Origin of the sequence: Acinetobacter sp. 102 (genome assembly GCF_037028485.1) — a bacterium.
In the GTDB taxonomy this organism is placed as follows: Bacteria; Pseudomonadota; Gammaproteobacteria; order Pseudomonadales; family Moraxellaceae; genus Acinetobacter; species Acinetobacter higginsii.
This window is the reverse complement of the sequence record NZ_JAZEZK010000011.1, coordinates 115,344-172,098: the sequence shown is the minus strand read 5'-3', so window position 1 is coordinate 172,098 and position 56,755 is coordinate 115,344. Positions and strand designations below refer to the sequence as shown.

Here is a 56,755-nt window from a genome sequence, read left to right as displayed (position 1 = left end):
GATGCCCATGCGCGCTCAGCCCGTTATCGTTACCAATAACCGATTCAAAGATTGATAGGGGCTGGTTAGCCCCTTTTTTAGGATACATGAGAGTAGAATAATGACGTTTACAGCAGAACAAATGCGTTTTTGGAGCCCCGAGGTTCGTGAATTAGAGCCGTATGTACCCGGTGAGCAGCCTAAAATTCAAAACTTACTCAAACTCAATACCAATGAAAACCCATATCCGCCATCACCAAAAGTGGTAGAAGCAGTGCAAGCTGTTTTAGCAGATCATGCTGATGCCTTACGTCTATACCCTGACCCAGACGCGACGGTGTTAAAACAGGCGATTGCCAAGCAGCAGCATGTTGATGTGGCACAAGTCTTTGTCGGTAATGGGTCGGATGAAGTATTGGCACATATCTTCAAAGCTTTTTTTATCCAGAAACAACCGATTCTCTATCCAGATATTACCTATAGTTTTTATCCTGTTTATAGCCAGTTTTTTGCAACACAAACCAAACAGATTCCTTTGAATGAAAAATTCGAAATAGATGTATCGGATTATGAACAGGAAAATGGCGGTATTATCATCACCAATCCAAATGCGCCAACCAGTATCGCGCTCGGTTTAGATAAGATTGAGCAGGTACTCAAGGCAAATCCAGATCGCGTGGTCGTAATTGATGAAGCCTATGTTGATTTTGGTGCTGAGTCAGCAGTGCAATTGGTTAATCGCTATGAAAATTTAGTGGTTTGCCAAACGACCTCTAAGTCACGTTCATTGGCAGGCTTACGCGTTGGTTTTGCCATTGCACAAGCACATTTGATTGCGGGACTTGAAGCCGTAAAAAATAGTTTTAACTCCTATCCAATTGATCGTTTTGCAATAGCAGCAGCCGTGGCATCATTCGAAGATCAAGCTTATTTTGAAGCGCAATGTGCCAAAGTGATTGAGAGTCGAGAAAAATTAGTGAGTGATCTCATAGCTTTAGGCTTTGAGGTATTGCCTTCGAAAGCCAATTTTATCTTTGCCACACATCCGCAACATGATGCTGCCCAGTTGTCTCAACAATTGCGTGAACAGGGGATTATTGTGCGTTATTTCAATAAGCCGCGTATTAATCAATTCTTGCGTATCACGATTGGTACAGATGAACAAAACCAGCGTTTAGTCGATACGCTTAAAACGCAAATTTTATAAATTTGTATTGACGCTTATTGTTCAGAAGTCTGCCATGTATTGAGTAAATCAAGCATGGCAGAAATTTTATCAAAGCATTCTTGATATTCTGCTTCTGCATCAGAGGCAATGGTGATGCCGCCACCCGCCCACATCGATAATTGATCCTGATATTTTTGAATACTACGAATCAAGATATTCCAGCAACCTGTACCATCGAAATTAAAATAACCTAAGCTGCCACAATAAGCGCCACGCGGTGCACCTTCTAATTCTTCAATGATTTGCATAGCACGAATCTTTGGTGCACCTGTGATTGAACCGCCAGGCAGGGCAGACAGTAGCATTTGCATTGGATTGATGTCTGCTTTTAAAGTTGCCGTAATTTCGCTGACCATATGATGGACTTGATTAAAGCTTTCAATTTCAAATAATTTGGTTGTTTCAACAGAGCCTGTTTCAGCATAGACACTCAAGTCATTGCGGAGCAAATCGACAATCATGACATTCTCAGCCTGATCTTTTTCAGAGTGGCTGAGTTTATCCTTTGAGATCTGATCTTGTTGTGGATCGTTAAAACGTGGCATGGTGCCTTTGATTGGACGTGTTTTAATTTCTCGGTTGTGCTTGAATTCAATAAACAGTTCAGGAGAGCAACTGAGCAATTCAAAATCATTGATTTTGAGATAACCAGCATAAGGTGCTTGGGTGAGTTCCCATAAATCATTGGCGCGGCTTAATAATGAACCTTGTACATGCGCTGTAAATTCTTGAGTCAAGTTAATTTGATAACAATCACCCGCTTTGATGTACTCCTGAACTTGGTTGAATGCAGTGAAGTACTGCTGTTTCGTCCAACGAGGGTGGCATTGCTGATTTAAAGATAGTGCATTGAGTTGTTTTGGTGTATTGATCAAATCGGAAATGTGTTGATAGATACTTTCGGCCTGAGCTTCATCACTATAAAAGTACCATTCACCTTGCTGAAACTTTAAAAAGCTGGTGTATTGACCCAAGAAAAAACTTGGCTGTGGGCATGCATCAATTGTTGTAAATTGATCTGCACTATAGTCATAACTAAAGAAGCCAATATATCCACCATAAAATCCATCAGGATGATCAGAAGAGGAGGTGCCATCAAACTGAGAGAAGTCGAGGAGAGAGCGTACTTCTGATTTGATTTGATATTGATTGAATTGTATTTGTTGAAATTGTTGAAGCTTAGATTGCTGAAAAATTAGAAACTCTTTGGGTAAAAATGCAATAACAGGTGCACCTTGGTCATGCAAATAAACTAAGCCAGTCAAATCAAACAGTCGGGACAGAAGCTCAAATGCAGAAGTGAGTTGCGTGTTAAGCTTTTGCTGAAAATAAGACATAAAACGGAAATACTGGCTATACATTTGAAGAGAGAAATTGTACTACATCCAAAAATATCAAACTGATGTTTATCCTACTGTTTGATGAAAAAACGGATGCTTTTGCTCGAAGATTGCTTAGATCAAATAAATGATGTATTTATCAGATTAGAATGAATAAAGCACTTTTGTTAACACTTCTTATCTGATTTTTGACGATGATAAATGGTTAACAGATTTAAGTTTAGATTTGGTGTTCAAAAAAATATAATAAAAATCATGAATAATTACATGTTGTTGTCACAATTTTTTAAAAAAATTATTGTCGATTGTTTTATATGCCGTTTGTCGGTTTGTGGATAAAAAGCAGTTAACAGGAGTTGAACATAAAATAACAAACAGGTAATTTAGTAATTGCTAAGCGAACTACTCAAGGATTGGAAGTTCAAGTTGTCATTTAAGAATAAAACGACCGTGGACAGTTTAGAGTAGTGTAAGTCAAAAAATAAATGCTCTTGGGAGAGTGCTCAATGAAAATGTTTACTAAACTAGCTTTAGTTTCTTCAATGGCGATTAGCGCAAATGCAATGGCTATGCAGTCAATGGATGATGCTGCACTAAGCGCTGCAACAGGTCAAGATGGGATTAATATTGGTCTTGGTATTAGCTCTGTTACGATCGATAAATTATTAATTCATGATACTGATGGTTATGCGAACAACAGCGGCGCAGCAGGTACAATTGGTTCTGGTGGAACAGGTGTTGCTGGTGCAATTGTTGTAAACAACGTTTCAGTTACACCAAATACGGCTGCATTGTTGCCTTCTCATAACTTGGCTGATTTGAAAATTGATACGGATGCTGGTACTACAGCAACTGGCGGTGCGTTCCTTAATGTTGCAGCTAAAGTATCTGGTTTGAATATTAGTCTTGGTAAAATCGAAGTTGCTGCTTCTGGAACTCAAGGTACAACAAATATTCAACGTGGCACTACTGGCGCAGCAAATGAAATCTTATCTGGTTTAACATTAAAAACAGGTACGATGGATGCGAATATCCAATTAGGTGCTGCTCCTCAAGGCGCAATGATCATGTTGAATACGACGATGGCTGGTGGTTTGGAAATTACCAATCTAGGTATTAAAGATAAATCAACAATTGGTCAGCAAACTTCAGGAGCTGTTGCAAGTACATTGGCGGGTGAAATTCGTTTAGACAGCATTAAAGTTGCTGATAATGGCAGTAATGACATGACTGTTAAGGCAAATGTAAGTGTAGTTGGTGAAAGTGTTGCAGGTGCTAATGACGGGTTCTTAAGAATTGTAAGTCAATCTCCAGCAAACGGTACAGATATTTACATTAAAGGTGTTCATTTAGGTAGTGCGACTGCTGGTTCAATCGGTGATGTAGAAATCCAAGGTTTAAAAACTACTTACGGTACTGGTCCTACAGCTGGTTCTGGCGCAGTAATTACGATTTCTGGTCACTAATCAGTTATCAAACAAAAAAAAGCGCATTTTGCGCTTTTTTTGTTTTTAAGTAGAGTTTCTATAAGGTAAATAATGCAGAAGGAAGTAATAATCCTGAGTTGTTTGAGTGTTTTAAATTATGCTGCTGATGTGTTGTAATTTTATGCCTATTATTCATAGGCTTTAAGTAAATTATTCGGTTTTATTTTTAGAAGTAAAAAAGTTAAAATTATAAATAATTGTTATAAAAATGTTTGCTTAAAGGCAAGATTTGTCAAATTGTCGGTGTAATAATAAAAAAAATAACATTCTGTCAAAAAAAACCAAAAAAAAGATGTATTTTTTTATAAAAGAAGGTATCTTCATCTTGCAGGGATGTAGTGTCATAGACACTAAAAATAAGATGAATAAGGCAAGTGCTGCCATTGTTAGAAAAAGAGACTTATGTTAGAGATCGCTTTAGGCTCGGCATTGATGTATTACTTTACAACGCAAGCCTTTGAAATAGAAAAAAAACCAGAAGGATCTGTATATTATACAGAAACCTTGGATTCTCGTTATCCTTCCTTTACTCGCAACCACCGTGAAGCAGTAGTGATTAAACCTGCTACAGAGGATCAGTTTCGGGGGATCGTTCGTCAGGCTTATGATTATAGTTGTGGTTCGGCTGCCTTAACAACGTTATTAAACGGTTATGGGGGGTTACGTTTAACTGAACAGCAAACAATGAGCGGTCTACTCCAGTATGGTGAGTATCAGCGTATTATTGAGCGTCGTAGTTTCTCTTTATTAGATATGAAACGTTTTGTTTCCGCTTTAGGGATTAATAGTGGAGGCTATCGTGGGGAATTTTCAGATCTTATCTCGTTAAAGCAACCAGCGATTGTTCCTATTACTTATGCTGGCTTTAAGCATTTTGTTGTATATAAAGCATATAAAGATGGGCGAGTTTATGTCGCTGATCCTGCGTTAGGTAATATTAGCTTTGATGAAACTCGTTTCAAAGAAATATGGGATAACAATACATTATTTATTGTTGATATTCCTCAACAATACCAAAAGAGCTTATTAGCATTGCAAGATGCGGATATGCGTCATGTTGAGGATGCAACTGTAAATCGGTATGCCCTTGCTGAAATTCAATTTCCAACGCAAAAATTTGAGCATCTTGCGGACAAAGCTTCGACAATGCGTCGAGTATTGGATGCAGATCCTAATTCAGAAACGTATAACCAACCGATAACGACTTATATGCGCTTATATTACAAGCGGAAGTAAATTTAGAAAAATCAGTAAAATTAATGTAATAGGATGCAAAGTAAAATGAATCGTACATGGATGAATATGAGTGTGTTGGCCTTAAGTTTAAGTGCAATCACATCAACACTTTACGCAGCAGAACAAGCATCACCTGTTGAGCCTGTAGCATCTGGAACAGATCAGGCATCAGTAGCTGAAGTACCAGTGAATACAGTAGCTGAAAGTCCAGCAAATCCTGTTGTAGATACCAGTGCGGTCGCTGAGGGGAATCAAGCAGACCAAGCTGCAAGTGCTTTACAAAAAAAAGAAACTGATGCAACACAGGAAACTAATTTACAAGAAGTATTCACGTCCAATGAGCGCCAGTATTCATTAATTAAGAAAGGCATTTTTTCATCTTATTATGATTTGGACTATACCTATTATCGTGATAGCCGCCTTGACTTGGCCTTGAATGATAGTAATAGCTCATTATCTAGATTACGTGTTGAAGAAGATGCTAACCATACCTTAACCAATACGTTTACGGTTCAATACGGTTTATTAGACAATTTGACGTTATCTGCTTCGTTACCTTTTGTGGCGAAAAAAGAGTTATTGAAAGACCAAACAGCTGCAGGTTTAGGTGATATTAATTTTGGTGCGCGTTGGGAACCTTTTCCGTTAAAACAGGGCCGTTTGCCATTGGTCCTATTTGGTAGCTTATCAACTAAAACAGGTGATAGCCCATATGAAGTAGGGGTCGATGAGCTATCAACAGGTAAAGGTTATTATTCAGTTGGTGCTGGAGCAAGTACACGTAAATATATTGACCCTGTCGTATTGTTTGCATCAGTTTCAACTAGTTATGGTCTAAAAGAGTCTGGACTCAATCAATTGCGCGGAAGCCGCGTTTTAGAAAGTTTTGATCCAGGTCTCAGCGGTGGATTCTCTTTTGGTTTTGCCTATTCATTTAACTATGACGTGTCATTGACCATGTCATATCAACAAAGTTTTAATACTGGGGCGAAATTCTATTTCGAGAATGATGAAAGTTATAAATCTGCTGACCAGAGTAGTGCTATGTTGTCATTTGCTTTAGGGGTACGTGTATCACCTGAAACAATTGTGAATGGTACTGTCGGGATCGGTTTAACGGAAGATGCACCAGATGTATCACTAGGCTTATCTTTCCCGCTTGATATCATAGGTTTTGGTAAAAAAGCTCGTTAAGGAGATGTAATAATGGTGAAACACCTTAAATTATGTCCATTAACGATAGCGATTTTTTTTGCTGGGCTATCGAGTGCTACCCATGCACAACTCGGACAAGACCTATCTGTAGATTTGCGTTCTTTATCATTAGGGAATGCAGTTACCGCGGATCCCCCTGGAATTAGTGCAGTTCACTTCAACCCTGCAGCACTTGCTAAACTAGACGGTTTACAAACTGATGTGCAAGGGATTCTAGCGAACTTTGCTATTAAACGAGATTATGCTGCGCCTGCTGGCTACAATGTTTTTGGCTATTCGGATGATCCGATTGTTTGTAATGATGGGCCTGAAGTTGACTCGAATATTTGTACTGACTTTAAAGGAACGGTAAGTGGTGATGTTGAATATGCCAGTATTTATGTGCCTGTTTTAAAGAAAATTGTAGATTTAGGACCGAACTCCCCATTAGTTGCGCCCACTGCTGGTATTTCTTATAAACCACCTGGCTCAAAAGTAACTTACGCAACAGCAATTTATGCACCACTTGTAGCTGGTTTTGGTGCAGAAGATGGTAATCCAAGTAACTATATGGGGCAGCAGGTTGCTCTAGAGCGAATTACCTATTTATCGCCTTCATTTGGTTATCAGGTCAATGATAATTTATATCTCGGTGCTTCAATTGGGATGTCCTATCAAGCCATTGCGATGAAAACGGATTTACGTTTCCCAAATGAGCTGATTGGGGTATTACGTATGGTCGATGAAGTCGTTTGTGGACCATTTAAACAAAATGGAGACATTATTACTGACCTCCTGCTTTTTGGTATTTGTAATGCCAAAGAAGGAATGGATCCTTTTAGTAAGGTCGGATCTCTGGATGTTTCACTAGAACAGTCTTTAAGTCCAAGCTATAACTTGGGTTTATTGTGGGAACCTACGGATGACTTTAGCTTTGGGATGGTGTACCAAAGTGAGGCGAAGATGCGGTTAAAAGGTAAATATTTAATTAATGTTGCGGAAGCGCCACAACAATTAATTGCTGGGTTGAACTCATCTGCAACAGGTCAGATTCTTGCAGCAATTTTAGGATTTCCAAGTTATGCACCCCCAATAGAATCTGGGTTGTTAGCAATGGATTTTAAATATCCACAGCATTTTAAAGCTGGGATTAAATATAAAATCTTCCCTGATTTGCAAATGAACTTTGATTTAGGTTGGACGGATTTCTCTGCTTGGGACAAGTTTAGATTTGAGTTTGATCGCCAAATTTCTTTGTTAAAAGTTGCTAAGCTTTTATCTAACGATGTAACCGATCGATCATTATCTTTACCATTAAAGTTTCAGTCTTCTTGGCGTTGGGGGATTGGCTTTGAGTATTCTGCAACAGATCGCTTGAAATTACGTATGGGCTATGAGCCTCGTACTAGTTCAATTCCTGATGATAAACGGAATACCATGGTGCCGATTAACAATGCACAATTGTTCGGTTTAGGGATCGGTTATCGTTTTGATCAGGACACAGATTTAGATTTATCACTTGGCTTTTTACGTAGCCGTGACGATATTCCTGCAAATACCAGTAGTCTTTCAAACCAAACAGGGGTGAATAACCTGTTATTAAACCCTTATGCAGGTTTGAACGTCAAAACAAATACAAAAGTCACTTTACTCGGGATTAACTACAGAACAAGATGGTAATGCAAAAGAAAAGGACTCAGCAATCGGCACTTGCTATTTCATTATTACTTTTAATGGTATCAAGTGTTTCGACTGTTTATGCGGATGGTTTCTATACGATTATTGGTCCAGATGGTCGTCCAATGGTTGTGCCTATGAAAATTGGAAAAAAAGAAGCAGAGCCTCGTAAGCAGCAACAGGAACCTCATGCTGAAAAAGCATCACAACCAACGATTACTAAGATCAATCCAGTAGAAACAGGAATTGTACCACTTGAACAGAAAAGGGCGGTAGAAACCCCTAAATCATTTGAAACCAAACAAAGCCAACAAAATACAGCTGAAAAGATTTTAATTGAGTCAAAAGTCCCAGAGCCCAAAGTTATTGAACGAGCAGTCGATTCATCTAAAACGACGAAGATAGTCAATAATGAATCTGGAAAAGAATCTTCAGTACCAACTAAAAAATTAAGTGAGACTCAAGTTTCTTCCAACCCTTTGACAATAGAGAAGCCAACAGTTGAAAAAACACCATTAACTAAAAGTGTTTCTAATTCTTCAAATGAAACTACCTCAATAGTTGGATTTAATAAGGTTGATGGTGTGGATTATGTCAATAATGAATATTTAGAAAATCAAGAATTTAATTTGGATGGAAAAAAACGCTTTTATACGATACCTGATGGCACTGGGCGTACTGAAACGATAGAACGGAAAAAAGGAGTAAGTCGGTCAGTTCTAGATAAAATTCTAAATCGATCACAGCAATCAACAGCTCCAATTGCGTTATCTGGCACTTATATTCGTTTATCGAGTGATGATCTAAAATTAGCTTTTGAAAATGATCGTTGTTTTTTAGAGAGTTATAAAAAATCAATCAAAACTCTGACACTTAAAAAAGATATCGGATTATGGCCAAGAAAGCCTCTTAAGGAAAAATTTGAATATGAGCTAGTGAAACTAGACTCTTCTATTCAGTATATGCAAATTGATTCATATTCTTCCAATAATGAAAAACCTGTTTATTACTGGCCTTTAGTTGTATTTTTGGACGAAAAAGGGTGTATTGAAGAGGGTGTAAGTGGATTTAAAAATAGTAAAACTGCTGCGACAGTGTTACAACATTCGGGTATCCAAGGTGTGATAAAAGTACCAGTAGGTGCGCATTACATGATGATGACGCCACTAGCATCGGCGGTCGATGTTTCTGAACAAGAACTTTCTAATCAAGGACAGATAAAAATTTCTGTTTTACAGTAATCATGGATAGGATTAACCAATGATGAACAAAAAAATATTATTGCCATTTGCACTTTCAACGTTGGCTATTTTTTTACATGGTTGCGGTGGTGAAAGTGCCAAAATCAATGAAGACCCCAATAAAGGTGTAACAGGGGTAACTTCAAATACCAGTTGTGATATTACTGCGACGGATTGTTTACAGTTTGTTCTAGATTACCCAGTAGCGGGTTTAAATTTTGATTGTAGCAGTGATAAGGTCAATCACTTTGCTACAAAACTAGACGGTAATATCGTTACAGGTGCGTGTAAGTTAGGTGATACTGTAACTTTTTATCTTCAAGGTGCTGAAAGTCCAAGAAAAATTAGTTTAGGTACAGTTCAATTAGATAACATTACAAAAACGAAAGTAGCAGCAGTACCTGCGCGAATCAGAATTCTTGATTTAGCGACAGGCTTAACGGGACAGACACCTGCTAGCTTAAGTGTCAGTGATGATACGATCAGAGTTGCCATGGCTTTGGCTAAAATTTTTCAGAGCCAGAGTGTTGCAAATGATATGAATGTCATTGGTGATGTACAACCAATTGAGTTCAGCACGGAAAAGAAAAATGCGCTTGCTGCTATCAGTCGTGATATTGGTGTGACCGAACTAAGTAGTGGCGCATATGCTGAAATTTTAAAGCCATGGTTGGATGTAAGCAAAATCAATGATGAGCAGGCTTTTGCCGTTGTCACACAATTACTGAATCTAAGTAATGTGGGGGTATTGTATGCTGAACTCCCTCTTTTTAAAGCCGGTAGCAATGGTACAGTTGTGGCAGTTCCTAACGAGGGCAGTGGTATATTTCCTGATGGCCTCTTTGGATGTAATAGAGAACTTTATAAGGACTGTCTCAATATCGGTGAAGATAAAGGGGCTAGTTTACGGCACTCGATGGGGCGGTTTGAATTATTAACAGATCGTCAGGGTTATACGATTGGTTTTGGTCAACAGTGGCGAGGAAGCCCGATTATTACCAATGGTGTCGTATCTCCGCCTATTGTATTGCTAGGAACAACGAAACCAGAAAAGCTACAAGTCAATGCCCAAAAAGAATGGTTTAACTTGGTTAATCAAGAGATTAACTCGAATCAGCCACTACGTTTTACATTAAACAATAATGCAAGCGAAGATGTGTTAATGACACAGGGTAAGTTGATTAATGGAACCAACATCGCCAGTACTGAGGCTGTCTATCGACAGTTGATGAAATTAAAATCGACGGATCCATTTAACAATGCAAAAGATTTGGGTTTATGGCAGCAGAGCCTTGCTGGTGTAAACTATAAAGGGGTGACGGATGTATTTAAGGTCAACCCAGCTAGTTATTTACCAAAAGATGTCTTTACTACAGAAGAGAATGTTAGATCGGGACAGCGTTATGCATTCCCATTATATGCAACTCTGACTTTTAAATTTCAAGAGACCACCCTTCCATCAGTTGATTTAGGGATCGTGATTGATGAACACGGTGATATTCGCACTGATATTAAAAAGGATGCAACCGCAACAGATATGTCAGGGAGCTGTGCTAAAGCAGAACCACAAGCTGATGGTACATTTATTGATGAGTATGGTGTAACACAATATCGAGTGGGTACGACAGGTGGGGCACTTTATTCGGCGAATGATAAATCAATTACCGTGCGTATGATTTTAGCAAATCCAAAATTTGGTGCTATCGAAGGTGTATTACTCGGTTTGAACTTTACCTCCTTAAATGGTCAAAATAATATTAGTGGTGCGAAAATTAATGTGCATAACTTATTAAATGGCCAAGCCACAGGAATTAACTTAACCAACTTCTCAAATAATACGGTTTCTTGGTTGAATAATTCTGCTTTATATCTGACCGCTTATATCAATGCTTACGATAAAGAAGGAACAGATAAGAGCAAGTTGGTTGAACCAACGGCTCAAGAGCGTGCTTTTGCAAAAGGTTATCAAGGAACTGCAAGTATCCGTATTGCAGACCAAAGAATACCAGCATGTAATGCAATTAAAGTGAAATCTTAGTATATATCAATAAAAAAGACCGCAATGGCGGTCTTTTTTTATTTTAACCCGTATGGTCGAGTCGTGTTCCTAGCGTTTCTAAATGGGTTGGAAAAGTCCCTATTTTACGATCCGCAAAATAATGTCGAAGTGTTTGTTCTACACTCGGAAAAGCCAATTCGGTCCAAGGAATTTCATGTTCTTCAAACAAACGGCATTCGATACTTTCTTCACCCGCACCAAATAAGCCTTGTTTTAAATGCGCTTTGAATAGGACATAGATTTGGCCAATACGTGGAATATTGTACATACAATACAGCTGTTCGATTTCTACTTCGGCCTCGGCTTCCTCACGGGTTTCACGTGCCGCACCTTGCTCCATGGTTTCAAAGAGCTCCATATAACCAGCAGGTAAGGTCCACAGACCATAGCGTGGCTCAATTGCGCGGCGACATAACAGCACCTTGTCATCCCATAGGGCCAATGCACCACAAATCACTTTGGGGTTTTCGTAGTGAATGTTGCCACAATGAGTGCAGACAAGTCGTGTTTTATGATCACCGAGTGGAATTTTTGCTTCAGTTTGATGTCCACACGCAACGCAAAAGCTCATAATTATCATCAACCGTAGAGATAGCTCAGCATAACTGAATTTTGATGACTTGGCATCATGATCTATGATTGCAGTTAAAATTTCGGCTATGATGCTGAATAAGGAAAAAGAGAAAAAGAGATGAGTCATATGGAAGAACCATCGTTAATACAACTTTTACAACAACGGTTGCGTTTTTCCAAACGAATCCAGCAGGCGGATGCTGCGGTTTTGATTGCAATTACCCAAGAAATTCAACCGAAAGTCTTACTGACCCGCCGTTCTATGCAGTTGTCTCAACATGCGGGAGAGGTGTCTTTTCCCGGTGGAAAACGTGATCCAAGCGATACCAGTAATATCGTGGTTGCCTTACGTGAGGCACAGGAAGAAACAGCCCTAAATCCATTTGATGTTAAACTTCTGGGTGATTTACCGATTCAGCGTGCACGCAGTGGTCTCTCGGTTAAACCCATTGTGGGATTAATCCCTGCTCAGGTCGATTTAATCGCTCAACCTACAGAAATTGATCGAATTTTCTTTGCACCATTACAAGAGTTGATGGATGCTCCACCTTTGCCTTATGAAGTCCGTTTGGCTAGGCAATCGCTGTATTTTCCAAGTATGCAGGTGGAAAGTGAAATTGTGTGGGGACTTACGGCTCGCATGTTAATTTCCTTATTTCAGTATGGTTTAGGTTATCAAAAAAATTGGCCGTTCTTGGTGAATCCACCTCATTTTGGGTTATCTAAATTCTAATTTTTTTAAGAGTTATTAATCATGATGTATACCTATCAGGGATTGAGCCCAAAAGCGTTACATGAACCTTGGGATGGCTGGGTTGCTCCAACAGCAACAGTAATTGGTCAAGCAGAATTGGGTCGTCAGGTGAGTATTTGGTTTGGCGCTGTGGTTCGTGCCGATAATTGTGTGATAAGAATTGGCAATTTTTCCAATATTCAGGAAAATGCAGTATTACATACTGATGCAGGCATCGAATTGAATGTGGGGGAATATGTCACGATTGGGCATAAGGTGATGCTGCACGGTTGTACGATTGGTGATAATTCCTTAATTGGCATGAATGCTGTAATCCTTAACAATGCAGTGATTGGCAAGAATTGTATTATTGGAGCCAATGCACTGATTCCTGAAGGGAAAGTGATTCCTGATAATTCAGTCGTGATGGGATCACCGGGTAAAGTAGTGAAAACGCTGGATGAGCAGGGCGCTGCCCGATTGCGTTTAAGTGCCTTGCATTATGCCGAACATTATAAAAATTTCTTAGATTTAGCGCCGTTCCAGTTTTAATCATTTCAGTGTAATCAGCCAAGTTTATGCTTGGCTTTTTTATGGTGATAAAAAGACAATAACTCGCCTATCGCGTTTGAGTGGAGTATGATACTCGACGTTTTTTATCTCTTTTTCTCTAAGGTTTTTGCATGAAGTTGCTTGCATTGGAAACTGCAAATGAGCAGTGTTCTGTTTCATTAATTGATGATACTCAAGAACTCTATTTTCAATTGGATGAGCGAACCAAGGCACAAACTCAAACCATTTTACCTTTAACGGAACAAGCCCTGTTGCAAACGGATACGCAATTGGCTGACTTAACTGCGATCGCATTTAGTCGTGGTCCAGGATCATTCAGTGGTGTACGCATCAATGCGGCGGTAGCACAGGCCTTAGCGTGGTCGCAAGATTTACCTGTTATTCCTGTTTCAAGTTTACAGGCTTTGGCGCAGGCGGCTTATCGTCTCAATGGTTTAGAGCAGGTGACAGCTGTTCTCGATGCGCGTATGCAAGAAGTCTATATTGCCAATTTTAGTCTAGATGAGCAGGGCATGATGCAGGCCATTGATGATGAGAAATTGTTAAGTTATGAGCAGGCCACAGCGTATTGTCAATTTACAGCGATCGGTTCGGGTTCAGAATTAATTAAGCCAACTGACATAGACTCAGAAACGGCTTCCAATCAGCACACGTCAAATGTCAACATTAAGGCAACGGCGCAGGACATTGCAACGATTGCACGCGTGTATGCGGCACAACAAAAATGGGTCGATGCTGAATATGCGCTGCCTGTGTATTTACGTGATGATGCTTGGAAAAAAATTCCCGAACAAGGTAAAGCGAACTAAGGTTAATTATGGATCTTTTATTGCTATTTAAAGCAGCAATTATGGGGTTGGTGGAAGGGATTACCGAATTTCTACCGATTTCAAGTACAGGACATTTGATTTTAACAGGTCAGCTGTTGGATTTCTGGACTGTTGAAAAAAGGGATATGTTTGCGGTGGCTGTACAGATTGGTGCAATTGCGGCCGTGATCTATGAATATTGGGGTAAATTGTGGGGTGCACTGATTGGTGCATTAACAGGGCAAGAGCAAGGCCGCCGTTTAAGCCTGAATCTGATCATTGCCTCAATTCCAATTGTGATTATTGGTTTGACCTTCGGCGATGTGGTTAAAGCTTATTTATTTAATGCGATTACCGTTGCGATCGCCTTGATTGTCGGTGGTTTTATTATTTTATGGGCGGAACGCCGTCCACATCAGATCGTCACTCAAGAAGTGGATGATCTGAGTTTTAAACAAGCGACTTTAATTGGTTTGATTCAGTGTCTGGCTTTGATTCCAGGAACGTCTCGTTCAGGCTCGACCATTATTGGCTCATTATTCTTAGGCGTATCACGTAAAGCTGCGGCAGAGTTTTCCTTCTTTTTAGGGATTCCAGTGCTGATGGGTGCAGGCTTACTAGATATGTACAAGATGCGTCATGAGTTGCATAGCAATGATATGGCTGTGCTAGGCGTAGGAATCATTGTTGCCTTTGTTTCGGCTTTGGTGGTGATTCGCGCTTTGATTCGCTATGTCTCTAAACATGACTTCACCGCATTTGCGTACTATCGCATTATCTTTGGCTTGTTTATTCTTGCAACATGGTGGACAGGTTGGGTGCATTGGTAATGCAAATGCGATGTTGGTATCCAGCGGAATATGAACAACCGTTTCAACAACTGCAAACTCGTTTGGCTGAACTAAATGTGCAGCTCAACGGGCAGGTGGTTGAAAAAATTAATGCACGTTTTTTACGTTTGAATCCTGACATGGCATTGATTTTGGATGAGGATGGGCTCAGTCTCGCTGCCAATGGCATGAAAATGCAGCCTGATTGGCGTGCTGAAATTCCTCGTCTGAAAAGAGCCAGCCTGAAATCAGAAATGATTGCCAGAGCCTGTCAGTTGGGTGAAAAGCCAACCTTAATTGATGCCACCGCAGGTTTAGGGCATGACAGTTTATTGATGGCCCATCTGGGGGCGAATGTTCGTTTAGTTGAGCGCCATCCGATTCTGTTTATGCTATTGGAATATAGCAAAGCCAACGCTGAGCAAGATCCATTTTTGCAAAGCTCTATGCAGCGAATTGAGCTAATTTATGCAGATTCCAATACCTATTTACAGCAATTAGGTCAGCAAGGCGAGCAGGTGGATGTGGTGTATTTAGATCCAATGTTCCCACAGCGTGATCAGAATCAACAAGCAGTCAAAAAACAGGCACAAGTCAAAAAACAAATGCAATTGTTGCATATGTTGTTGCCTGAAGATGGCGAGATGGATTTAGGTGATCAGCTACTGCATTTGGCTCAACAGATTGCCAAACGTGTTATTGTGAAGCGTCCACGTCACGCAGTTTATCTGGCAGATCAAGCCCCTGATCATCAATGGCTCGGTGATGCCTGCCGTTTTGATGCCTATTTTCCAAAAGGTCAAATTTGAATCAGAATTGAATGATTGTTTGGCTTGCGTCAATGCTCGGTAAAGATTTGTGATATAGTGCAAAAGCATGATTGCTAAAAAATTCTTGTCGAGCTTACACTACAGTCGCGCATCGCGTTTTTTAGGAAAAGTACTGTCCATTCAATGATTAGAATGGCATATTTTCAGTTTAGGCTTGAAAAGAGAAACTCCCGAAGAATTTTATGATAGACCTTAAACCCTCTATTAATATTTGGCATGATTTTAAAAGTAACCAAATTGCTGGAATGTGGTTGTTCCTCGGGTCTCGTCGTTCCTTACAGATCGTTCATCCCTCGATTACCCAACTGATTATTTGGGGAATTCTCGGAGGATGTACCAACTCTTTATATAGCTGGTTAGTCGCAGGCCAAGTGGGAGAGTTTAACTCCCAAGGTCTAATTGGTTATGCACTTTGGCCTTTCATTGCTCTCATTGTTGGTATATTCCTTTCGCAACGCATGAACCAGCCACGTCTGATGCTGGTACCTGCCTTGTTATGGTTGGTGCTGGATACCAATATTCTACTGTTGCAATGCATCATTCAGTATTTGGGCTCGAACGGCTATCTCAATTTTATTCCTGACAGTATTTATAACGGCTTCCTGCCCCCCTTATTTGTTGGACTGTTTGTTTGGCAAAGTTTGGCTGTGATCTGGGTTTTTTCACGTGCCTTGAATTGGCCGTGGTGGGAACGTGCCTTGGTTTTTGTCGCAACCATTGCCACTATGGTGGTTTGGCAGCTTTCAGTGAAAGATCAGCCGATTTGGAAAGTGGAAGAAACCCCACCAAGCTTCGCTGAAGATGCTTTTTATGCACAAAGTCATTTGTTAGATAAAGCGCTGGATCAAATTCAATATGGTGATATCGCCAAAAGCCATTGGTATTTTATGGGGGTGGCCGGTGATAGCTATGTGGATGTGTTTAAATCTGAAATTGAGCGAATAAGAGAACAGTTCGATACGCGTTTTGGAACCTTTGGGCGCTCGATTATGCTGATTAATAATCCTGCGACACGTTTAGAGGTCCCGATTGCCTCTAAAACCAGTATGGAATTGGCTTTACGCCGTATTGGTCAGCAGATGAATCGGGATAGTGATGTCTTGTTTCTGTATATGACCTCGCATGGTGAGCGTAATCATTTTGAAATTGAAAATGCACCCTTAAATTTAGACCAAGTTGATCCTAAATGGTTAAGAGAAACATTGGATAAATCGGGGATTCGCTGGCGTGTGATCGTGATTTCAGCCTGTTATTCAGGTAGTTTTATTCCTGCATTACAGTCACCCGATACTTTAATTATTACGGCGTCTGCCGCAGATAAAACCTCGTTTGGCTGTAATAATGAAGCGGATTATACTTATTTTGGTCGAGCGTTCTTTGATTTGGCGATGCGCGAACAATATTCAATGAAAACTGCATTTGAGCAAGCCAAACAAACCGTGACTAAATGGGAAATTGCACAGGGCGTAGAACCTTCTGAACCCCAGTGGGCGATTGGACGCAATATGGAACTGATGCTGCCACAGCTTGAGCCCTATTTATTTCCAACTCAGAATATCGCTTCGACAGATATAACCAAAACACAGGATGATGAACATGCAGCTACTGCAAAAAAACCGCTGTTTTGAGGGTGAGCAACGTATTTATCAGCTGGAATCTCAACATTTAAAGGGAAGCAGTAAGGTGGGTGTATATATGCCTCCTGCTGCTTTAGCGGGGAAGCCTTGTTCAGCTTTGTTTTATCTTGCAGGGCTGACCTGTACTGAAGAAACCTTTGCCATCAAAGCACATGCGCAACGAATGGCTGCTCGATTAAGTCTGATTTTGATTACGCCTGATACTTCTCCACGTGGAGATGATGTGGCTCAAGGTGATCACTGGGATATTGGTCAGGGTGCTGGCTTTTATCTCAATGCAACGCAACAGCCTTGGGCTGCGCATTATCAGATGGAGTCCTATCTAGTAGATGAACTGTATGCACATGTCTTGCAAGAATTGCCTGTGATCGAAAACCAAATCGGTATTTTCGGGCATTCAATGGGTGGACATGGCGCTCTAACCTTGGCCTTTAAATACCCAGAGCAATTTAAATCGGTTTCGGCGTTTGCGCCAATTTGTGCACCAAGTATTTGTCCTTGGGGTGAAAAGGCATTCACCCAATATTTGGGTCCTGATCAACAACAATGGCTCGCACATGATGCGACGGCTTTGGTTCAGCAAAAGGGCAGTGTATTTGATGAAATTTTAATTGATCAAGGTTTGGATGATCAGTTCTATGCGCAATTGAACCCTGAAAAGTTTAAGCAAGCTTGTCTGGATGCAGGGCAACACCTGACTTTACGTCAACACCAAGGCTATGATCACGGCTATTACTTCATTCAAAGTTTTATCGATGATCATTTACAGTTCCATGCGATTCAATTAGAAAAAAATTAACAACCGAAAGGTTCTGCTTAGGGGCTGTTGTTTGAGCCTATAACATAAGGCATAGCTGAAAATGCCAGCAGCCCCTAATTTGTTAGAGCATTATAATTTTACTAATTCGACTCTTCTGTTTTTTGCTTTACCTTCTTCACTCTCGTTACTTGAAACCGGTTTGGTATCGCCAAAGCCTTGCGCCTTTAAACGAGATGGATCAATCCCTGCATCGGTCAATGCTTTGACAACAGTTTGTGCTCTTGCTTGAGAGAGTTTTAAATTATGTGCGGACTCGCCTGAGTTATCGGTATAGCCATTAATTTCAAGTTTTAGCGCATCATCACTTTTTAATAAGTTCAGTATTTGGGTGATTTGTTCATCTGAGTTTGCTAATAGTGTTGCTTTATCTGTTTCAAAGTTAATCTGTATATCAACTTTATTATTTTGATCTAAAGCTGCTTTTAACTGATTTGCCGATAGGGCTTGTGCGGTGATTTCTATAGGTCGGGTTTCTAAGACCAATAAACCCGCTGATAGTCCACTTTGAGTGATTTGAAACCAGATATCTCGATGATTTTGATGAATCACATAGCTTTGCGTTGGATTGTTATAAATATCACCTAATCCATCCACATAAGCTACACCATATTTTTCTGAAAGTTGGGTGCTGAGTTCTGTCGGAATTTTACTGTCTGTAATTTTTTTGCCGCCTAGGCTGCTAATAACCGCATCCAAATTACGCTGTAGCTCCAAGAAGGAGGCTTGTTTGTTATTTTCTTCCGCATCGATCCGTCCATTGAAAAGCTGACCCTCAACTTTCTCAAGTTTGTCTCCGACCCAAAACTCCATTTGAGCGAATTTTTCAGTGGATTGATGAGCAAAATGATAGCCTTTAGGGAGTTGAATAAATGGAAAATCTCCAAGTTCAACATTCGAAATCGGAATTTGATCGATATTGAAGCTATCGGTTTTTGTTTGTGCTTCAGCTGATTGATGTTCTGGAGTCGGGGCACTTGTCTCGGCTGACTCTTGTTTTTCTGGTTTTTTACTACAACCGATGGTCGTTAGGCTGATGATTGCCGTCATTAACATGACGGATGAAAATTTCTTATTCATATGCTTTCCCTATTTAAGGCATACATGATATCCAAAACAAAATACTATTTTTAATTTTAAGCGGACAGATTGAGTTGAAATACGGATCTGCCCGCTGATTTAACACTTTTTATTTTTTAACTATGCTGCCATTCAGCAACGAATTCCTGTTGCGCCATCCGGTTTAAATGATCCAGTACCACCTGTTCTAGACGCGCTACATCTTCTTGTTGATTTTCAATCAGTACAGCCAAATGTTGTTCCTGTGGTGTAAGTGTCACCGTAGCAGTCGGCATAAAAATTTTTGAATGGGTTTCGGTTTCTAAGACTTCAAACTTATGTTTCCAATGGTTCAGTAAGCGCTTACTGATTCGTTTTCCTTCAGTGGTTGTGATTTGAGTCGTACTGTTCATGTTTTAGACATCCTCTTATTTCACTCCATACCATAGCAAAGCTGAGAAAAGATAAAAATAGTTCAGATGCAACGCGTTGTTGCAAGTTTGCAATGTCCTAATAATGACTTTGTAACAGACTTAAGTTCGCTAAATTTGCTATAATTCTTGCATTATTTTCTTAGAGTTTGCCAGGTCGTCCATGTCCAAGCCTTATTTAATTGCGCCTTCGATTTTATCTGCTGATTTTGCACGTTTAGGTGAAGACGTAGAGAAAGTTCTAGCTGCGGGCGCAGACGTTGTACATTTTGATGTGATGGACAACCACTATGTACCTAACCTGACTTTTGGTGCAGGGGTATGTAAGGCACTGAAAAACTATGGCATCAAAGCGCCGATTGATGTGCATCTCATGGTTTCACCTGTTGATCGTATGATCGGTGATTTCTTAGAAGCCGGTGCAGATATTATTACCTTCCACCCAGAAGCAACGGATCATATTGATCGCTCATTACAGTTGATTAAGGCCGGTGGCGCCAAAGCAGGCTTGGTGTTCAACCCAGCAACGCCATTGCACTATCTTGATTATGTATTGGATAAAGTTGACCAAATTTTGTTGATGAGTGTAAACCCAGGCTTTGGTGGGCAGAAATTTATTCCAATGACTTTGGAAAAGCTTCGTCAAGCACGCAAAATTATTGATGCCAGTGGTCGTGATATTCGTTTAGAAGTAGATGGCGGCGTAGGACCGGCCAATATTCGTGAAATCGCAGAAGCTGGTGCAGATATGTTTGTTGCAGGCTCAGCAATTTTTGGTCAGCCAGACTATAAAACCGTGATTGATCAAATGCGTGCAGAGTTGGCACAAGTTGGTGCAAAAGAAGTTTAGTATTTTCATTCTATTATTCACATAGTCTTGTGGATAACTTTGTTTATAACTCGGTGGATAACCGTGTTGATAACCAGGTGGATAAAATGTTGTTAAAATAAACAAAATGATTTCAGTTGTTTATATTGGCAACAAAATGATGAAAAAAGGACAGTTTTCTGTCCTTTTTTTGTGCATTAACTTATTCATTTTGCTTTATTTTTGCTCATACTTATTGATGTGCTGTTTAGCTTGATAAAGCAGCAGTTTGGAGCGAGGTTTGGGTGGGATGATCGAAATTCAAACACAAAGATGATTGTGCATAACTGCAAAAGAAATTATCCTAGGCAGATTAAGTTATTTTTTTGATGATTGGAATAAGGAACATAAGTGCAACTTCTTAAGCGATACAAACGCCTGTGGTTTGTATTCCTGATGATATTTTTCATCGGGGGAAGTGGCGTGGCTGTTGCTGCTGTACAAGCGATTCAATCCGATCAAAATACTTCAACGGTTATGCCAAGCATGGCGTGTCACGATCAGCAAATGATGGATCAACATCATCAGATGCCAAATTCGAAAAGTGACTCACTGAGTTCAGCACAGTGCCATGATGGGAACATGCATAGCGATCAACATTGTCTGGACTGCAATAGTACCTCACATTGTCAAAGCATAAATCTGGGATTAGATCAAAACAGCCCAAGTTTAGCATCTTCACCATTTTTAGAGCTCAGCACACGTACCAATACGGACTATCAAGCTCGACATCTTGCTGGTTATTGGCAAGAGATTTTACGCCCTCCTAAAGCCTGATCTGTCTTTACTCGGCTCTTTCTATTCATGAACAGAGCAATTTGAAAAGCTAACAGATTAGGAAATTATCATGTCTTCAAAACTATATGCTGGTGTTGTCGCTAGCTTAAGCCTATTGTTTGCGCCTTATACTTTGGCTGCAATTAAAGAATATCATCTGAACATTAATGAAGGGATGGTGAATGTCACTGGCAAGCCCGTCAAACGCATTACCGTAAACGGTAAATTTATCGCCCCGCTCTTAGAGTTTGAAGAGGGTGATGAAGCGGTCATTCATGTGCATAACCAACTCAAAAATCAAGATACCTCTTTGCATTGGCATGGATTGCTGTTACCTGGATTGATGGATGGTGTACCAGGTTTTAATGGTTTCCAAGGGATTAAGCCGAATGGCAGTTTTGAATACCGCTTCAAAGTACGTCAAAACGGCACCTATTGGTATCACGCACATAGCAAAGGGCAGGAACAAGATGGTTTGTATGGCGCGTTGGTGATTTATCCAAAAGGCAAGCAACCTGTTGCTGCCCATGAAAAAGCTGAACGTGATTATGTGGTGATGTTGTCGGATTTCCATGAAACGGAAAGTGACAAGATCATGGCGAATTTGAAAAAATCTGCTGAATACTACCAAAATCATCGTGAAACACTGGGTGATGTCTGGAAACAAGTTAAAACGCAGGGTTTAAAAGCCACCTGGCAAGACCGTTCCGCATGGAATCAGATGCGTATGGCCAAAACCGACATGGGCGATGTAGATGGCTACACCTTCTTGGTCAATGGTCAGACACCACAACAAAACTGGACTGGTGCTTTTAACGCGGGTGAAAAAGTACGTTTACGTTTTATCAATGCTTCAGCAATGTCTTTCTTTGATGTACGTATTCCCAACTTAAAAATGACGGTGGTCAGTGCCGATGGCCAGCCCGTGAAACCTGTTCCTGTGGATGAATTCCGTATTGGAACAGCCGAAACTTATGATGTATTGGTTGAGCCTAAACAAGCCCATTATCAGATTGAAGCAGAGTCGATTGACCGTACTGGCTTTGCTATTGGCTCACTGCACAATAGCATGACGCCCAATACCCAAAAGGTTCAGATTCCTAAAGCGCGTCCACGTGCCTTATTAACCATGGAAGATATGGGGATGGATCATGGTGCACATGGTCAAATGGATATGGGCAAGATGGATCATAGCCAGCATCAGATGCCGCAAGATAAGGCGAAGACTGCAACAACTTCACAGCCCGCTATGGATCACAGTGCACATGGCCAAATGAATATGGCGGATATGGATCATAGCCAGCACCAGATGCCGCAAGATATGGCGAAGACTGCAACGACTTCGCAGCCTGCTATGGATCACAGTGCACATGCTCAAATGAATATGGCGGATATGGATCATAGTCAGCACCAGATGCCGCAAGACATGGCGAAGACTGCAACAACTTCGCAGTCCACTATGGATCACAGTGCACATGCTCAAATGGATATGAGCAATATGGACCATAGCCAGCATCAATCAACTGCCACTACGGACACTTCAAACACGGATACCGTGCAGGGTTGGGCCAATGCAGCAACGCCAGCAGGTCATAAAGCGTTAAGTTATGCAGATTTGCAATCTTTAAAGCCACAACCTGAAAGCTATAGCCGTCCAGCAGAACGTGAAGTGGTAATTCGTTTGGGTGGAACCATGGAGCGTTATATCTGGACCATTGATGGCAAGAAATTTAGCGATCCTGACTTCAAGCCTTTAACCGTGCGTTATGGTGAGCGTATCCGACTCAAATTTGTCAATGACAGTATGATGGCGCATCCGATGCATTTACATGGCATGTTTATGCAGCTGGAAAATGGTCAGGCACCTCAAGATATGCCAAATAAACATACTCTGGTCGTACCACCGGGTAAGACCGTTACGGCTTTATTGACTGCGGATGAAATCGGTGAATGGGCGATCCATTGTCATCTGTTGTATCACATGAGTGCGGGCATGATGAGTAAGTTAATTGTCGCCAATGTGGATGACAGCAAAGCAGCACAAACAACACCAGTTCAATCATCTCAAGGAGCGAGCCATGCACATCACTAAGCAATCTTCTAAGATGAAACGTTATACACAATTATTGGCGATTGGTGGCATTGTCTCTTCTTTCAGTGCATTGACCTATGCACATGAAGGACATGATCACTCGATGCAAATGGATATGTCGGCACAGCAGAACATGACAATGAATGCATCCATGCCGATGGACCATTCACAGCATCAAAGCCCAAGTATTTCCTCTCAGATACAGAATCAAGATGGGCATGCTGACCATTATAAGGAACATGGCGGACAGATTTATCAGTCGACGCAGTTAGATACGCAATGGCTACTTGATGAAGATGGGCAGGGCACGCTCAAATCCAAGTTAAAAACTTGGGTGGGAACTGATGAAAATAAATTATTCATCATTGCGGACTATGCCAAGGCCGAGTCAGAAAAATCGGAGCAAAGTCTGGCTGCGCTATACAGTCGGAATATTGCAGATTTCTGGGATGTACAGGCTGGGGTAAATTATCGCTATAACCCTGAGCGTGAGGTGGATAAGGAACAATTTGAGGGTGTTGTCGGTTTTCACGGCATGGCGCAGTATTTCTTCGAAACCGATGCACATCTGTATGTCGGACAAGACCAACAATGGCGCTTTGTGTTGGAAACAGAACGAGATTTGTTGCTGACTCAAAAGTTGATCCTGCAACCATATCTGGAAATGGAATGGGTACTGCGAGATGAATCCAAGTATGCTGCTAAAACAGGTCTTGCCGATGCTGAAGTGGGGGTTAAAACCCGCTATGAAATCGTCAAGAATCGAGTGATGCCTTTTATCGATGTTGGCTATGGTTATAGCAAAGGGCGTAAGGAAACCAACTGGCAAACTGCCAGTGACTCCAAAACCGGTTGGGTCTATGGTGCTGGTCTGTCGCTAAAGTTCTGATATTTTGTTTAAAATGTCATTTTTTCGAGATACTGTTGGTTTATACTGACAGTATCTTTTTTGAGTCATTCATGGTGCATAAATGGCTTTAGAACAACAAGACAATCCAATAATAGATAAACTAAACGCGTCGACTAACTTGAGAGAAAAATCTCAACGTGTGTCGGCTTCTCAGCTTGAGTTGATTCCTGCCGATGGCAGTATGCATGTGAGTTTTTATTATATTCCCCATATGTGCAGCCCAGTAGAAGCACAGCGCGTAAGAAAAGCATTACTGCCTTTTTCAGATCAACTCATTGAACACTGTATTGATTTAGAAGCACGCCATTTAGCCCTCTATCATCAGGACCCGATTGCTGAGGTGACTGCCGCATTACAGCGCTTGAATCTTGGTGCAGAATTACAGCAAACCATGCCGCATTATGAACCGATGGAACTGGCGACCTCTAAACCACAAGTCGCTCAGAATAAAGATCAGCAGCAAGATGAAAATGTCTTAAGCCTGATTCAACAGTTCTTTTCAACTGCTTTAACACGATTTAAGCAATGGATAAAAGCTTTAGGCAATAAACAGGATCAATAACATGCCGAGATGGATGTATGGCTTGCTAGTGATTGCACTCGGCTGGATGCTGTGGACAAAATGGATTAAGCCTACACCTGATATCAGTCAGATTACGACTCAGCAAGGTGTACAAGTTGTGGCATTAGAAAATTATGAGGGTTCCTTCCGTGTGCTTTCCAGAGAAGACTATAACTTGGGGCGTGAAGCTGAGTTTTCTCCTATGGATATTGCCGTAGGTTGGGGTGAAATGGCCAACCCTCAGGTGTATAAACAGATTGATATTTCCCAAAGTAACCGTTGGTATCGTTGGTCTATCGATCATGAGCCACCCATTCCACTGCGTCAGATTGCAACACACAGTGCCAATATGCATCTCGTCCCCGCCAATGCCGCAATTGCAACACAAATGAAAAAAATTAAACAAGATGATTTGGTGTATTTAAAAGGCTCGCTGATTGAGATTCAGGCCAAAGATGGTTGGCGTTGGAAAAGCTCTTTATCTCGAGAAGATACGGGTAATGGCGCGTGTGAGTTGATGCGGGTCGATCAAATTGTCTGGCAGTAGTCGAATTAAATAAAGAGCTTCATTTTTTCAAAAGCTTAGTCAATATAGATACAGAACAAATCACATATTTAAAAATTCCACAGTACACTACTGCACCTAGGAGGACGACCTCCCTCGAAAAAATCACGTTGGGACGACCCGACACTCGATAAAGTTGAGCGTAATAAAATGGCATGGGCAATTTTAATTTTGGCAGGTATTTTTGAAGTTATTTGGGCATATTCTATGAAGATGTCTGAAGGATTTACCAAGTTAACGCCAAGTATCGTGACCATTGTTTTCATGATTTTAAGTGTGGTATTACTTTCGATGTCGATGCGGACTTTACCACTTGGGACGGCCTATACCATCTGGACGGGAATTGGTGCGATTGGATCATTTGTTGTCGGCATTTTGATCTTGAATGAACCGATGACGGCTATGCGCATGATCGCAGCGGTATTAATCGTTTCAGGTCTTGTGTTGATGAAGTTATCATCAAATTAATGATTGAGGAGAGCGTGATGCAACTGGTGTATATGTACATGGATTCTCCTGTGGGTGCATTAAAACTGGTTGCTCATGATCAGGCACTTGTCGCCGTGATGTGGGACAATGAAGACCATAAACGGGTGCGGCTTTCTGAGCTGATTGAAGATCGCCAGCATCCAATGCTGCATCGTGTCAAACAACAATTAGAACAATATTTTGTAGGGCAACGTCAGCAGTTTGATTTACCACTTGATTTCCAAGGTACTGCATTTCAGCAACAAGTCTGGCAGGCTTTATTGAGCATTCCTTATGGGGAAACACGCAGTTATAAAGACATTGCTATTCAGTTAGGGAATGAAAAAGCGGTTCGTGCGGTTGGGGCAGCCAATGGTAAGAATCCGATTTCGATTATTGCGCCGTGTCATCGGGTGATTGGTTCGAGTGGGGCTTTGGTGGGTTTTGCGGGTGGTTTGGATAAGAAGCAGATTTTACTGAGTTTAGAGCAAAGCCAAATTCCATAATCTGTAGTGTTAATACTCGATTTTCATTTCTTTTTGGAATAAGCTACTTAACAGATATGAATCGACATATTTTATGACTTGAACCGTAACTCAGTTATTAGCGAGGCGGTGTCTTGCTTAGTGTAATTCAATATTAGGAATAACCTTCGGTTCGAGTTACTTTGGTTTCGCCCAAAGTAACCAAAGGCATTGTCATCTACAAAACCTGTTCACTTGTTGCATTTGTTTTATCTATCGCAGAAACGGGATATTACAAATACCACGCAGGTTGTAGATGACCTTTCCGAGTCTCATATATAGGGTATGTATTCATTTTCTTTTTCATAACAAATTGAATGGAAGTTTAAAAATGGCTGTTGGTGACGTAACAATGCCACTTATGCATGTGGTGCAGGGTGTAAAAATTGGCTCAACTGAGGCGTATGTACGTTATCCAAATCGACGAGATTTAGTCATTTTTGAATTTGCCGAAGGCTCAAATGTTGCAGGGGTATTTACCCAAAGCGCTTTTGCGGCTGCGCCTGTTCAATTGAGTAAAAAGCATTTAACAGAAAATACCCCACGTTACCTGATTATCAACACGGGTAATGCCAATGCTGCAACAGGAACAGTTGGTTATAAAAATGCAGAAGCGACTTGTGCCAAGTTAGCTGAGTTAACCGGTGTTCAAGCCAATCAGATTTTACCCTTTTCAACTGGTGTGATTGGTGAGCAACTCCCGATTGAACGTTTAGTACAAGGCATTCAACCTGCATTAAATGATTTAAATGCAGATCGTTGGGCGGACGCGGCATCAGGCATCATGACCACCGATACCACACCAAAAGGTGCATCTGAACAGTTTGAGCTGGATGGTGTGACCTATACCATGACGGGAGTTAGCAAAGGCGCTGGCATGATTCGTCCGAATATGGCAACCATGCTCAGCTTCGTTGCAACCGATGCCCCGATTAGTGCTGAATTGGTACAGCGTTTATTGCAAACCACGGTTGAGCATTCCTTTAACCGCATTACCATTGATGGTGATACCTCGACCAATGACTCTTGTATCTTTGTCGCAACGGGTCTAGCTGGCGGTGCTGAAATTCAGAGCCAAGACGATGCACGTTATCAACAAGTGCTCGATGTGCTTGCACGTATTATGAATCGTTTGGCGCAATTGATTGTGCGTGATGGTGAAGGCGCGACCAAGTTCATTACTGTTCAGGTGGAAGGCGGAGCCAATACCCAAGAATGTTGTGATGTGGCCTATAGTGTTGCTGAGTCACCGTTAATTAAAACGGCTTTATTCGCTTCAGATCCAAACTGGGGGCGTATTGTAATGGCGATTGGTAAGGCGGGCGTGCCAAACCTAGATAGCAGCAAAGTTCAAGTTTGGCTTGGTGATGTACAAATCTGCTTAGATGGTGGTGCAAACCCAGACTATACCGAAGAAGCAGGCGCAGCCGTCATGGCGGAGAAGGAAATTAGCATTCGTATCGATCTTGGTCGTGGTACAGCAAAAGATACGGTTTATACCTGTGACTTTTCTTACGACTATGTCAAAATTAATGCCGATTATCGCTCATAAATTTGCGTTATAATAAAGCCTCCACAGTGGGGCTTTTTTTATAAGCTAGTTTGTGGATGAGGTGATTTTTCCCAAATGATCACGCCATTACCCACGTTAAAAGTTTGCAGTGATGCAAGCACGCAGGATAGAGAAGACGTTTTATGAATGATGCGAATTTAATTGCGAACGAAGCCAAAAATATTGTGCAGGCGCATTTAGATCGTTTGGGCGAGCCAAAGGACAATAGCCTTAGCCCAGAAGTGAAACAAGAAAAGTTTGCCCAAATTGCAGCAGAGTTGAAAAAACGCAATGCAGTGCTTGTGGCTCACTATTACTGTGATCCGGAAGTGCAAGAGCTTGCCGAGCTCACGGGTGGCTGTGTTTCTGATTCATTGGAAATGGCGCGTTTTGGTCGTGATCATCCTGCAACAACGCTTGTGGTGGCAGGCGTGAAGTTTATGGGCGAAACCTCAAAAATCTTATCCCCTGAAAAAACCGTGTTGATGCCAACCCTAGAAGCAACCTGTTCACTCGATTTGGGCTGTCCTGTGGATGAATTCACTGCATTCTGTGATCAGCACCCTGATCATACCGTGGTGGTCTATGCCAACACCTCGGCGGCTGTGAAAGCACGTGCCGATTGGGTGGTGACTTCAAGTTGTGCGGTAGAGATCATTGAGCACTTAGATAGCTTGGGTGAAAAAATTATTTGGGCGCCAGATCAGCATTTAGGTCGCTATATTCAAAAGAAAACAGGCGCTGAAATGTTGTTGTGGGATGGTGCATGTATCGTGCATGAAGAGTTCCGCGCCCGTGGTATTGCGCAAATGAAGGCACTCTATCCTGATGCTGCGGTCTTGGTTCATCCTGAGTCACCTGAATCGGTGGTAGATATTGCTGATGCGGTGGGAAGTACCTCGCAATTGATTAAAGCAGCACAGACCTTGCCGCATAAACAAATGATCGTGGCAACAGATCGCGGCATTTTCTATAAAATGCAGCAAGCCGCACCAGATAAAGAATTATTTGAAGCGCCAACTGCAGGTGAGGGTGCAACGTGTCGTTCATGTGCACATTGCCCGTGGATGGCAATGAATGAACTGGATGGTATTTTGCATGTATTGCAGCATGCTGATCAAGAAATACACGTCGATCCAGCCTTAGCTGAACGTGCGAAATTACCCTTAGATCGAATGTTGAACTTTAGTGCTTCTTTGAAACGCTAAAATGTCTGAAAATGCTTGTTAAATATACATTTGATAAGGATTTATTAGTTTTTTGGAAAATAGGTGTTGACGTTCTAGGGCGTCGCGCCTAGAATGCACACCGTACCGCACGATGTGCGATATACTAAAAGCTGAAAAGAAATCGGAGCATAGCACAGCCTGGTAGTGCACCTGGTTTGGGACCAGGGGGTCGTAGGTTCGAATCCTACTGCTCCGACCATTTAAAATGTGTTGAAAAACATAGTTTTAAATATCGGCGAAGTATCGTGATAGTATTATCATCGTTATGCGCCTGTAGCTCAGTTGGATAGAGCATCCGCCTTCTAAGCGGATGGTCACAGGTTCGAATCCTGTCAGGCGCGCCATTTGGCAGCTTGGTATATAGAATCAAAGTTTTGATGGTGGATGTAGCTCAGTTGGTAGAGCCCTGGATTGTGATTCCAGTTGTCGCGGGTTCGAATCCCGTCATTCACCCCACTTCGGAGCATGGCGCAGTCTGGTAGCGCACCTGGTTTGGGACCAGGGGGTCGTAGGTTCGAATCCTACTGTTCCGACCATTTCATTGAATATCAATGATTTATTTAAATATTCCCTCCTTACTGTAATAAATACCATATGGTATTTTCGAATCTTTTATTTAATCAGCAGAGCCAATAAAAGCATTCCCATATTCCCATATTCCCATTCCATTCCCAAAAAATTGATTGATAAAGACTCAAATATCAGCAAAAAGGGGAAAATTGATAATCCTATTAGAATTTTGATGTTAGTCAATTTTAGAAGTAATAAAGTAATATCTATTAAATAACTTATAAATTTCAACAAACTAAGATATACATTCAATGTAATTTATAAGAAATATATAAGTAATTACTTACTGTTAAAAAAGGTCATTTCACAGTTTTCATATATATATTAAAATCAGTAACTTAAGAAAAATTACCTTTCATATTACAAAAAATTACTTAAGTCTGTAATGAATAATATTTTTTAAAAACAAATGTTTATGTGCGGTTCTTACTTTATTACTTCAATCAAAAGTCGAAATGCAGAATATGACGGATATCTGTGCTTTTTTTAAATTTAGGATCTGAATTTTGTGCTGATCATTTTTTGATGTAAGCAATGTTTTTGCATTAGAATATTTAAATTATTTCTACACATGCATTCGTTATGAATTTCCAGTCTATTCAAAAAGCGTTTGACGAATATGTTTTACGATTTGATGTATTCCCTGATCTGATTTTTATGGGGAGAGGTTTTCAAAGAGATTTCTTAAATGAAAATCCAAATAGGAACTGGAAAGTATTATTAGCATCAAAAAATGAGATCGAAGAAGTCACAGGGTGTAAAGTAATCCTAGTACCACATCATGATTATAATAATCGCTTTGGTTTTTATGAGTTTGATGATTTAGAGCAATATAAAAATCATGTAATTGATGAAGCTTATAGAAAGTCTACAGATTCATTTCACATTTATAAAAATATGCCTTCTAGCTCAGATATTAAGCCTTGGGAATCATTACCAACAAGAGATGCAATTGGAGACCCTTATTTAAAAATTCCATTTTCAGTTCAAGAAACCTTCCAAAACGCAAATATTTCTAAGAAAGAAATTGAGAAAAGAAAGCATGATTACAGCATTCGAAAAGGGATCTACGAACCTGAATCGCGGTTTTAGTAATTTGCAGTGAAATGCAGTATATAAAAATTAGCCTAAGCAGTAGAACATCCTAATATCAACAAGCCTACAATGTATTCCAACCTGTGTCCCACCTTGCAGTAAATCAGCCCTATTTGTAAACCGCAGGTGGGGTGGGCAACTGCGCGGGGCCGTCCTAGGCCAAGGGATGGTATAGATGATAACTATTATCATTAAAATATTTCTGCATAAAAAACAATGATTTACTTGATTAAACTGTGGGAGGAAGCGAAAATACTTCTTATAAAGTTGGTTAAGTTATTGTTTTTATAGGAAATTGTAATGAATGAAGAGTTAATGAAAGCACAGCTAAAACTTGTTGAGTTGAATGAGTGGTTAATGCTTATTAAATCAGCCGAGTTAGATCATTCTTATTTAACAGGTGATATAGAAAAGGTTAATCATGAATTAGAAATAATACTTGAACGATTTAGACCATAAAAAAAAGCCCTCAAATATGAGGGCTTTTTTTTAATTACTTTTTGTTGGCTCATAATCTTTAAATCTAATGATTTCATCGCCAGCCAACTCATTGAATCTGAGCATTCGTGTTTTTAAGGGTTCAATCTCATTATGATAAAAAGCATCTGTTGCAGATTTAATGTCACCAAAGCCACCAGCATTACTCGGTACAATACCCATTAACTGTGGTGGGATTCTAAGTGAAGCTAAAACATCCTCTCGCGTAATCGATTTAATATTGGTGAAGTCATCTTTAGCAGCTATTTCAGAAGTCGGAATTACTTGGATGCCATCCTTTTTTCCATTAGGGCTGTAATAAAAAAGATTACGGAAGTTGCCTGGTCCTTTACTTTCTTTTAGTGCTTGTCTTAGTGCTGTAATGTCATTCGGATCTGAAGCTGGATCGTTCACATATAAAATGAAACCAGCATGTGAACCATTGTTGTAATATTTGCGTCGAAACAGAGTTGCAGACTCATTTAACCAAGCACTCTGCAAAGCAGATATATATTCTGGTGTACCATAGATTTCTTGATCGATGTCTGTTTCACGGACTTGTAAAATTCGATCTTCAGGGAATTCATATTCTTCATACCCCTTTTTGCCATGATTTAAATAGAAGTACTGGCCATGTTCTCCGCCAGCCCGTGTGTATTTTGCCAAAGCTGGTTTATATTCAATCGTATTTTTGAGTCGTGATTTTACGTCTTCCATATATGCATTTCCGCACCATACATAGTCCAATGCCAATTGCTCAAAAGACATTTGGCTTAAACGTGCATGAGGAATGAATAATTTCGCTAAAAAGTTTCTTTTTAGGCAAATCCCGCTGCTCAAATATGGAGTAGATTTCCAACTCTTTGATAAACCTACCAAACTGACCTGTGGTTCATACCAACGGCCATTAAACCAACATTCCATATAATTTGATAAATCATTACCGTCCATAATTGGTACTGCATCACCGAATGAAAATGCTTCGACTTGTTGCTTTGCACCCGACTTTTGAATGCTTTGCGGTAAGTGATTGAGCGCAGTGGTTACCAAACCTTTTGCTACTGAAAAAGGGTTCATGAATAAATCTCCAACATAGATGTATTTGTTTCTGTAATTCCAGCCAAAGGCTCGTTATAGATGGCGTGCATGAGTGCCCATGCGAGATCCGCATGACCGATCTCTTCAGATCGTCCAGCCGAGAACGTGATTTGTTTTTGACTTGAGGTTAAAGTCTTTTTAATGCTCATTAATGATTGAGCGAGATCCTTGTCGCCAGCATCAAATTCGAGTCGGCCGTTGCGAATGACATCCAGTGTCTTGTAGACAAGTTGTGATTTCACTTCAGGCGAATAATTGAAAGTAGTGAGGGCAGGGAAGAATGCGCGGACTAATTCAGCAACACCATACCCCATGCCAGTTGTATCGATACCGATGTAAGTCACGTTGTATCGTAATGTGATAGCTCTAATATGTTCGGCTTGTTCTGAAAAGTCATCGCCTTTAAATTGATGCCGTTCAAGTACTCGAAATTTTCCACCGGCTACAACTGGAGGAGCAACAACAACGAGACCCGCATTATCACCAGTCAAAGCAGGATCGTAACCAATCCAAACAGGTTTATTTGCGAATGGCCTGTTATGCCAGACTTTGAAATCATTCCAGATTTCAAGCGTATCAACCATGCAGATCTGCAGCATACTGAGTGGGAACATGGACTGGCCATCATCCACGAATTCACACATAAATAGGTTTGCAAAGTCTTCAGGTGCATATTCGAATTTCAGTCGCTCAATATTGAATAAATCACATCCACCTTCCTTGGCATCTTCTACAGTGACGATTTGACGCCACATCATGTCTTCACATACACGACCATGTTTTAATGCTTGATGTGAAAGATCGATTTTGAATTGCTGATCTTTTGGTTTTCCTTTGTTGAAGCGGGTACCAGTCCAGAATTTATAAGCTTCGTGTGTAATCGATGAGGGTGTCGAAAAGTAAGTTTTACGCCACTTGTCGTGCGTAGCCATTCCTGAAGCAACTTTCTCAAGTTCATCAAAACCATATGTCCAAAAGATTTCATCGAAATATAAATTTCCATGTGGACCTTGAGCCGTTCTGTAGTTAGTTCCTAAGAATCTAAGCTCGGCACCATTAGATAAAATGATCGGATCGCCAGTAAGTTCAACACCGCAAACATCTGCTGCAAAAGCCTTAATGTAATGTTTGAAAATATGTGCCTGTGCCTTTGAGGCAGATAGAAAAATCTGATTTCGGCCTGTTCTTACGGCATCGACTAAGGCTTCATGAGCAAAATAAAAGGTAGCACCAATTTGGCGACTTTTTAAAATCATGCGTGAACGCTGATCCATTGCTCGGTACCAAGTCCACTGGTACTCATAAAGTTTTTCTTCAAAGGCAAGCACAAGTTCTTCGACTTGTTCTTCTGAGAAGTGATTGGGAATGCTTTTACGTTCTGTATGACGTTTACGAATAATGGGATTTAAATCTGCTTCAGATCCGCCATTTCGATATTTTTCAACACGGGCAAATTCTTTATATGCTCGCATTAACATATCGATTTCTTTGAAATCACCAGATGTCTTTTTATTTTTTAAAATCAAAGTCATTAAACGCACAGTTAATGCATTTTCAACTCTGTTTTCTGGTTTTTCCTTTTCCCAATCCTCGCGTGTTTTCCAAGCCTGAACAGTTCGTTCATTCTCGTTGAGTACCTCTGCAATATCGACAATTTTCCAGCCAAGCCAATAAAGGAATTTCGCCTTCAGCTTGTTGTCCATAATCAGATGTAAATTGGCGATGGGGGATAGATCGTTCATTTAAAAATATTTGTTGGATTATTCATCCGCAAACATTCGCAATTTATTAACTACTATTCAGTCTGTACCAGTTGTATATCGGACTTTTACAACTTCAAGTGTTTGCAGCAGATATGCCTGATTGCCCATTCTGCACCTATTCGAAAACGTGAATTTTTCCATAATTTCATTGATAGGTTTGCAAATGAGCAAAGAAGAAAAGAAATACAAATCGAAGTGGTTTCGTATTGCTGTAGCAGGGGATACCACCGACGGCCGTGAAATCCAATCTGATTGGATTATTCAAATGGCTCAAAGCTACAATCCCAACACTTACGGTGCTCGTATCAACATTGAGCATTTACGAAGTGTTTATCCTGGTGGGACTTTTGGTGCTTATGGCGATGTACTGGCTTTAAAAACTGAAAAAGTAACCATTAATGGTGAAGAAAAAGATGCGTTATTCGCCCAAATCGAACCAACAGATAACCTAATTTCTCTGAACCAGCAAAAGCAAAAAGTCTATACATCAATTGAAGTGGATGAAAACTTTGCAAAAACAGGAAAGGCATATCTGATTGGTTTGGCTGTGACAGATTCGCCAGCATCACTTGGTACCGAAATGTTAGCGTTTGCTGCAGGGGCTAAGGTAAATCCGCTCAATGAGCGTAAACAGCGTCCTGAAAATTTATTCACCGCAGCCGTTGAAACTCAAATCGAATTCGAAGAGGTCAAAGAGCCTCAATCCTATTCCGCTGGCTTACTCGACAAAGTAAAAAAACTATTTTCTAAACAAGAAAAAAACGAGCAAAAGTCAGCGGAATCATTCTCTGAACAAGAAAACGCGATTATCGAAATTGCCACTGAAACTGCAGAGCAGGGCAAAGCCGTTTCTAAATTAGAGAGTGATTTCAGCACTTTAAATACAGCCCATGAGCAGCTCCAAAAAGATTTTAACGATCTGAAGCAAAAGCTTGATGGTGAACCTGAATCATCACCGCGACCAACCTCTGGTAACTCCCAATTCAGCGAAGTTGTCGATTGTTAATCCCACGATAAAAATATAAAGAGTACATTCAATGCGTATCGAGACACGTTTAAAATTCAATGCTGCGATGCAGCAACTAGCCAAGTTGAATGGCATTCCAAAGGTTACACAAAAATTTACTGTAGCCCCGACCATTCAACAAAAACTTGAAGACAAGATCCAGTTGTCTTCAGCATTTCTGCAAAAAATTAATATCCATTTGGTGTTGGAGCAATCGGGCTCGGCTGTAGGTCTTGGAATTTCACGTCCAATCGCTTCTCGTACCAATACTGATACTACAGATCGTCAAGCCAAAGACCCAACGTCGATGGATGAACGTTTTTATATGTGCCGTAAAACTGACTTCGATACCGCGATTAAGTATCAAAAGTTAGATCAATGGGCAAAGTTTAAAGATTTCTATGCACGCTTCAGTGGCCAGATTCATAAACGCCAGGCATTGGATCGTATCATGATTGGTTTCAATGGTACTTCGATTGCTGCAACGACTGATATTGTGGCCAATCCTAAGCTTCAGGATGTGAACAAAGGCTGGTTGCAAAAAATGCGTGAAGAAAACGCTGCCCGCGTTATGTCTTCAGGTGCAACGGTTGGAAAAATCAAAATCGGTGCTACTGGAGACTATCACAACGTCGATGCTTTAGTGATGGATCTAGTCAATGAAATGATTGATGAAGTGCACCAGGACAATCCAGACTTAGTGGTACTTTGTAACCGTAAAACCGTTGCAGATAAATACTTCCCACTGGTGAATAAAGAACAAGAAAACAGCGAAAAATTAGCAGCGGATATTATTATCAGCCAAAAGCGCATGGGTAATTTACCAGTCTATGCGGTGCCATTCTTCCCTGAAAATGCAATTCTTGTGACGACTTTTGACAACCTTTCAATTTATGTTCAAGAAGGATCTCGTCGTCGTACCGTGATCGATAATGCCAAGCGTGATCAAATCGAAAACTATGAATCTTCAAACGAAGATTACTACATTGAAGATTTAGGTCTTGCTGCAATGGCTGAAAATATTGAACTGGTGTAAACCATGACCTTAGCACGCAATCATTTCCAAAAACATAGTGCCAAAGCAGCAGCCGAATCGGCTGCTGAATTTGGCACTATGCAAGAGCAGACATTCTATGAGCTGCAACTCTCACAGTTGAATAATGATATTCATCGTTTGAAACAGATCCAATCGATAGAAGCCAAAATTCAACTTAAACAGGCTCTCGTCCCAACTTACTTACCTTATGTCGACGGTATTATCGAGGCAAATAAGCCAGTTCAAGACAATGTTTTCATGACTGTTTTAGTTTGGTGTATCGACACAGCTAATTATGAAAAAGCAGTTGAGATGGCTGAGTTTGCATTACGTCACCGTATGATCATGCCTGATCGATTCGAACGTCAGACTGCCACTTTGGTAATCGAAGAAATTTCCAATGCATATTTAAAGAAATTAAAAACCAATGCAGATATTGATTTAGAAATTCTTTGGTCTTTGGAAACTTTACTCGAGAGCGAAGATATTCCAAAGGAAGCACTGGATATGCCAGATCAGGTGCGTGCAAAGCTGCTAGTCGCTTTGGCAAAAAGTGAAATTAAGGGAGTCAATGCAGCGATTACCGCCAATCATGGTGAGATTGATGACAAATTACCTCAATGGGTCTTACCTGATGCACTTCATGCAAAAGAGCGTTTAGAACGTGCGATTGAGTTGGATGATCGTTGCAATGGCAAGCAAGACTTAAAATCGTTGACGACTTTACTGAAGAAATTTCCAGAACCTAAAGTCACTGAAAAAGCTTCAGATGTAGAAACTCAACCAACAGAACAAGGTGAACCATTGCTAAACACCAATGGTTCGCAAGTCGTGGATGACCAAGGTAACTTGGCATTTAAAACGACATAACCAAGTGCCCTCGCACCGCATGGGCGAACGATTGCGATGTCATTACATTGTGATACTCATTAAACAATCGTTCCCACCCGTGCACTAATAATTACAGCAGGGGAGATCTCATGGGATTCGTTGCAAATGGCAATATCACACCAAGTCAAATCATCATCAAGAGTGACCCGTTTTTTCCGCAAATTGCTTTGGATGATATTCGGGAAAAAATCCGAATCGATGGCTCAGTCACAAACGAAAGATTAAAACAAAACATCATTGAAGAAGTGATCGATGTAAACCGTTTATTAAAGTCACTCAAATCCAAAGCATCTCAATTATCAGATTTGTCTGAAGGCGAAGTCGATGATTTACCTGAAACGGATTATCTCTACTTTTCTGCCGTATCAAATGGTGTAGCAGCAAAGGTAAATGAGAAATATCGGTCCTATGACAGTTCAAATGCTGGTTTAAAAAATCTCGAAGATTCAGGCCTAACGATTGATGAATATCGTCGAAATAAACAATGGGCGATTCAGCAATTGCTAGGTGAAAATCATACGGTGGTTGAATTGATATGAGTAAAACAGTAACAGCTATCCAAAATGACACCGTTGATTCAATTTGCTGGCGGTACTACGGAAGAAGTTCTGGAGTAGTGGAAAAAGTCTTAGTGGCCAATCCTCATCTATCAGAATTGGGCGTGATTCTTCCATTGGGGACTTCACTGATATTGCCCGACATTGATACACCGCAACAAACAAAACAAACCATTCAATTATGGGATTAGAAAAATATGGCAGAACCAGCAACAACCACAACAATGACAGCTTTGACTATCAGTGCTGCTTCATTACTGCCATTTATCAATGGTAATGCATTACTCGGGGCGGTCTTTGGAGCTGCACTATTTGCTACGACAAAGAAAGATTTAAGACCCTTACAACGTTTAACCACGATGATTCTAGCGACTGGATTTGGCTATTTACTTTCACCTGAAGTTATTGCCCGAACATTTATTACAAATGATGCAACGGCAGGAATGGCAGCAGCAATTTTTTCATTGCCAATCATTTTAAAACTTATGGTTTGGGTGGATCAAACCAGTTTATCTGACATCTGGAATAAATTTCGTGGTGGAGGAACATCATGATGGAAATCCTATTTCAATTTATCGCTTTGATTGCCTATATTTTTTGTGGGCTTCGCATCATCTGCTTTGATCCAACAGGATTGCGCCATAGAAGACTTTACTCTTGTATGGCAACGATTCTAATCGCGTCATTTATGGGTCAAAGCGTTCATATTCTTTTATTTAAAGACCCCGTTACGTTATGGGATGCCGTCTTTTCAATCCTATTAGCGGTCATTATTTATCGAGCAAAAGGTAATGTGGCCAAGGTAATCTGGAGTACATCATGATCTTAAAATTTGGCTCTAAAGGAGATGCCGTTGCAACTCTTCAAAAGCAGTTAGCCACATTAGGTTATAAAAATATTGGCGGAAAGCCACTTAATGTCGATGGTCATTTCGGACCAAGTACTGAAGCTGCAGTTATTCAATTTCAGCGCAAAGTTGGATTAGTGGCTGATGGTAAAGTCGGTGATAAGACACGCCAAGCATTATCTGGAAATTCGGTTAGTAAGTTTCTAACTGATAAAGACTATAAAAATGCTGCAGTACGTTTGAAAGTACCTGAATTGGTCATTCGAGTGTTAGGTGCGGTTGAAAGTCATGGTGTTGGATTTTTGGATAATGGTAAAGCAAAAATTCTATATGAACGTCACCGCATGTATTTTTATCTTGGCCAAGCCAAAGGTAAAACTTATGCCAATGAACAAATGAAAGCAGTGCCTAATTTGGTCAATTCAGTTACAGGTGGTTATCGAGGCAAGGAGGCTGAATACACCCGTTTAACTTTGGCCATGAATATCCATAAAGAATCAGCTTTGATGTCGACGAGCTGGGGACAATTCCAGATCATGGGTGAAAACTGGAAGGACTTGGGCTATGCATCGGTACAAGAATTTGTAGACCAGCAACAAATCAGCGAAACCCACCAGATGGAAGCTTTTTTACGTTTTATCGAGTGGAAGCCTGGTATTTTAGCTGCATTACAAAAACAAGATTGGCATACAGTTTTTACCCTATACAACGGTAAAAATTATAAAAAATTTGGCTATCAAGCTAAATTCCAAAAAGAATGGGATCATCTTGAGCCAATTTATGGCGAGGTTAAAGTCGCATGAAAAAACCAGAAAGCTTGCGTACTCACATGCTCAATGCTGTAAAAGAATTACAGCGAGATCCTGATCGATTGCTAATTCATACTGACAATGGAAAAATCCGAAGTCTTATGTCCAACGGGCTTTCTTTCGAGTATGAATATGAATTAGAAATCATATTGACAGAGTACGCGGGCGAACTGGATGCCGTGATGATTCCTCTTTTAGATTGGGTACGCATGAACCAATCAGATCTATTGGTAAATTTAGATAAGAACAAAAATGCGTTTAAGTTTGAAACCGTGCTTTTAGACAATAGCAAGGTGGATCTAGCACTCAATTTCCCAATTACTGAACGTGTGATCGTGAAGCGGTTGCCCGATGGTCAATTAGATATTTCTTTCCCGGGCGAACCACAATACGAAACTGCAGCTGAGCCGACACCCTTTAAAATGGTCGATCATAAAACAGGGGAAGTACTTGCGGAGTGGATGTCAGCAGATCCTGAAAATTTCTTTTTTGGTAATTAATTATGGCGGAGTTACAGGCTCTTAGTGACCATTTAGGCGCAATGCTGATTAAGCTTTCAGATGTAGAGCGAAGAAAGCTTGAAATGTCGATAGGCCGTAAACTTCGTGGATCTCAAAAGAAACGTATAACCAAACAACAAAATCCCGATGGCAGTAAGTATGTCCCACGGAAAAATAAGTTACGCGATAAAAAGAATAAGATTAAAAATAAAATGTTCAATGCGATTAAAAATGCCAAGTGGATGAAAGTCCAAAGAACAACTGAAGGTGTGGCCGTTGGATTTGCTGGCCGTGTTGCGTTTATTGCTCGGGTTCATCAATTTGGTTTACGCGATAAAGTGGATCGTGATGGTCCAACAGTCAAATACAACAGTCGTGAATTATTAGGATTTACTCCTGAAGAAATCGCCATGATCGAAAATGATGTTTTGGCTTATATTTCAGGCTAGTTGTAAAACTTAGATATACAACTCCAACTCAGTGCAAATTCAAAAGGGTTGCAACACGATTGCAGCATGAATGCTGATATCAATCGTCGTCTTGAAAATTTTATCCGTTTAGGAAAAATCAAGACCTTTACACCGTCTCTACCTTTTCCAACAGTCACCGTCGATTTAGGCGAGATTACGACTGCGGAGATTCGTTTTTTAAATTTGAGAGCAGGCAACGACAAAACTTGGGACCCGATTAATCCTGGTGAAGAAGTAATTGTTTTAAGTCCTTGTGGGGTTCTTGAGTTAGGTATTGCGATTGCTGGCCTAAATAATGAAGAAAACCCAGCCTTGTCGCTTGATCCAAATAAGAATATCCGCCTTTTTTCTGATGGTTGCTTGATTAGTTATGACACCAGTACACATGTTTTAGAAGTGATTTTACCAGAGGAGGGCACTGCCACTATTACAGCGAACGGTGGTGTCACAGTAAATGCTAATGGAGGCGTAACGGTAAACGCGAATGATGGGCTTACCATAAATGCAGTATCTGGAGGTACTACACACAATGGAAACCTATTCATAAACGGTAGCAGCGTCACAACTGGAAATAATACCGTTGGTGGTAGTCAACTTGTGCAAGGCAGTAGCCATGCGACTGGTGACTTCAGTACAGAAGCTGACGTCAAAGCTGGCGATATTAGCCTCAAATACCATCGAACCACTGAAGTTCAAAGTGGTGGGGATGTATCTGGAGTCCCGACTCCATGATGACTCGAAAAACTGGCCAAGCCTTCAGTTCCGAATTAGACCATATCAAACAATCTATACAAGACATTTTAACGACTCCCATTGGGAGTCGAATCATGCGTAGAGAATATGGATCACGTTTAGCCGATTTAATGGATAAGCCCATAAATGATGCCCTGATTTTGCAATGTTACAGCGCAATTTATACAGCCCTACTTCTATGGGAAAAGCGAATTGATGTCAGTCAGATTTCTATCATTTCCCCAATTTCTCACACCCTTAGTTTTGATATGGATTTCACGCTTGTAGATAACAACAAGCGTGCGTCTTTGAGCATTTCTTTATCTATTGGTTCAACACTTTAGGTCTTATATGGTTAATACAATCTCAGCTATAGATTTGTCGCTACTTCCTGAACCAGAAGTTGTTGAGCAAATAGATTACGAGGTCATTTTAAAAGCTGGACTCGACGATTTTCATAAAAAAATGGAAGAACTCGAGATTGATTACCCACGTTTAGTTGAATCTGATCCAGCCTATAAACTTGCTGAAGTGTTTGCATATCGAGAGATGTTAGTCCGCAAACGTGCGAATGATTCGTCATTAGCTGTGCTCTTGGCTTATGCAAAAGGAAAGGATTTAGACAACAAAGCAGCAGAACGTAATTTAGTTCGACGAGTGGTCACTCCAGCTACGGCAACAACTCCAGCAATTTATGAGTCAGATACAGCTTTAAGAAAACGGATTCAATTAGCTCCAGAAGGTTATACGACAGCAGGATCTGAAGGTTCATATCAATTTCATACAATGAATGCTGATGTGCGTATCAAAGATATGCAAGCGTTTAGTCCTTCTGAAGGGGTGGTTAGTGTCTATTTGTTATCACATGAAGGAGACGGTGCAGCTGCGGATGAATTACTCAATATCGTTGATAAAGCCCTAAATGCTAAACAAATCCGTCCGCTTACTGATCACGTAAATGTTTATTCAGCAAGCATAGTGTATTACCAAATCGATGCCATTCTCGAAACAGCTTCAGGTCCTGATGCAAATACAATTTTAGAAAATGCAGCTGTAGCTCTAACTGAATATACCAATCAAATTCATGCTCTCAATGAAGAAGTTACTCTCTCAGGTATTTATCATGCCTTGCATCAAGCCGGTGTAAAAAAAGTCACTCTAAACCAACCACTAAATAATATTCCAATAGGTGTGGGTCAAGCTGGCTATTGCTCTGCAATGAATTTATCTCTTGCGGAGGATCGCTGATGTCAAATTTACTGCCTCCAAATTCGACCAAGTTTGAACGAACTTTCAGCGCATCATTTGCCCGTGTTTCAGATGTTAAATGCCCAGCAAGATTATTCAATTTGCCATTTCAAGCACCTGTAGCAGTTTTGCCTTGGCTTGCTTGGGAAAAGTCAGTAGACGATTGGCAAAAAGATTGGTCTGAACAGCAAAAACGCCAAATGATCGCCAGCTCTTATTTTATCCATTGTCATAAAGGAACAATTGGGGCACTTGAGCGTGCACTCGATTCAATCGGGTTAAAAATCACAGTTCAAGAGTGGTTCAACATGCAACCACCAGGCAATCCATACACATTTAAAGTCCATCTCGAAGTAGATCAAATAGGTCTAAATAACAATGAGATGCGAGACCTGATGCAAGTGATCCACAACAACAAAAATCTACGTTCACGGCTCGTCGATACAACGGTCACGATTAAAAGCAACTTAATCATCAAAACAGCTAGTGCCGTTTGTGCAGGGCATGAGTTTGATTTTGCAAAAAGTGCAGGGGGACTTTACCTCGATGGCACATGGTCACTAGATGGCACTAAAAAATTAAACGGAGTAAATCTTTAATGGCAAATATTAATGGTAGCCCTCTTTGGTCAAATATAAGAGTGATTGAAAAGAATGAGTTAGCAATTGGTGGTATTGGCGGCAATATGAATGAGCAAGCAATTGCTTTAACCAATCGAACTACTTATTTAAATCAAAATAAGGCCAGTATAGAGTATGTTGATTCAATTGTTAGCGCAGCAGCTGATGGTACAATTCCATTTAAAACTGAGGCGGAGTTACTCGCTTCAAAACATCCACAATTAAAAATATTAGCTAAAGCACAAGATACAAGAAAAGAATGGTTCTGGAATAGAACAAGCCCAGAAGGTACAACCCCAATCTCTGGTATTTGGAGTGATTCTGGCTTATCTGATCTCGATAGGGCAAAAAACTATACAGATAGTAAAATAAATGCTTTTACAAGCATATCTACACCTGCAGATTTTAATAATTATTTAGAGCAGGAAGAAATTGATTTTACTAACTATACAGCCATTCAAAACTCTCAGAATATCCCAATCCCATATGAAGGTCGTCTGAGCATTAAAAAAGGGCTGAATAGCGTATATCAACGTTATCATACACGTGTCGGTTATGCAGTTCGTGAGAAGATCGGAGCAACCTGGTACGATTGGCAAATTTTCACAAGTCAAACGTATGTAGATCAAAAGATAGATGACAAAATTAAGAAAACTTTACAGCGAAAGCCCGATTCTGTCGGAGTTGTAGATTTTAATAATTTTATCAATGATGGTATTACTGCATTTAAATCTGTAACTGATTTGCAAAATTCGCAAAATGTTCCAGTAGCTTTGGAGGGTGACTTAATTGTTACTGGAAGCGGTAATAACATTACTCATATTTATGTTACACGATACGGATTTTTATCAAGACAAAAAATTGGAGCGTCATGGTTTCCTTGGTTAGATTTAGCCAGTAAAAATTATATTAACTCTATCAATTTGAAAAAGTGGATGGGGTATATTCCTGATGCAATGAATCTTTTTTCTTATCGTACAACAGGAATTTGGCATCAAAATCAGGGGGTTTGGGCAGCAAACGGGACAAATTATCCAGTACCGCGTGCTGGAAAGTTAGAAGTATTTGCAGCTGGTGTATTTACATATCAGAAATATCAAGTCTATGACAATGGAGATGAATACCATAACGCTATTTATGCCCCAACATCTGGTACAGAACAAATTAGCGGATGGAGAAAAGTTTTATACGAAACAGATAAAGCAGCAATCATTTCAACTGCGGTAGCTCAAGCAAAAGCATATACAGATAGCGTAACTGCAAATAATGCGAAAGATATGAAGCTAAACAGACTTGTTGAAGCGTTCTATCGGATTATTGTGGGATATGGTCAATCATTAAGTATTGGTCAAAACACAACAACTAAAATCAGTGAAACACAAGATTTTAGCAATGTAATGTTTGCAGGCGGGGTGAATAGTCGATCTTTCGAGTCTAACTTTGATTCTACGATTGTGCCATTGATTGCGCGTGATACTTTTCAGACTGTTAATATGTTTGAGCCGCCAATTCTCAACTGTGCCAATGCATTAAGTTTATATACAGAAAACCGAGGCTATGATGCTAATAATTTCAGATATTGGCCCATTTCTGGTGGACGTGGTGGACGTTCTATCGAACAACTAAGCAAAGGTTCAGTTGCACCTGAAAACCATTTTGAAATCTTAGTAAACACTTTGACTGCTGCCAAAACTGCAGCATCAGCAGCAGGAAAAACAGCAGCAGTATATGCATTGTCATGGGTCCAGGGTGAAAATAACGAAAGTCCTCTTAATGCCGTTATTCACGATACGCATACATATGCACAGTATCAGACAAAACTGTTTGATGACCTTTGTGATGAAATTGCTCGAATTTTTGGGCAGATTCACAAGCCACATGTTTATATGTATCAGACAAGTACAGGTCGAAAATACGGAACTACGATCCCGAAAATAGCATACGCACAATGGCTTCTAAGTCGACAGCATGAAAACTTTGTGATGTTTGCACCGTGCTATATGTTTGAACTTTCATCAGATTTACTTCATTTAACCAGTGAGGGTTCATGGTTGATGGGTCGATATATGGCTCGTGCGATTGATAAAACAGAAATGGGGCATGAGAAATGGAGACCTTTAGAACCGATCTCTGTAGATTTCCAGCCGACATACATTGATGTGAAATTTCATGTTCCAGTTGAGCCGCTTCAAATCTCAACATATCTTTGCCCAACTATTGTCAATTCTGGCTTTGATTTGTGGGATGGCGAAACGGACAACGTATTGAATTTGATCACTGGTGTAACAGTTCAGTCTAAAGATACTGTGAGGCTTTCTATTTCATCAGCGGCATCTGCAAATGCTGTATTAAGCTATGGCCGTAGCCGTGTCGGTATCTCTGAATCAGGAAATCGTTCACGCAATCGTGGAAATTTGCATGACTGTCATGGAGAGTATGACAAGGTAATTCTCCCTATCACTGGGACAGAATTCAAAATGCATAATGCTAGTGTTCAATTTCAATTTTCGCGGGCTAAAGGCTTCTTTTGATAAATATTTAAATAAAATTGAGATATTAATAATGACCTACAAATCAATTCATACAACAATTGGGCTTCAGCGACTAGCACAAGCTGAAGCTACAGGTAGCCAGATCCACTTAACACATTTTGCGGTGGGGGATGGAGGCGGTTATCCCATTGATGTTAATCAATCGATGTTCAGTTTGGTTCGAGAACAATATAGAGGTCAAATAAATCGTATTTTTCAAAATCCAGAAAATGAAAACCTGTTTACTGCTGAAGTAATTGTTCCTGTAACTGTGGGCAGTTTTGTGATGCGGGAAATTGGGATCTTTGACAATAATGGAAATTTAATCATTGTCGGGAATCTTCCTGATGTACATAAGCCAACTGCAACTGAAGGAGCATTTACAGACTCAGTTTTCCGTATCCCATTCATGGTATCAAATGCGGATACTGTAGAATTAAGAATTGATCCCAATGTGGTGCAAGCTACGCATAGCTGGGTAATTAATACATTAACACCAGCATTTTTAATCCCTGGTGGTACTACTGGCCAAGTATTAAAAAAAACGTCTAATGTCGATGGTGCGTTTACCTGGTCAGATCCTGGTTCAACCAATGTATTTGTTCGGTCAGTAGAGGAACAGCAACTATTAACTGAAGGTCAAACGGCTGTAAGTTTTACAACTGTTACGACCACGGGTTTAGCTGTATATGTTGACGGTATCCGTATTCCCAATCGAGCTGGATCTGAAGGTTGGACCGTTACCAATGATACTCAAATAAATTTAGGTAAATCTTATCCAGCCAATGCGAAAATTCTTGGTGTTCAAAATGAGCCGCTTGGAGGATTCCCTTATCCTTTGGCTCATTCAGCAAATCTTGCTGATGTGCCGAATAAGGCTGAAGCACGACAGAATTTAAATGTATTCAGTAAAGATGAGGTTTTATCCAATACTGTTCCACCAGGCACAATTTTTTATTTTGCTGGATCTGCTATTCCACCAGGATATAGAGCCATTAAAGCCAATGGAGCTGCTATCTCACGGACAGCATATCCTGATTTATTTTCTGTGATTGGAACAACCTATGGTGCAGGGGATGGTGTTTCTACATTTAATCTTCCTGATTGCCGTGGTGAATTTATTCGAGCTTTAGATGAGGGACGGGGTGTCGATTGGGGGCGTGAATTAGGAACACGTCAAAGCCAACAGGTACAAAGACATAAACATTTATCATTGGGTGAAGCATATCCAGCTCAACTCTGGCCGTTTGGCAGTTCAATTAAACTAGATAAAATGGGAACAAAAGGGGGGCTGGATTACGATAACCGTTTTTTCTATACCAATGATGGTACAGATTATGATGATGCAAAACCCAATGCATTAGGTGTGATCGGTGATGAAACCCGCCCGCGAAATATCGCATTCCTAGCCTGTATTAAATACTAAGGTGGAGTTATGAGTTCAAAAAACGTATATCAATGTGACCGCGCTGGGTTGTTTTTAGGGCGTACTGCAGCTGATCCATCCCCTCTAGAAGACGGTGTTTATTTAATTCCTGCGGGGTGTACAGAAGTCGAGCCACCTGAAAATTGGCCCGAAGATAAATGGCCACGTTTCAACGGCTCTTCATGGGATTTAGTGACGAAGCCAAACAAGCCAAATGAAATGACCCCAGAACAAAAACTTGCAGAGTTTTTACAAAATAATCCTGATGTGATGAATCTTGTCACACCTAATAGTTAGAGTTGTAAAAGCGATATATACAACTCCCACTACATGAAATTAACAGTGTGATTTGTCAGCCTGTGATCTGAAAACAAAACAACAGATCACAGGCTTTTTTATGGCTACAGATTCATATTTTCATGGTGTACGAGTCATTGAACTCAATGAAGGCACCCGTCCAATTCGGACTGTATCAACTTCAGTCATTGGTTTAATAGCCACTGGCCAGGATGCAGATCCATTGGTATTCCCCTTAGATAAAGCAGTACTTCTAACTGATGTTCAGCGTTCTGTAGAAAAAGCGGGTGTTCAAGGTACTCTTGCACGTTCACTGCAAGCTATTGCAGATCAAACAAATGCGCTAGTTGTTGTGGTGCGTGTAGAGCAAAAAACAACTGAAGAAGAACAAACAACGGCAGTCATTGGTGGTCAAGTAGATGGCCGATATACAGGTATGAAAGCCTTACTTACTGCTGAACAGAACTTGAAAGTCAAACCACGTATTTTGGGTGCACCAGGACTTGATACAGCTTCAGTCACTGCAGCTTTAGGTGGCATCGCTGAAAAGTTACGTGCATTTAACTACGTGGGTGCGAATGGTAGTGATACCAAAGAAGAGGCAGCTGCCTATCGAGATGCAATTGGTTCACGCGAGACCATGATCATTTGGCCAGATTTCTTGGGATGGGACACTGTTACATCGTCAACAAAAACATTTGAAGCTACCGCACGTGCACTTGGTTTACGCGCCAAGATTGACAACGAAACTGGCTGGCATAAAACCCTTTCAAACGTCCCTGTAAATGGAGTAACGGGCATTTCTAAGGATGTGTTCTGGCAGCTGCAGTCAATGGATACAGATGCTGGTTATCTCAACTCCAATGAAATTACCACGCTTATTCAACGTGACGGCTTCCGTTTTTGGGGTTCACGTACCTGTTCAGCAGATCCGTTATTCGCATTCGAAAACTACACCCGGACAGCGCAAGTTTTGGCGGAAACAATGGCTGAAGGTCACATGTGGGCAGTCGATAAACCTCTGCATCCGTCTTTGGCCAAAGACATTGTCGAAGGTATCAATGCCAAATTCCGTGACCTCCGAACGCAAGGTTATATCATCGATGGCCAGTGTTGGTTTGACCCATCATTAAACAGCAAAGAATCATTAAAAGCTGGGAAGTTGATGCTCGACTATGACTATACCCCAGTACCACCACTGGAAGATCTTACTTTGCGTCAACGCATTACAGACCGCTATCTCGCTGATTTCGCATCGCGTATGACAGCCTAAATAAATAGGAACGAACATGGCTTTACCTAAAAAACTCAAATTAATGGACCTGTTTAACGAAGGTAATTCATACCTTGGCCAGACAGGTGAAGTGACCCTGCCAAAGCTTGGACGTAAGTTTGAAGATTGGCGCGGTGGCGGCATGAACGGCAACATCAAATGGGATGCTGGCCTAGCGGATGATATTACCGAATTGGCATGGAAGCTTGGAGGCATCGATCCTCTAGTTATCCGTCAATTCGGTGCAGCTACGGTTGGAGCTATCGGTTTACGCTTTGCTGGCTCATATCAACGTGATGACACCGGTGAAACATCTGCAGTCGAAGTTGTTGTCCGTGGCCGTCACGAAGAAATCGATTTCGGCAACGCCAAAGCGGGTGACGATACTGAAAAATCAATCAAAACCATTTGGTCTTATTACAAGCTGACCATCGATGGCAAAGTTGAAGTCGAGATCGATATCCCTGGTCTGATCGAAAATGTAAACGGTGTTGATTTACTTGAAAAACACCGAGCGAACATTGGTCACTAATTTTTCCTCCCTTCAGTAGCTACGTGCTGCTGAAGGTTTTTTTATTTCATTTTTATATTTAAGGAATTTGCCATGCAAACCCAAGAACAACTCGACAACTTACAAACTATTCAAAATCCAGATGTCGAAGTCGTAACCCTCGATACCCCCTATAAATTAGGCGATACGACAATTACGCAAGTTGAAGTCCGTAAACCGTCTGTTCCTGCGCTTAAAAAAGTGCGTATCGCTGACATCCTAAATGGCGATGTAAATTCCATCTGTACTTTATTGCCGTTATGTACCAATCCAACCATTACTGCAAGCCAGTTAAACAATAACGTGATTGATCCAGTGGACATTATTCAAATGGGCGGAGCGATCATTACTTTTTTGCAACCGAAATCAGTGCGTGCGGAAATTGCACTCCAACAGTAGAAGACGCAATCGCCAATATCGCTGTGGTGTTCAACTGGACACCACAGACTTACGACACTATGTCACTAAGTGAATTAATGGAGTGGCATCAAAAAGCAATAGAAAGAAATGGGGCAGATGCTGAATGAAGCAATTAAGATTGGAAGTACTTTTTGGAGGGAAAAACAAGTTAAGTCCAGCCCTTAAAGCGATTTTAGGCAGCAGCAATGCTGCCAGTCGTGCATTAAAAAAGACTAGAGATGAGATCCGCTCCCTTAACGAACAACAGAAAAAAATAGACGGTTACCAGAAACAAAAAAAGGCCGTTCAAGACCAGGCTAAAGCCCTCCAAGATTTACAAAATCATATTAAAAACTTGCGTCAGCAGATGAAGACAAACCCCTCTGCGGATCTCACTCGTGATTTTGATAAGTCTGTGGCCAAAGCTCGTAAACTAAAACAAGAATATGAACGAAACCGCATCGAGCTTCAGCGCATGCGTACAGATATGAATAATGCTGGTTTATCTACAAATAGACTGGCAGATCATCAACAAAGACTTAGAACGCAATTGCGCCAAGCCAATCAATCCATGCGTGAACAAGAACAACGTTTACAGCGTATGACCCAAATGCAGCGAAATTATGAACGTCAGTCGGGGCATCTACGTTCTGCAGCTGGCTATGGCATGGGTGCAGCAATGGCGGGTGCGGGTGCCATGTACATGATGAGCAAGCCGATTAACGAATCTAAACGATATGATGTGGAAGCCAATCGTATTCATGCATTAGGTTTAGGCGATCAAGTCAGTAAACAGGCGATTAAATTTGCTGAAGGCATGGACACCTTCGGGACATCCATTTATGACAATGCCGTATTAGTCCGTGACGGTATGACAATTTTCTCAGATTTACATCATGCCGAAATGGTCGCACCGACCTTGGCCAAGATGAAGTTTTCCAATCAAGCCATGTTTGGCCATGAGAAAGGGGAAGAAAACGAACGGGCATTTATGGACATGCTTAAAGTCATAGAGCTACGTGGAGGCTTAAAAAGTGAAAAAGCCTTCCAAGACCAGGCGAATAAGATTCAACAAGTCATAACGGCCACTGGTGGGCGTGTACAAGGCAATGAATGGCTTAATGCGATCAAGACAGGCGGTATTGCGGTCAAAGGATTAACTGACGAAGCTCTCTATTACAAAATGGAGTCTATCGTTCAGGAATGGGGTGGCTTTCGATATGGTACCGCAGCTATGTCTGCATATCAGAATATCTATCAAGGTCGTACCACTAAACGTGCAGCCAATAATATGGAACGTTTAGGTCTAATCGAAGATGCAAGCAAATTAAAGCATGATAAGGCTGGCCAGGTAGCATTCTTGGATGTTGGCGCGATCAAAGGTGCAGATCTGTTTAAGAAAGATCAATTTGCATGGATGGAACAGGTACTACTGCCACAATTGGCATCAAAGGGCATCACTGAGAAAGGGCAAATTCTCGATGCGATTGGTAGTATTTTCACTAACCGTACTGCATCCAACCTTTTTGGTGATATGTACCTTCAGCGAGACATCATCAACAAAAGTGCAAAGATGAATGCCGGTGCAGACAATATTGACCAACTTTATGGCAAAGCAAAAAACACGGCTGCGGGTGAAGAACTCGAAACCAAAGCCAAATTAAATGACGCATATCTACGTTTTGGCCAAGTCATCATGCCGATCTATACAAAGGCTCTTCAGGTTGCTACAGGGGCACTCGAAAGTTTTACTGGCTGGATGGAGCGTAACCCAACTTTAGCCAAAGCCTTAGGTCTCGGATTACTTGGTATTGCAGCAAGTATGATTGTGATCGGCGGTGCGCTAGTCGTGTTCTCTCCGCTCATCCTAAGTATGTTAAGCCTACGCTTGCTGATGGCATCAACAGCGACAAGTGGAACCATATTAGGACGCGTATTTAGCAAGATCCCTTCAATTTTTGGCTTCGTTAAATCAGCAATATTAGGTTTGGGGCGTATTTTTCTATGGGTGGGACGCCTACTGCTTACAAATCCAATATTGCTGGCTATCACAGCGATTGCTACAGCTGCATACTTAATTTATAAAAATTGGGAACCGATTAAAGGATTCTTCAGCGAAGTTTGGGGCAAAGTAAAATCAAGTTTTGAATCGGGAATTTCATATATTAAAGGAATAGTCCAAAGCATTGATCAAACTTTTGCTGAGAATCCTATTCTCACATTCCTATTGCCATTTATTGGGATTCCTAGATTAATTATTGCTAACTGGTCTTCAATTAGCGGCTTTTTTTCGGGTATTTGGCAAGGCATTGCGACAACATTTAGTTCTTATCTTGTTCTGGTATCAAACACTGTAAGTTCATACTTTAATAGCGTCAAAAATTTCATATCAGGAGTTTGGAACAATACCAAGAATATTGTGTCCATCGCATGGCAAGGTATATGCAATATTTTTAAGCTGATTTCGCCATTGCCATATATCACAAGTGCTTTTAATTCAGTCTTTACGTACCTTTCTGGTCTATATAACAAAATGCTTTCATTAGGCTCAAACATTATTCAAGGCTTAACTGATGGGGTAAAGTCAGGTTTCCAAAAATTAAAAAGTACGTGGACCGACATCAATAACTACATGCCCGACTTTATGAAGAAAAAAATGGACATTCATAGTCCATCCCGTGTCATGGCGGGATTGGGTGGCCATATCATGACGGGCATTGCTATGGGATTGGATCAAAACTTTCCAGCACTGAAGGAAAAATTCCAGCATGCATTAACCATTTTTAACCCACGGGCCAGCGAAGCAATTTCGAAAATTGATGTCTCTCCAGCACTAAATAAAGTTAGACCGGTGCAAGCCATTTCCCCAACGCGTAGTTCAGGGCAGTTTGTCATTGAAGGTGATCAAATCACAATCCAACTTACGGCTGCACCAGGACAAAATTTACAGCAACTTGTGGCCATGATTGAAAACGTACTAGATCGTCGTGATCGTCAAAAACAGGCACGTATTCGTAGCAGCTTCAAAGACCAGGAATATTAATATGATGATGATTCTCGGCATGTTCGTATTCTCTATACCAACAGCCACTTATCAAAGCCTTCAACGTTCGACCACATGGAATCATGTCAGCAATTCTCGTGTCGGCAGCATGCCAGCATATCAATTTACGGGTAAAGGTGAAGACACGATGACTTTGGATGGATCTATCGTTCCCCAGTTTGGTTCTCAAATGTCGATCACCGCTTTACGTGTTATGGGGGATACAGGTAAATCATTTCCATTGATTGCTGGAAATGGAAAGATTTACGGCCTTTGGGTGATTGATAGTGTTGATGAAACCCAAAGCTATTTTTTTAAAGATGGTACGCCACGCAAAATCGAGTTTTCATTAAAACTAAAGAAAACCCCAACTGCAGGGGTTTTAGTGGGGAACGTTCTTGGGAATGTATTGGGTAATATTTTATGAATATTGCATCAACCTTAACTAATATTGCCACGGATGTAGAGCAGGGATTCAATGATAGCTATCCCCATGCAATTTACCGCTTGCTAGTCAATGGTACCGACATTGGTACCATGATTCAGGATCGACTGATGCGTATGGCCATCACAGACAATCGAGGCATTGAAACAGACTCCATCGAAATTGAACTGAGCGATCATGATGGTTTATTAGATATCCCGCCCAAAGGGGCTGAGATTGAAGCATGGATCGGCTGGAGCAATACCGGTCTTGTTTATAAGGGTAAATACCTGGTCAAAGAGCGAGGTCATCAAGGTGCACCCGATATACTCACTTTACGAGCTGAAGCTGCCGATCTAAAAACAGCGTTTAAGAAAAAAAAGGAACGCAGTTTTGATAAAAAAACGATTGCAGATATTATCCAGACAATCGCGCTCGAGCACGGTCTAAATCCAATCATAAACGAGACATTAGGAATAATTGAATTACCCCACATCGATCAAAACGAATCAGATGCCAATTTGATTACCCGTATTGCCGACGAGCATGATGCCATTGCGATGGTGAAAAATGGCAACCTGTTATTTATGCCTAAGGGCGAAGGCAAAACCATGAGTGGCAATCCTTTACCTGAAGTCATTATTACTAGATCGGAAGGTGATTCGCACCAATATTCTGATACCGATGGTGCAGATGAAGTATCTGGTGTAACGGCCTATTACTATGACAATACCCATGCCAAACGACAAAAAGTTACGGTAGGGATGTCGGATGAAAACACCAGGGAAATACGTAATATTCAACGTGACAAACAAACTGCAGAACATGTGGCCAAGGCTGAATTTAACAAAATAAAAAGTAAGTCCGCGACCTTCAGTTTTACACTGGCCTATGGCAGGCCTGAACTTATTCCTGAATCTCCATTATCCTTTATTGGGTTTAAAGCTTTGATCGATGACATCGTGTGGCTCGGAACGCGAGTCATTCATGAGTACAATGAGAGTGGGGGATATACAACTAAATGCGAGGCTGAGGTCTATTTGCCAGATACGGATAGCTTGTCAGAACTTATCGATAATGAGCGTGGTGGCTATACAGGTATTTTGGCCTATTACAAAGATGGCCAAAAAACCGCAACAGTGACCAAAGGTGATCAATCAACGCCTAAACGTTTAACCTATCTGTATAAAAATCGCCAAACTGCTACAGTAGCTGTGGATCGTGAATATAAAGCCTTACAAGATGAAAAGGATTAATACTTCCATTGTTGGCCACGCCAAACAACAAAGCGTGCACCAGTGTTAAATTTTAGTTCCGTCCCTTCATAATCATATACTTTGACGAGATTGCCTTTTCGGTCTTTTAAGCAAGGCAAATCAGCATTTTGACTATCGGTTAAACGGACCCGAATCCAACCTTGTTCTAATTTTTCTTCAGCCATAAAAAAATCCCTCCTAAGAGGGATTAGTTTACGTTAAAAATTGGTGATAATTAACTCATTGCCATTATGTTCTTCATGAGCAGCTTTATTGTTGACCGACCAACGAATCTTTTTATGCTGGATCTTGTAGTCTTTAAATAACTCACGCACTTCAGGTGCATCATTCAAACTTAAAATAAATTTACCTTTGATGCCGTCCAGCTGCTCCTTCAGCAAATAAAAATCTTGTTTTGACCAGATACCTTTGCCATAAACATTCTCGCAATCCCAATACGGTGGATCGATATAGAACAAAGTCTCTGGACCATCAAGACGCTTCAACACGTAATCATAGTTAGAATTTTCGATAGTCACTTTTTGCAAACGTTCATGGATTCCCTTCAGGTGAGCTCGCAATTCATCACCTAGTTTTAGACGCGCAGCGCGATCTTTGGAATAACTGAAGGAACCATCTAACTGACATCCAAATGCAGCACGAAGCATGTAATAGAAACGGGATGCACGCTGTAAATCGGTTAGTCCACGTGCTTCGGATTGCTTGAAATCATTAAAAACAGTTCGGGACATGAGTAGAAATTCAAACTCATCAAGAAACGCTTCAAAATGATATTTAAGCACCCGGTATAGATTAATTAAGTCGTCATTAATATCGTTGATGACTTCGACAGGTGAAGGGGTCTTTTTAAACAGTACCCAACCAGCACCACCAAAAACTTCCACATACGTTATATGGGCTGGCATGGTTTCTATAATAGTTCGTGCGAGTTGAGATTTACCGCCTAACCAGCCACTGAAGCTGCGGCCTTTAGGATTGTATTGAGGTGTTACAGTAGTGATTTGATTCATCGATCTTACCTGGTGTGATGAGATGCTCTGGGCATTCAGGTAAGGCACTCGGGGTGCTCTGGAAGTTATTTAATGTTTTACAACGCGGGCACTTTATTTCTATTTGATCAAAGTTTCCCGTTTTCGCCAGTAATTTTAAGCAGCACTGGCATTTGAGGTTTTTCATAACTTTGGCTACTTCCAACAAAGTACGCTAATACTATTAAAAATTATCATTCGGTACAAATATTTGTTCATATTTACTATAATGGACAAAATTATAACCATTGGGCAAAACATGGCTTCAAAACGTCAATTTAAGTGTCCACATTGTGTTTCTGCTTTAGCGATACGGTCCAGTAGAGAAGAACATGCAATTTTGAAAACGCTCTGGTTTCAATGTAGCAATGTGAACTGTGGTTTTACCTGTGGTGGGCATATTGAAATAACCCATACCATTTCACCAAGTGCCACGCCAAATCCTTCGATACATCTACCTACCTTAAAAGAATTAATGGAACTTAAAGCAGCTAATGATGAGGGTGATAATGATGAATAATCCCGAGCAATTATTTGAGCTCTTTTATCAGGATATTCGTCCAGATATGAATCCACCAGGTTTCCCAAAATATTGTAGTGAAGGGATGTATTCATGGTGGCGGGAACGATTTATGAATGCATATCATGGGGTTCAAGAACCCTATGGTTTAAGAAGTTGGGCTGAAGTACCCCAAATGTGGCTTGCTGGTTATAAAAGGGCACAATTAAATATAAGGTAAAACAGTTATTACGCCACGTTCTTTTAAATACTGATAAGTGATTACTTTTTGTGAATGCAATACGCCTAATACCAGAAGTATTAAACCAATAACGATACAACCATGCGGTAACAAATAAAGTATGTCTTCCATGTCTTTTATGCGTGTATTCAATGGCGTAAACGTCAAAATATTAGGGATATTCATAAAGAGATATCCAACAAGAAGAAATGCTGCAGCTTTTAAAAATTGAACTTTAAATTGTTGATAGTTAAGCCATCCGTATATACCTATGACATTAAAATCTTGATCATATTCAAAAATTAAAAATCTACCCTCCTGCTTAGACATATATTTAAAGTGATATGACCCTAACTTGGCTCTAGGATATTTTTTGTTAAATAACATCATTGAAAAATAACCAAATTTCGATGATCTTGTCATCTTTTGAACATATAGCTCTTTTATCTTTCTTTTCAATTCTTCTTTTTTATCTAGATCTGTTTCAAGTTCAATTAATTTCCCATAATTTTCAATATCTTTGTTTATTTTCAAGAAAAAAGGGAAAATCAGCTTAAACAGATCAATAAACAAATAAATGACATCTTTTATCATCAGTTTCTCTCGACCTGATAACGACACATCGATTGGCCACAACGTGCATTTTTAATCACGGTACCATTCTCCAGATGCAATTCATCCACCTTGCCACCTTTGGCAATATTTTCATAAAGAGCATTTCCAGCTTGGCCACCTAACAATGCCCTGGTGATCCGTTGGCCGTCCTCA

At 40.6% G+C, this 56,755-nt stretch carries 64 protein-coding genes and 4 tRNA genes (2 of these 68 only partly in view); 57 read left to right on the top strand and 11 right to left on the bottom strand.

Features of this window, described 5'->3' with window-relative positions; genetic code table 11:
* Both hisD and hisC read left to right on the top strand, forming a co-directional pair.
* On the top strand, positions 1–39 hold the 3' portion of the coding sequence (hisD, locus tag WA352_RS13030; protein WP_033133454.1) for a histidinol dehydrogenase. It extends 1,251 nt beyond the left edge of the window; the window shows 39 of its 1,290 coding nt (coding positions 1,252–1,290); the start codon falls outside the window, past its left edge; its stop codon occupies positions 37–39.
* Positions 40–100: 61 nt separating this feature from the next.
* A complete protein-coding gene (hisC, locus tag WA352_RS13025; protein WP_033133455.1) occupies positions 101–1,186 on the top strand; it encodes a histidinol-phosphate transaminase in 1,086 nt (361 codons plus the stop codon).
* A gap of 14 nt (positions 1,187–1,200) precedes the next feature.
* On the opposite strand, the gene WA352_RS13020 is transcribed toward hisC, so the two are convergent.
* Positions 1,201–2,544: an anthranilate synthase component I family protein gene (locus tag WA352_RS13020; RefSeq protein WP_033133505.1), complete on the bottom strand. Its 1,344-nt coding sequence runs from the start codon at positions 2,542–2,544 to the stop codon at positions 1,201–1,203.
* Positions 2,545–3,053: 509 nt separating this feature from the next.
* Here WA352_RS13020 and filA point away from each other — a divergent pair.
* The 6 genes from filA (at position 3,054) to filF (ending at position 11,420) form a co-directional block, all read left to right on the top strand.
* The gene (filA, locus tag WA352_RS13015) at positions 3,054–4,013 is read left to right on the top strand and encodes a putative pilus system protein FilA (protein WP_033133456.1); all 960 of its coding nucleotides are present in this window, start codon (positions 3,054–3,056) and stop codon (positions 4,011–4,013) included.
* A gap of 423 nt (positions 4,014–4,436) precedes the next feature.
* Positions 4,437–5,270, top strand: a complete 834-nt coding sequence (filB, locus tag WA352_RS13010; RefSeq protein WP_004804539.1) for a putative pilus system C39 family peptidase FilB — start codon at positions 4,437–4,439, stop codon at positions 5,268–5,270.
* A gap of 45 nt (positions 5,271–5,315) precedes the next feature.
* Positions 5,316–6,464: a putative pilus system protein FilC gene (gene filC / locus WA352_RS13005; RefSeq protein ID WP_033133457.1), complete on the top strand. Its 1,149-nt coding sequence runs from the start codon at positions 5,316–5,318 to the stop codon at positions 6,462–6,464.
* A 15-nt stretch (positions 6,465–6,479) separates the two neighbouring features.
* On the top strand, positions 6,480–8,144 hold the full coding sequence (gene filD, locus WA352_RS13000) for a putative pilus system OmpP1/FadL family transporter FilD (RefSeq protein ID WP_171066456.1): 1,665 nt from the start codon (positions 6,480–6,482) through the stop codon (positions 8,142–8,144).
* Positions 8,144–9,382: a putative pilus assembly protein FilE gene (gene filE, locus WA352_RS12995; protein ID WP_033133458.1), complete on the top strand. Its 1,239-nt coding sequence runs from the start codon at positions 8,144–8,146 to the stop codon at positions 9,380–9,382. The genes filD and filE overlap by 1 nt, the downstream gene beginning before the upstream one ends.
* 19 nt (positions 9,383–9,401) lie before the next feature.
* Complete coding sequence (gene filF / locus WA352_RS12990; protein WP_033133459.1) at positions 9,402–11,420, top strand: putative pilus system protein FilF; 2,019 nt, start codon at positions 9,402–9,404, stop codon at positions 11,418–11,420.
* 43 nt (positions 11,421–11,463) lie between these two features.
* Here the strand turns inward: filF and WA352_RS12985 are convergent, their stop codons facing one another.
* On the bottom strand, positions 11,464–12,012 hold the full coding sequence (locus WA352_RS12985; RefSeq protein WP_033133506.1) for an NUDIX hydrolase: 549 nt from the start codon (positions 12,010–12,012) through the stop codon (positions 11,464–11,466).
* Positions 12,013–12,132: 120 nt separating this feature from the next.
* Here WA352_RS12985 and WA352_RS12980 point away from each other — a divergent pair, with 120 nt between their 5' ends.
* From WA352_RS12980 to fghA, 7 genes are all read left to right on the top strand, one after another.
* Positions 12,133–12,747: a CoA pyrophosphatase gene (locus WA352_RS12980; RefSeq protein ID WP_162180579.1), complete on the top strand. Its 615-nt coding sequence runs from the start codon at positions 12,133–12,135 to the stop codon at positions 12,745–12,747.
* A 24-nt stretch (positions 12,748–12,771) separates the two neighbouring features.
* Positions 12,772–13,299 (top strand): gamma carbonic anhydrase family protein, encoded by a 528-nt coding sequence (locus WA352_RS12975; protein WP_162180581.1) that lies wholly within the window; start codon positions 12,772–12,774, stop codon positions 13,297–13,299.
* A gap of 131 nt (positions 13,300–13,430) precedes the next feature.
* Positions 13,431–14,129, top strand: a complete 699-nt coding sequence (tsaB, locus tag WA352_RS12970) for a tRNA (adenosine(37)-N6)-threonylcarbamoyltransferase complex dimerization subunit type 1 TsaB (RefSeq protein ID WP_336142856.1) — start codon at positions 13,431–13,433, stop codon at positions 14,127–14,129.
* 8 nt (positions 14,130–14,137) lie between these two features.
* The gene (locus WA352_RS12965) at positions 14,138–14,959 is read left to right on the top strand and encodes an undecaprenyl-diphosphate phosphatase (RefSeq protein ID WP_004655558.1); all 822 of its coding nucleotides are present in this window, start codon (positions 14,138–14,140) and stop codon (positions 14,957–14,959) included.
* The gene (locus WA352_RS12960) at positions 14,959–15,768 is read left to right on the top strand and encodes a class I SAM-dependent methyltransferase (RefSeq protein ID WP_033133461.1); all 810 of its coding nucleotides are present in this window, start codon (positions 14,959–14,961) and stop codon (positions 15,766–15,768) included. Before WA352_RS12965 ends, WA352_RS12960 begins: the two co-directional genes overlap by 1 nt.
* Positions 15,769–15,971: 203 nt before the next feature.
* Positions 15,972–17,417 carry a C13 family peptidase gene (locus WA352_RS12955; protein ID WP_033133462.1) on the top strand — a complete coding sequence of 482 codons (1,446 nt, stop codon included), beginning with the start codon at positions 15,972–15,974 and terminating at the stop codon, positions 17,415–17,417.
* Entirely contained in the window at positions 17,386–18,225 is an 840-nt protein-coding gene (gene fghA, locus WA352_RS12950; protein WP_033133463.1) for an S-formylglutathione hydrolase, read from the top strand. The genes WA352_RS12955 and fghA overlap by 32 nt, the downstream gene beginning before the upstream one ends.
* A gap of 90 nt (positions 18,226–18,315) precedes the next feature.
* On the opposite strand, the gene WA352_RS12945 is transcribed toward fghA, so the two are convergent.
* Entirely contained in the window at positions 18,316–19,323 is a 1,008-nt protein-coding gene (locus tag WA352_RS12945; RefSeq protein ID WP_033133464.1) for an OmpA family protein, read from the bottom strand.
* Positions 19,324–19,439: 116 nt separating this feature from the next.
* Positions 19,440–19,715: a DUF2218 domain-containing protein gene (locus tag WA352_RS12940; RefSeq protein WP_004655547.1), complete on the bottom strand. Its 276-nt coding sequence runs from the start codon at positions 19,713–19,715 to the stop codon at positions 19,440–19,442.
* Positions 19,716–19,896: 181 nt separating this feature from the next.
* Here WA352_RS12940 and rpe point away from each other — a divergent pair, with 181 nt between their 5' ends.
* The 16 genes from rpe (at position 19,897) to WA352_RS12860 (ending at position 31,404) form a co-directional block, all read left to right on the top strand.
* Complete coding sequence (gene rpe / locus WA352_RS12935) at positions 19,897–20,583, top strand: ribulose-phosphate 3-epimerase (RefSeq protein WP_004804570.1); 687 nt, start codon at positions 19,897–19,899, stop codon at positions 20,581–20,583.
* Positions 20,584–20,952: 369 nt separating this feature from the next.
* Complete coding sequence (locus WA352_RS12930) at positions 20,953–21,378, top strand: hypothetical protein (protein WP_033133465.1); 426 nt, start codon at positions 20,953–20,955, stop codon at positions 21,376–21,378.
* 70 nt (positions 21,379–21,448) lie between these two features.
* A complete protein-coding gene (locus WA352_RS12925) occupies positions 21,449–23,470 on the top strand; it encodes a multicopper oxidase domain-containing protein (RefSeq protein ID WP_033133466.1) in 2,022 nt (673 codons plus the stop codon).
* Positions 23,457–24,359, top strand: a complete 903-nt coding sequence (locus WA352_RS12920) for a copper resistance protein B (RefSeq protein WP_033133467.1) — start codon at positions 23,457–23,459, stop codon at positions 24,357–24,359. The genes WA352_RS12925 and WA352_RS12920 overlap by 14 nt, the downstream gene beginning before the upstream one ends.
* Positions 24,360–24,441: 82 nt before the next feature.
* Complete coding sequence (locus tag WA352_RS12915) at positions 24,442–24,942, top strand: hypothetical protein (protein WP_033133468.1); 501 nt, start codon at positions 24,442–24,444, stop codon at positions 24,940–24,942.
* Between the two features lies 1 nt (position 24,943).
* Complete coding sequence (locus tag WA352_RS12910) at positions 24,944–25,489, top strand: hypothetical protein (RefSeq protein ID WP_033133469.1); 546 nt, start codon at positions 24,944–24,946, stop codon at positions 25,487–25,489.
* A 168-nt stretch (positions 25,490–25,657) separates the two neighbouring features.
* Complete coding sequence (locus WA352_RS12905; protein WP_004655532.1) at positions 25,658–25,975, top strand: DMT family transporter; 318 nt, start codon at positions 25,658–25,660, stop codon at positions 25,973–25,975.
* Between the two features lie 17 nt (positions 25,976–25,992).
* Positions 25,993–26,481: a methylated-DNA--[protein]-cysteine S-methyltransferase gene (locus tag WA352_RS12900; RefSeq protein ID WP_033133470.1), complete on the top strand. Its 489-nt coding sequence runs from the start codon at positions 25,993–25,995 to the stop codon at positions 26,479–26,481.
* A gap of 349 nt (positions 26,482–26,830) precedes the next feature.
* Positions 26,831–28,051: a bifunctional glutamate N-acetyltransferase/amino-acid acetyltransferase ArgJ gene (gene argJ, locus WA352_RS12895; protein ID WP_033133471.1), complete on the top strand. Its 1,221-nt coding sequence runs from the start codon at positions 26,831–26,833 to the stop codon at positions 28,049–28,051.
* A 143-nt stretch (positions 28,052–28,194) separates the two neighbouring features.
* A complete protein-coding gene (gene nadA, locus WA352_RS12890) occupies positions 28,195–29,259 on the top strand; it encodes a quinolinate synthase NadA (protein WP_004655525.1) in 1,065 nt (354 codons plus the stop codon).
* Between the two features lie 143 nt (positions 29,260–29,402).
* A tRNA-Pro gene (locus WA352_RS12885) sits at positions 29,403–29,479 on the top strand.
* A 68-nt stretch (positions 29,480–29,547) separates the two neighbouring features.
* Positions 29,548–29,624 (top strand) — tRNA-Arg (locus WA352_RS12880).
* 36 nt (positions 29,625–29,660) lie between these two features.
* A tRNA-His gene (locus tag WA352_RS12875) sits at positions 29,661–29,736 on the top strand.
* 3 nt (positions 29,737–29,739) lie between these two features.
* Positions 29,740–29,816 (top strand) — tRNA-Pro (locus WA352_RS12870).
* A gap of 616 nt (positions 29,817–30,432) precedes the next feature.
* On the top strand, positions 30,433–30,942 hold the full coding sequence (locus tag WA352_RS12865; RefSeq protein WP_336142847.1) for a hypothetical protein: 510 nt from the start codon (positions 30,433–30,435) through the stop codon (positions 30,940–30,942).
* A 303-nt stretch (positions 30,943–31,245) separates the two neighbouring features.
* Positions 31,246–31,404: a hypothetical protein gene (locus WA352_RS12860; protein WP_016541564.1), complete on the top strand. Its 159-nt coding sequence runs from the start codon at positions 31,246–31,248 to the stop codon at positions 31,402–31,404.
* A gap of 30 nt (positions 31,405–31,434) precedes the next feature.
* On the opposite strand, the gene WA352_RS12855 is transcribed toward WA352_RS12860, so the two are convergent.
* Both WA352_RS12855 and WA352_RS12850 read right to left on the bottom strand, forming a co-directional pair.
* Positions 31,435–32,499: a phage portal protein gene (locus WA352_RS12855; protein ID WP_336142845.1), complete on the bottom strand. Its 1,065-nt coding sequence runs from the start codon at positions 32,497–32,499 to the stop codon at positions 31,435–31,437.
* The gene (locus WA352_RS12850; RefSeq protein ID WP_336142843.1) at positions 32,496–34,262 is read right to left on the bottom strand and encodes a terminase large subunit domain-containing protein; all 1,767 of its coding nucleotides are present in this window, start codon (positions 34,260–34,262) and stop codon (positions 32,496–32,498) included. Before WA352_RS12850 ends, WA352_RS12855 begins: the two co-directional genes overlap by 4 nt.
* A 184-nt stretch (positions 34,263–34,446) precedes the next feature.
* Between WA352_RS12850 and WA352_RS12845 the strand changes: the two genes are divergently transcribed.
* The 24 genes from WA352_RS12845 (at position 34,447) to WA352_RS12730 (ending at position 54,198) form a co-directional block, all read left to right on the top strand.
* Positions 34,447–35,289, top strand: coding sequence for a GPO family capsid scaffolding protein (locus WA352_RS12845; protein WP_336142841.1), 843 nt, complete (start codon positions 34,447–34,449; stop codon positions 35,287–35,289).
* 31 nt (positions 35,290–35,320) lie between these two features.
* Positions 35,321–36,325 (top strand): phage major capsid protein, P2 family, encoded by a 1,005-nt coding sequence (locus WA352_RS12840; protein WP_016541568.1) that lies wholly within the window; start codon positions 35,321–35,323, stop codon positions 36,323–36,325.
* Positions 36,326–36,328: 3 nt separating this feature from the next.
* On the top strand, positions 36,329–37,195 hold the full coding sequence (gene gpM / locus WA352_RS12835) for a phage terminase small subunit (protein WP_336142838.1): 867 nt from the start codon (positions 36,329–36,331) through the stop codon (positions 37,193–37,195).
* A 110-nt stretch (positions 37,196–37,305) separates the two neighbouring features.
* Positions 37,306–37,755: a head completion/stabilization protein gene (locus WA352_RS12830; RefSeq protein WP_336142836.1), complete on the top strand. Its 450-nt coding sequence runs from the start codon at positions 37,306–37,308 to the stop codon at positions 37,753–37,755.
* A complete protein-coding gene (locus WA352_RS12825) occupies positions 37,752–37,964 on the top strand; it encodes a tail protein X (RefSeq protein ID WP_016660463.1) in 213 nt (70 codons plus the stop codon). Before WA352_RS12830 ends, WA352_RS12825 begins: the two co-directional genes overlap by 4 nt.
* A gap of 6 nt (positions 37,965–37,970) precedes the next feature.
* Positions 37,971–38,327, top strand: coding sequence for a putative holin (locus WA352_RS12820; protein WP_004804610.1), 357 nt, complete (start codon positions 37,971–37,973; stop codon positions 38,325–38,327).
* Positions 38,324–38,596, top strand: coding sequence for a phage holin family protein (locus tag WA352_RS12815; RefSeq protein ID WP_004804613.1), 273 nt, complete (start codon positions 38,324–38,326; stop codon positions 38,594–38,596). The genes WA352_RS12820 and WA352_RS12815 overlap by 4 nt, the downstream gene beginning before the upstream one ends.
* Entirely contained in the window at positions 38,593–39,423 is an 831-nt protein-coding gene (locus tag WA352_RS12810) for an N-acetylmuramidase family protein (RefSeq protein WP_336142831.1), read from the top strand. Before WA352_RS12815 ends, WA352_RS12810 begins: the two co-directional genes overlap by 4 nt.
* On the top strand, positions 39,420–39,929 hold the full coding sequence (locus WA352_RS12805) for a phage tail protein (RefSeq protein WP_336142829.1): 510 nt from the start codon (positions 39,420–39,422) through the stop codon (positions 39,927–39,929). Before WA352_RS12810 ends, WA352_RS12805 begins: the two co-directional genes overlap by 4 nt.
* Positions 39,930–39,931: 2 nt before the next feature.
* Entirely contained in the window at positions 39,932–40,378 is a 447-nt protein-coding gene (locus WA352_RS12800) for a phage virion morphogenesis protein (protein ID WP_336142827.1), read from the top strand.
* Between the two features lie 66 nt (positions 40,379–40,444).
* Entirely contained in the window at positions 40,445–41,131 is a 687-nt protein-coding gene (locus WA352_RS12795) for a phage baseplate assembly protein V (RefSeq protein WP_336142826.1), read from the top strand.
* Complete coding sequence (locus tag WA352_RS12790; protein WP_336142823.1) at positions 41,128–41,475, top strand: GPW/gp25 family protein; 348 nt, start codon at positions 41,128–41,130, stop codon at positions 41,473–41,475. Before WA352_RS12795 ends, WA352_RS12790 begins: the two co-directional genes overlap by 4 nt.
* A gap of 7 nt (positions 41,476–41,482) precedes the next feature.
* The gene (locus WA352_RS12785) at positions 41,483–42,379 is read left to right on the top strand and encodes a baseplate assembly protein (RefSeq protein ID WP_336142821.1); all 897 of its coding nucleotides are present in this window, start codon (positions 41,483–41,485) and stop codon (positions 42,377–42,379) included.
* Complete coding sequence (locus WA352_RS12780; protein WP_336142819.1) at positions 42,379–42,978, top strand: phage tail protein I; 600 nt, start codon at positions 42,379–42,381, stop codon at positions 42,976–42,978. The genes WA352_RS12785 and WA352_RS12780 overlap by 1 nt, the downstream gene beginning before the upstream one ends.
* The gene (locus WA352_RS12775) at positions 42,978–45,530 is read left to right on the top strand and encodes a pyocin knob domain-containing protein (protein ID WP_336142817.1); all 2,553 of its coding nucleotides are present in this window, start codon (positions 42,978–42,980) and stop codon (positions 45,528–45,530) included. The genes WA352_RS12780 and WA352_RS12775 overlap by 1 nt, the downstream gene beginning before the upstream one ends.
* Before the next feature lie 31 nt (positions 45,531–45,561).
* On the top strand, positions 45,562–46,956 hold the full coding sequence (locus WA352_RS12770) for a phage tail-collar fiber domain-containing protein (RefSeq protein ID WP_336142815.1): 1,395 nt from the start codon (positions 45,562–45,564) through the stop codon (positions 46,954–46,956).
* 9 nt (positions 46,957–46,965) lie between these two features.
* On the top strand, positions 46,966–47,253 hold the full coding sequence (locus tag WA352_RS12765; RefSeq protein ID WP_336142813.1) for a phage tail protein: 288 nt from the start codon (positions 46,966–46,968) through the stop codon (positions 47,251–47,253).
* Between the two features lie 100 nt (positions 47,254–47,353).
* Complete coding sequence (locus WA352_RS12760) at positions 47,354–48,526, top strand: phage tail sheath protein (protein WP_336142812.1); 1,173 nt, start codon at positions 47,354–47,356, stop codon at positions 48,524–48,526.
* Positions 48,527–48,542: 16 nt separating this feature from the next.
* Positions 48,543–49,058, top strand: a complete 516-nt coding sequence (locus WA352_RS12755; protein WP_004804634.1) for a phage major tail tube protein — start codon at positions 48,543–48,545, stop codon at positions 49,056–49,058.
* 72 nt (positions 49,059–49,130) lie between these two features.
* On the top strand, positions 49,131–49,475 hold the full coding sequence (locus WA352_RS12750) for a phage tail assembly protein (RefSeq protein WP_336142810.1): 345 nt from the start codon (positions 49,131–49,133) through the stop codon (positions 49,473–49,475).
* Positions 49,442–49,603, top strand: a complete 162-nt coding sequence (locus tag WA352_RS12745) for a GpE family phage tail protein (RefSeq protein ID WP_155762625.1) — start codon at positions 49,442–49,444, stop codon at positions 49,601–49,603. Before WA352_RS12750 ends, WA352_RS12745 begins: the two co-directional genes overlap by 34 nt.
* Positions 49,600–52,518: a phage tail tape measure protein gene (locus tag WA352_RS12740; RefSeq protein WP_336142809.1), complete on the top strand. Its 2,919-nt coding sequence runs from the start codon at positions 49,600–49,602 to the stop codon at positions 52,516–52,518. Before WA352_RS12745 ends, WA352_RS12740 begins: the two co-directional genes overlap by 4 nt.
* Before the next feature lies 1 nt (position 52,519).
* The gene (locus tag WA352_RS12735) at positions 52,520–52,945 is read left to right on the top strand and encodes a phage tail protein (RefSeq protein WP_336142807.1); all 426 of its coding nucleotides are present in this window, start codon (positions 52,520–52,522) and stop codon (positions 52,943–52,945) included.
* Positions 52,942–54,198: a contractile injection system protein, VgrG/Pvc8 family gene (locus tag WA352_RS12730; RefSeq protein WP_336142804.1), complete on the top strand. Its 1,257-nt coding sequence runs from the start codon at positions 52,942–52,944 to the stop codon at positions 54,196–54,198. Before WA352_RS12735 ends, WA352_RS12730 begins: the two co-directional genes overlap by 4 nt.
* Here WA352_RS12730 and WA352_RS12725 read toward each other — a convergent pair.
* From WA352_RS12725 to WA352_RS21850, 3 genes are read right to left on the bottom strand one after another with little or no spacing between them, the layout of a single operon-like run.
* A complete protein-coding gene (locus tag WA352_RS12725; RefSeq protein ID WP_336142803.1) occupies positions 54,195–54,383 on the bottom strand; it encodes a hypothetical protein in 189 nt (62 codons plus the stop codon). The genes WA352_RS12730 and WA352_RS12725 overlap by 4 nt on opposite strands.
* Before the next feature lie 33 nt (positions 54,384–54,416).
* Entirely contained in the window at positions 54,417–55,229 is an 813-nt protein-coding gene (locus WA352_RS12720) for a DNA adenine methylase (RefSeq protein ID WP_336142801.1), read from the bottom strand.
* The gene (locus tag WA352_RS21850; protein WP_081401622.1) at positions 55,189–55,395 is read right to left on the bottom strand and encodes a Com family DNA-binding transcriptional regulator; all 207 of its coding nucleotides are present in this window, start codon (positions 55,393–55,395) and stop codon (positions 55,189–55,191) included. The genes WA352_RS12720 and WA352_RS21850 overlap by 41 nt, the downstream gene beginning before the upstream one ends.
* A 111-nt stretch (positions 55,396–55,506) precedes the next feature.
* On the opposite strand from WA352_RS21850, the gene WA352_RS12715 reads away from it, so the two are divergent.
* Positions 55,507–55,767 (top strand): ogr/Delta-like zinc finger family protein, encoded by a 261-nt coding sequence (locus tag WA352_RS12715; RefSeq protein WP_336142800.1) that lies wholly within the window; start codon positions 55,507–55,509, stop codon positions 55,765–55,767.
* Positions 55,757–55,987 (top strand): hypothetical protein, encoded by a 231-nt coding sequence (locus WA352_RS12710; protein ID WP_336142798.1) that lies wholly within the window; start codon positions 55,757–55,759, stop codon positions 55,985–55,987. Before WA352_RS12715 ends, WA352_RS12710 begins: the two co-directional genes overlap by 11 nt.
* Here WA352_RS12710 and WA352_RS12705 read toward each other — a convergent pair.
* Both WA352_RS12705 and WA352_RS12700 read right to left on the bottom strand, forming a co-directional pair.
* Positions 55,973–56,581 (bottom strand): hypothetical protein, encoded by a 609-nt coding sequence (locus WA352_RS12705; RefSeq protein ID WP_336142797.1) that lies wholly within the window; start codon positions 56,579–56,581, stop codon positions 55,973–55,975. The two genes, WA352_RS12710 and WA352_RS12705, sit on opposite strands and share 15 nt — an antisense overlap.
* Positions 56,581–56,755 carry the 3' end of a hypothetical protein gene (locus tag WA352_RS12700; RefSeq protein WP_336142796.1) on the bottom strand. The gene runs 653 nt beyond the window's last position, so 175 of the gene's 828 nt are visible here — the last part of the coding sequence; its start codon lies beyond the right edge, outside the window; its stop codon occupies positions 56,581–56,583. The genes WA352_RS12705 and WA352_RS12700 overlap by 1 nt, the downstream gene beginning before the upstream one ends.

Bases quoted from the DNA above. Each gene is read 5' to 3' on its own strand.
- WA352_RS12955 (WP_033133462.1), top strand. From the start codon at position 15,972: ATGATAGACCTTAAACCCTCTATTAATATTTGGCATGATTTTAAAAGT.
- WA352_RS12910 (WP_033133469.1), top strand. From the start codon at position 24,944: ATGCCGAGATGGATGTATGGCTTGCTAGTGATTGCACTCGGCTGGATG.
- WA352_RS12770 (WP_336142815.1), top strand. From the start codon at position 45,562: ATGACCTACAAATCAATTCATACAACAATTGGGCTTCAGCGACTAGCA.
- WA352_RS12905 (WP_004655532.1), top strand. From the start codon at position 25,658: ATGGCATGGGCAATTTTAATTTTGGCAGGTATTTTTGAAGTTATTTGG.
- nadA (WP_004655525.1), top strand. From the start codon at position 28,195: ATGAATGATGCGAATTTAATTGCGAACGAAGCCAAAAATATTGTGCAG.
- WA352_RS12815 (WP_004804613.1), top strand. From the start codon at position 38,324: ATGATGGAAATCCTATTTCAATTTATCGCTTTGATTGCCTATATTTTT.
- gpM (WP_336142838.1), top strand. From the start codon at position 36,329: ATGACCTTAGCACGCAATCATTTCCAAAAACATAGTGCCAAAGCAGCA.
- WA352_RS12750 (WP_336142810.1), top strand. From the start codon at position 49,131: ATGCAAACCCAAGAACAACTCGACAACTTACAAACTATTCAAAATCCA.
- WA352_RS12855 (WP_336142845.1), bottom strand. From the start codon at position 32,499: ATGAACCCTTTTTCAGTAGCAAAAGGTTTGGTAACCACTGCGCTCAAT.
- argJ (WP_033133471.1), top strand. From the start codon at position 26,831: ATGGCTGTTGGTGACGTAACAATGCCACTTATGCATGTGGTGCAGGGT.
- WA352_RS12980 (WP_162180579.1), top strand. From the start codon at position 12,133: ATGAGTCATATGGAAGAACCATCGTTAATACAACTTTTACAACAACGG.
- WA352_RS12940 (WP_004655547.1), bottom strand. From the start codon at position 19,715: ATGAACAGTACGACTCAAATCACAACCACTGAAGGAAAACGAATCAGT.
- WA352_RS12710 (WP_336142798.1), top strand. From the start codon at position 55,757: ATGATGAATAATCCCGAGCAATTATTTGAGCTCTTTTATCAGGATATT.
- WA352_RS12730 (WP_336142804.1), top strand. From the start codon at position 52,942: ATGAATATTGCATCAACCTTAACTAATATTGCCACGGATGTAGAGCAG.
- rpe (WP_004804570.1), top strand. From the start codon at position 19,897: ATGTCCAAGCCTTATTTAATTGCGCCTTCGATTTTATCTGCTGATTTT.
- WA352_RS12975 (WP_162180581.1), top strand. From the start codon at position 12,772: ATGTATACCTATCAGGGATTGAGCCCAAAAGCGTTACATGAACCTTGG.
- WA352_RS12790 (WP_336142823.1), top strand. From the start codon at position 41,128: ATGATGACTCGAAAAACTGGCCAAGCCTTCAGTTCCGAATTAGACCAT.
- WA352_RS12925 (WP_033133466.1), top strand. From the start codon at position 21,449: ATGTCTTCAAAACTATATGCTGGTGTTGTCGCTAGCTTAAGCCTATTG.
- WA352_RS12810 (WP_336142831.1), top strand. From the start codon at position 38,593: ATGATCTTAAAATTTGGCTCTAAAGGAGATGCCGTTGCAACTCTTCAA.
- WA352_RS12830 (WP_336142836.1), top strand. From the start codon at position 37,306: ATGGGATTCGTTGCAAATGGCAATATCACACCAAGTCAAATCATCATC.
- WA352_RS12920 (WP_033133467.1), top strand. From the start codon at position 23,457: ATGCACATCACTAAGCAATCTTCTAAGATGAAACGTTATACACAATTA.
- WA352_RS12945 (WP_033133464.1), bottom strand. From the start codon at position 19,323: ATGAATAAGAAATTTTCATCCGTCATGTTAATGACGGCAATCATCAGC.
- WA352_RS12720 (WP_336142801.1), bottom strand. From the start codon at position 55,229: ATGAATCAAATCACTACTGTAACACCTCAATACAATCCTAAAGGCCGC.
- WA352_RS12900 (WP_033133470.1), top strand. From the start codon at position 25,993: ATGCAACTGGTGTATATGTACATGGATTCTCCTGTGGGTGCATTAAAA.
- WA352_RS12780 (WP_336142819.1), top strand. From the start codon at position 42,379: ATGTCAAATTTACTGCCTCCAAATTCGACCAAGTTTGAACGAACTTTC.
- WA352_RS12960 (WP_033133461.1), top strand. From the start codon at position 14,959: ATGCAAATGCGATGTTGGTATCCAGCGGAATATGAACAACCGTTTCAA.
- WA352_RS12755 (WP_004804634.1), top strand. From the start codon at position 48,543: ATGGCTTTACCTAAAAAACTCAAATTAATGGACCTGTTTAACGAAGGT.
- WA352_RS12965 (WP_004655558.1), top strand. From the start codon at position 14,138: ATGGATCTTTTATTGCTATTTAAAGCAGCAATTATGGGGTTGGTGGAA.
- WA352_RS12985 (WP_033133506.1), bottom strand. From the start codon at position 12,012: ATGAGCTTTTGCGTTGCGTGTGGACATCAAACTGAAGCAAAAATTCCA.
- WA352_RS12860 (WP_016541564.1), top strand. From the start codon at position 31,246: ATGAATGAAGAGTTAATGAAAGCACAGCTAAAACTTGTTGAGTTGAAT.
- hisC (WP_033133455.1), top strand. From the start codon at position 101: ATGACGTTTACAGCAGAACAAATGCGTTTTTGGAGCCCCGAGGTTCGT.
- WA352_RS12740 (WP_336142809.1), top strand. From the start codon at position 49,600: ATGAAGCAATTAAGATTGGAAGTACTTTTTGGAGGGAAAAACAAGTTA.
- WA352_RS12795 (WP_336142826.1), top strand. From the start codon at position 40,445: ATGAATGCTGATATCAATCGTCGTCTTGAAAATTTTATCCGTTTAGGA.
- WA352_RS12705 (WP_336142797.1), bottom strand. From the start codon at position 56,581: ATGATAAAAGATGTCATTTATTTGTTTATTGATCTGTTTAAGCTGATT.
- WA352_RS12735 (WP_336142807.1), top strand. From the start codon at position 52,520: ATGATGATGATTCTCGGCATGTTCGTATTCTCTATACCAACAGCCACT.
- WA352_RS12715 (WP_336142800.1), top strand. From the start codon at position 55,507: ATGGCTTCAAAACGTCAATTTAAGTGTCCACATTGTGTTTCTGCTTTA.
- WA352_RS12825 (WP_016660463.1), top strand. From the start codon at position 37,752: ATGAGTAAAACAGTAACAGCTATCCAAAATGACACCGTTGATTCAATT.
- WA352_RS12865 (WP_336142847.1), top strand. From the start codon at position 30,433: ATGAATTTCCAGTCTATTCAAAAAGCGTTTGACGAATATGTTTTACGA.
- WA352_RS12805 (WP_336142829.1), top strand. From the start codon at position 39,420: ATGAAAAAACCAGAAAGCTTGCGTACTCACATGCTCAATGCTGTAAAA.
- WA352_RS13020 (WP_033133505.1), bottom strand. From the start codon at position 2,544: ATGTCTTATTTTCAGCAAAAGCTTAACACGCAACTCACTTCTGCATTT.
- WA352_RS12725 (WP_336142803.1), bottom strand. From the start codon at position 54,383: ATGGCTGAAGAAAAATTAGAACAAGGTTGGATTCGGGTCCGTTTAACC.
- WA352_RS12800 (WP_336142827.1), top strand. From the start codon at position 39,932: ATGGCGGAGTTACAGGCTCTTAGTGACCATTTAGGCGCAATGCTGATT.
- WA352_RS12765 (WP_336142813.1), top strand. From the start codon at position 46,966: ATGAGTTCAAAAAACGTATATCAATGTGACCGCGCTGGGTTGTTTTTA.
- WA352_RS12915 (WP_033133468.1), top strand. From the start codon at position 24,442: ATGGCTTTAGAACAACAAGACAATCCAATAATAGATAAACTAAACGCG.
- WA352_RS21850 (WP_081401622.1), bottom strand. From the start codon at position 55,395: ATGAAAAACCTCAAATGCCAGTGCTGCTTAAAATTACTGGCGAAAACG.
- filC (WP_033133457.1), top strand. From the start codon at position 5,316: ATGAATCGTACATGGATGAATATGAGTGTGTTGGCCTTAAGTTTAAGT.
- WA352_RS12845 (WP_336142841.1), top strand. From the start codon at position 34,447: ATGAGCAAAGAAGAAAAGAAATACAAATCGAAGTGGTTTCGTATTGCT.
- tsaB (WP_336142856.1), top strand. From the start codon at position 13,431: ATGAAGTTGCTTGCATTGGAAACTGCAAATGAGCAGTGTTCTGTTTCA.
- filF (WP_033133459.1), top strand. From the start codon at position 9,402: ATGATGAACAAAAAAATATTATTGCCATTTGCACTTTCAACGTTGGCT.
- WA352_RS12785 (WP_336142821.1), top strand. From the start codon at position 41,483: ATGGTTAATACAATCTCAGCTATAGATTTGTCGCTACTTCCTGAACCA.
- fghA (WP_033133463.1), top strand. From the start codon at position 17,386: ATGCAGCTACTGCAAAAAAACCGCTGTTTTGAGGGTGAGCAACGTATT.
- filB (WP_004804539.1), top strand. From the start codon at position 4,437: ATGTTAGAGATCGCTTTAGGCTCGGCATTGATGTATTACTTTACAACG.
- filE (WP_033133458.1), top strand. From the start codon at position 8,144: ATGCAAAAGAAAAGGACTCAGCAATCGGCACTTGCTATTTCATTATTA.
- WA352_RS12850 (WP_336142843.1), bottom strand. From the start codon at position 34,262: ATGAACGATCTATCCCCCATCGCCAATTTACATCTGATTATGGACAAC.
- WA352_RS12760 (WP_336142812.1), top strand. From the start codon at position 47,354: ATGGCTACAGATTCATATTTTCATGGTGTACGAGTCATTGAACTCAAT.
- WA352_RS12840 (WP_016541568.1), top strand. From the start codon at position 35,321: ATGCGTATCGAGACACGTTTAAAATTCAATGCTGCGATGCAGCAACTA.
- WA352_RS12775 (WP_336142817.1), top strand. From the start codon at position 42,978: ATGGCAAATATTAATGGTAGCCCTCTTTGGTCAAATATAAGAGTGATT.
- filA (WP_033133456.1), top strand. From the start codon at position 3,054: ATGAAAATGTTTACTAAACTAGCTTTAGTTTCTTCAATGGCGATTAGC.
- WA352_RS12820 (WP_004804610.1), top strand. From the start codon at position 37,971: ATGGCAGAACCAGCAACAACCACAACAATGACAGCTTTGACTATCAGT.